54 protein-coding genes are annotated in these 50455 nt (G+C 62.6%); 32 read left to right on the plus strand and 22 right to left on the minus strand.

Annotated features, from left to right (window positions below; translation table 11 throughout):
* From PQR08_RS34570 to PQR08_RS34580, 3 genes are all read left to right on the plus strand, one after another.
* A partial coding sequence (locus PQR08_RS34570) for a hypothetical protein (RefSeq protein ID WP_408163876.1) occupies positions 1-222 on the plus strand: 222 nt, incomplete at its 5' end.
* A gap of 10 nt (positions 223-232) precedes the next feature.
* Positions 233-1129: a LysR family transcriptional regulator gene (locus tag PQR08_RS34575; protein ID WP_250486361.1), complete on the plus strand. Its 897-nt coding sequence runs from the start codon at positions 233-235 to the stop codon at positions 1127-1129.
* Positions 1130-1238: 109 nt separating this feature from the next.
* Positions 1239-1988, plus strand: a complete 750-nt coding sequence (locus tag PQR08_RS34580; protein WP_238218105.1) for a carbonic anhydrase family protein — start codon at positions 1239-1241, stop codon at positions 1986-1988.
* Here the strand turns inward: PQR08_RS34580 and PQR08_RS34585 are convergent.
* Positions 1985-3568, minus strand: a complete 1584-nt coding sequence (locus tag PQR08_RS34585) for an alanine/glycine:cation symporter family protein (RefSeq protein WP_250486362.1) — start codon at positions 3566-3568, stop codon at positions 1985-1987. The genes PQR08_RS34580 and PQR08_RS34585 overlap by 4 nt on opposite strands.
* 240 nt (positions 3569-3808) lie before the next feature.
* Here PQR08_RS34585 and PQR08_RS34590 point away from each other — a divergent pair, with 240 nt between their 5' ends.
* Entirely contained in the window at positions 3809-4321 is a 513-nt protein-coding gene (locus PQR08_RS34590) for a DUF2165 family protein (RefSeq protein WP_238295496.1), read from the plus strand.
* Positions 4318-5310 (plus strand): alpha/beta hydrolase, encoded by a 993-nt coding sequence (locus PQR08_RS34595; protein ID WP_250486363.1) that lies wholly within the window; start codon positions 4318-4320, stop codon positions 5308-5310. Before PQR08_RS34590 ends, PQR08_RS34595 begins: the two co-directional genes overlap by 4 nt.
* A gap of 7 nt (positions 5311-5317) precedes the next feature.
* Here the strand turns inward: PQR08_RS34595 and PQR08_RS34600 are convergent, their stop codons facing one another.
* A complete protein-coding gene (locus PQR08_RS34600) occupies positions 5318-6265 on the minus strand; it encodes a TauD/TfdA dioxygenase family protein (RefSeq protein WP_250486364.1) in 948 nt (315 codons plus the stop codon).
* A 39-nt stretch (positions 6266-6304) separates the two neighbouring features.
* Positions 6305-7318 carry an ABC transporter substrate-binding protein gene (locus tag PQR08_RS34605; RefSeq protein ID WP_250486365.1) on the minus strand — a complete coding sequence of 338 codons (1014 nt, stop codon included), beginning with the start codon at positions 7316-7318 and terminating at the stop codon, positions 6305-6307.
* Between the two features lie 213 nt (positions 7319-7531).
* On the opposite strand from PQR08_RS34605, the gene PQR08_RS34610 reads away from it, so the two are divergent.
* On the plus strand, positions 7532-8362 hold the full coding sequence (locus PQR08_RS34610; protein ID WP_250486366.1) for a class I SAM-dependent methyltransferase: 831 nt from the start codon (positions 7532-7534) through the stop codon (positions 8360-8362).
* Here PQR08_RS34610 and PQR08_RS34615 read toward each other — a convergent pair.
* Genes PQR08_RS34615 through PQR08_RS34625 form a run of 3 tightly spaced genes read right to left on the minus strand, consistent with a single transcriptional unit; the run spans position 8359 to position 10496 of the window.
* Complete coding sequence (locus tag PQR08_RS34615) at positions 8359-8742, minus strand: DUF1801 domain-containing protein (protein WP_250486367.1); 384 nt, start codon at positions 8740-8742, stop codon at positions 8359-8361. The genes PQR08_RS34610 and PQR08_RS34615 overlap by 4 nt on opposite strands.
* 53 nt (positions 8743-8795) lie before the next feature.
* Entirely contained in the window at positions 8796-9335 is a 540-nt protein-coding gene (locus PQR08_RS34620; protein WP_250486368.1) for a DUF4142 domain-containing protein, read from the minus strand.
* Positions 9336-9377: 42 nt separating this feature from the next.
* Positions 9378-10496 carry a GGDEF domain-containing protein gene (locus PQR08_RS34625; RefSeq protein ID WP_250486369.1) on the minus strand — a complete coding sequence of 373 codons (1119 nt, stop codon included), beginning with the start codon at positions 10494-10496 and terminating at the stop codon, positions 9378-9380.
* A gap of 233 nt (positions 10497-10729) precedes the next feature.
* On the opposite strand from PQR08_RS34625, the gene PQR08_RS34630 reads away from it, so the two are divergent.
* From PQR08_RS34630 to PQR08_RS34640, 3 genes are all read left to right on the plus strand, one after another.
* Complete coding sequence (locus PQR08_RS34630; protein WP_238218095.1) at positions 10730-11314, plus strand: glutathione binding-like protein; 585 nt, start codon at positions 10730-10732, stop codon at positions 11312-11314.
* 103 nt (positions 11315-11417) lie between these two features.
* Positions 11418-11624: a hypothetical protein gene (locus tag PQR08_RS34635; RefSeq protein ID WP_250486370.1), complete on the plus strand. Its 207-nt coding sequence runs from the start codon at positions 11418-11420 to the stop codon at positions 11622-11624.
* Positions 11625-11675: 51 nt separating this feature from the next.
* The gene (locus PQR08_RS34640; RefSeq protein WP_187607025.1) at positions 11676-11891 is read left to right on the plus strand and encodes a hypothetical protein; all 216 of its coding nucleotides are present in this window, start codon (positions 11676-11678) and stop codon (positions 11889-11891) included.
* A gap of 18 nt (positions 11892-11909) precedes the next feature.
* On the opposite strand, the gene PQR08_RS34645 is transcribed toward PQR08_RS34640, so the two are convergent.
* On the minus strand, positions 11910-13811 hold the full coding sequence (locus tag PQR08_RS34645) for a potassium transporter Kup (RefSeq protein ID WP_250486371.1): 1902 nt from the start codon (positions 13809-13811) through the stop codon (positions 11910-11912).
* 217 nt (positions 13812-14028) lie between these two features.
* Here PQR08_RS34645 and PQR08_RS34650 point away from each other — a divergent pair, with 217 nt between their 5' ends.
* A complete protein-coding gene (locus PQR08_RS34650) occupies positions 14029-14442 on the plus strand; it encodes an RcnB family protein (protein ID WP_250486372.1) in 414 nt (137 codons plus the stop codon).
* Between the two features lie 113 nt (positions 14443-14555).
* On the opposite strand, the gene PQR08_RS34655 is transcribed toward PQR08_RS34650, so the two are convergent.
* Together PQR08_RS34655 and PQR08_RS34660 are read right to left on the minus strand one after the other, a co-directional pair.
* Positions 14556-14759 carry a hypothetical protein gene (locus PQR08_RS34655; protein ID WP_250486373.1) on the minus strand — a complete coding sequence of 68 codons (204 nt, stop codon included), beginning with the start codon at positions 14757-14759 and terminating at the stop codon, positions 14556-14558.
* Positions 14760-14910: 151 nt separating this feature from the next.
* A complete protein-coding gene (locus PQR08_RS34660) occupies positions 14911-16119 on the minus strand; it encodes a glycoside hydrolase family protein (protein WP_250486374.1) in 1209 nt (402 codons plus the stop codon).
* A gap of 497 nt (positions 16120-16616) precedes the next feature.
* On the opposite strand from PQR08_RS34660, the gene coxB reads away from it, so the two are divergent.
* From coxB to PQR08_RS34690, 6 genes are all read left to right on the plus strand, one after another.
* Positions 16617-17672: a cytochrome c oxidase subunit II gene (coxB, locus tag PQR08_RS34665; protein WP_408163882.1), complete on the plus strand. Its 1056-nt coding sequence runs from the start codon at positions 16617-16619 to the stop codon at positions 17670-17672.
* The gene (ctaD, locus tag PQR08_RS34670) at positions 17669-19654 is read left to right on the plus strand and encodes a cytochrome c oxidase subunit I (protein WP_250486375.1); all 1986 of its coding nucleotides are present in this window, start codon (positions 17669-17671) and stop codon (positions 19652-19654) included. Before coxB ends, ctaD begins: the two co-directional genes overlap by 4 nt.
* Complete coding sequence (locus PQR08_RS34675; RefSeq protein WP_250486376.1) at positions 19651-20265, plus strand: cytochrome c oxidase subunit 3; 615 nt, start codon at positions 19651-19653, stop codon at positions 20263-20265. Before ctaD ends, PQR08_RS34675 begins: the two co-directional genes overlap by 4 nt.
* Before the next feature lies 1 nt (position 20266).
* Positions 20267-20704, plus strand: a complete 438-nt coding sequence (locus PQR08_RS34680; protein WP_250486377.1) for a hypothetical protein — start codon at positions 20267-20269, stop codon at positions 20702-20704.
* 5 nt (positions 20705-20709) lie between these two features.
* Complete coding sequence (locus PQR08_RS34685; protein WP_408163884.1) at positions 20710-22011, plus strand: c-type cytochrome; 1302 nt, start codon at positions 20710-20712, stop codon at positions 22009-22011.
* Positions 22012-22144: 133 nt separating this feature from the next.
* Positions 22145-23020 (plus strand): glucose 1-dehydrogenase, encoded by an 876-nt coding sequence (locus tag PQR08_RS34690; protein WP_250486378.1) that lies wholly within the window; start codon positions 22145-22147, stop codon positions 23018-23020.
* Position 23021: 1 nt separating this feature from the next.
* On the opposite strand, the gene PQR08_RS34695 is transcribed toward PQR08_RS34690, so the two are convergent.
* The 4 genes from PQR08_RS34695 to PQR08_RS34710 all read right to left on the minus strand — a co-directional run bounded on the left by PQR08_RS34695 (position 23022) and on the right by PQR08_RS34710 (position 25705).
* Positions 23022-23246 carry a hypothetical protein gene (locus PQR08_RS34695; RefSeq protein WP_250486379.1) on the minus strand — a complete coding sequence of 75 codons (225 nt, stop codon included), beginning with the start codon at positions 23244-23246 and terminating at the stop codon, positions 23022-23024.
* A gap of 182 nt (positions 23247-23428) precedes the next feature.
* A complete protein-coding gene (locus tag PQR08_RS34700; RefSeq protein ID WP_238218084.1) occupies positions 23429-24061 on the minus strand; it encodes a LysE family translocator in 633 nt (210 codons plus the stop codon).
* 90 nt (positions 24062-24151) lie between these two features.
* Complete coding sequence (locus tag PQR08_RS34705; protein ID WP_250486380.1) at positions 24152-24847, minus strand: nitroreductase; 696 nt, start codon at positions 24845-24847, stop codon at positions 24152-24154.
* Between the two features lie 111 nt (positions 24848-24958).
* A complete protein-coding gene (locus tag PQR08_RS34710) occupies positions 24959-25705 on the minus strand; it encodes a glucose 1-dehydrogenase (RefSeq protein WP_187607014.1) in 747 nt (248 codons plus the stop codon).
* A gap of 164 nt (positions 25706-25869) precedes the next feature.
* Here PQR08_RS34710 and PQR08_RS34715 point away from each other — a divergent pair, with 164 nt between their 5' ends.
* A complete protein-coding gene (locus PQR08_RS34715) occupies positions 25870-26694 on the plus strand; it encodes a class I SAM-dependent methyltransferase (protein ID WP_250486381.1) in 825 nt (274 codons plus the stop codon).
* On the opposite strand, the gene PQR08_RS34720 is transcribed toward PQR08_RS34715, so the two are convergent.
* The 3 genes from PQR08_RS34720 to PQR08_RS34730 all read right to left on the minus strand — a co-directional run bounded on the left by PQR08_RS34720 (position 26691) and on the right by PQR08_RS34730 (position 29570).
* Positions 26691-28316: an FAD-dependent monooxygenase gene (locus tag PQR08_RS34720; protein WP_250486382.1), complete on the minus strand. Its 1626-nt coding sequence runs from the start codon at positions 28314-28316 to the stop codon at positions 26691-26693. The two genes, PQR08_RS34715 and PQR08_RS34720, sit on opposite strands and share 4 nt — an antisense overlap.
* 103 nt (positions 28317-28419) lie before the next feature.
* Positions 28420-28707 carry a DUF1634 domain-containing protein gene (locus tag PQR08_RS34725; RefSeq protein ID WP_250486383.1) on the minus strand — a complete coding sequence of 96 codons (288 nt, stop codon included), beginning with the start codon at positions 28705-28707 and terminating at the stop codon, positions 28420-28422.
* The gene (locus tag PQR08_RS34730) at positions 28704-29570 is read right to left on the minus strand and encodes a sulfite exporter TauE/SafE family protein (protein ID WP_250486384.1); all 867 of its coding nucleotides are present in this window, start codon (positions 29568-29570) and stop codon (positions 28704-28706) included. The genes PQR08_RS34725 and PQR08_RS34730 overlap by 4 nt, the downstream gene beginning before the upstream one ends.
* Before the next feature lie 135 nt (positions 29571-29705).
* Here PQR08_RS34730 and PQR08_RS34735 point away from each other — a divergent pair, with 135 nt between their 5' ends.
* Positions 29706-30587, plus strand: a complete 882-nt coding sequence (locus tag PQR08_RS34735) for an IclR family transcriptional regulator (RefSeq protein WP_250486385.1) — start codon at positions 29706-29708, stop codon at positions 30585-30587.
* Between the two features lie 646 nt (positions 30588-31233).
* Here the strand turns inward: PQR08_RS34735 and PQR08_RS34740 are convergent.
* Positions 31234-32307: a porin gene (locus tag PQR08_RS34740; protein WP_035500200.1), complete on the minus strand. Its 1074-nt coding sequence runs from the start codon at positions 32305-32307 to the stop codon at positions 31234-31236.
* 470 nt (positions 32308-32777) lie between these two features.
* On the opposite strand from PQR08_RS34740, the gene PQR08_RS34745 reads away from it, so the two are divergent.
* The 14 genes from PQR08_RS34745 to PQR08_RS34810 are packed head-to-tail and all read left to right on the plus strand — an operon-like array spanning position 32778 to position 45924.
* Positions 32778-33095 (plus strand): non-heme iron oxygenase ferredoxin subunit, encoded by a 318-nt coding sequence (locus tag PQR08_RS34745; protein WP_250486386.1) that lies wholly within the window; start codon positions 32778-32780, stop codon positions 33093-33095.
* Between the two features lies 1 nt (position 33096).
* Positions 33097-33405: a recombinase-like helix-turn-helix domain-containing protein gene (locus PQR08_RS34750; RefSeq protein WP_238295522.1), complete on the plus strand. Its 309-nt coding sequence runs from the start codon at positions 33097-33099 to the stop codon at positions 33403-33405.
* A 17-nt stretch (positions 33406-33422) separates the two neighbouring features.
* Complete coding sequence (locus tag PQR08_RS34755) at positions 33423-34484, plus strand: aromatic ring-hydroxylating dioxygenase subunit alpha (protein WP_035500204.1); 1062 nt, start codon at positions 33423-33425, stop codon at positions 34482-34484.
* Complete coding sequence (locus PQR08_RS34760; protein ID WP_238218077.1) at positions 34477-35220, plus strand: SDR family oxidoreductase; 744 nt, start codon at positions 34477-34479, stop codon at positions 35218-35220. The genes PQR08_RS34755 and PQR08_RS34760 overlap by 8 nt, the downstream gene beginning before the upstream one ends.
* A gap of 29 nt (positions 35221-35249) precedes the next feature.
* A complete protein-coding gene (locus PQR08_RS34765) occupies positions 35250-35777 on the plus strand; it encodes a cupin domain-containing protein (protein ID WP_035500207.1) in 528 nt (175 codons plus the stop codon).
* Positions 35778-35784: 7 nt separating this feature from the next.
* Positions 35785-36645, plus strand: coding sequence for an alpha/beta fold hydrolase (locus tag PQR08_RS34770; protein WP_250486387.1), 861 nt, complete (start codon positions 35785-35787; stop codon positions 36643-36645).
* The gene (locus tag PQR08_RS34775) at positions 36642-37502 is read left to right on the plus strand and encodes an IclR family transcriptional regulator (RefSeq protein ID WP_250486388.1); all 861 of its coding nucleotides are present in this window, start codon (positions 36642-36644) and stop codon (positions 37500-37502) included. The genes PQR08_RS34770 and PQR08_RS34775 overlap by 4 nt, the downstream gene beginning before the upstream one ends.
* The gene (locus PQR08_RS34780; RefSeq protein WP_238295527.1) at positions 37499-38308 is read left to right on the plus strand and encodes an SDR family oxidoreductase; all 810 of its coding nucleotides are present in this window, start codon (positions 37499-37501) and stop codon (positions 38306-38308) included. The genes PQR08_RS34775 and PQR08_RS34780 overlap by 4 nt, the downstream gene beginning before the upstream one ends.
* Positions 38301-39968: a thiamine pyrophosphate-binding protein gene (locus PQR08_RS34785; RefSeq protein ID WP_250486389.1), complete on the plus strand. Its 1668-nt coding sequence runs from the start codon at positions 38301-38303 to the stop codon at positions 39966-39968. Before PQR08_RS34780 ends, PQR08_RS34785 begins: the two co-directional genes overlap by 8 nt.
* Positions 39961-40785, plus strand: a complete 825-nt coding sequence (locus tag PQR08_RS34790) for an aspartate dehydrogenase (protein ID WP_250486390.1) — start codon at positions 39961-39963, stop codon at positions 40783-40785. Before PQR08_RS34785 ends, PQR08_RS34790 begins: the two co-directional genes overlap by 8 nt.
* Positions 40786-40800: 15 nt before the next feature.
* Positions 40801-42291, plus strand: coding sequence for an aldehyde dehydrogenase (locus tag PQR08_RS34795; protein WP_250486391.1), 1491 nt, complete (start codon positions 40801-40803; stop codon positions 42289-42291).
* Positions 42292-42301: 10 nt separating this feature from the next.
* Complete coding sequence (locus PQR08_RS34800; RefSeq protein ID WP_035500218.1) at positions 42302-43267, plus strand: VOC family protein; 966 nt, start codon at positions 42302-42304, stop codon at positions 43265-43267.
* On the plus strand, positions 43260-44477 hold the full coding sequence (locus PQR08_RS34805) for an NAD(P)/FAD-dependent oxidoreductase (protein WP_250486392.1): 1218 nt from the start codon (positions 43260-43262) through the stop codon (positions 44475-44477). The genes PQR08_RS34800 and PQR08_RS34805 overlap by 8 nt, the downstream gene beginning before the upstream one ends.
* A 28-nt stretch (positions 44478-44505) precedes the next feature.
* Positions 44506-45924, plus strand: a complete 1419-nt coding sequence (locus PQR08_RS34810) for an MFS transporter (RefSeq protein WP_404978692.1) — start codon at positions 44506-44508, stop codon at positions 45922-45924.
* Between the two features lie 129 nt (positions 45925-46053).
* Here the strand turns inward: PQR08_RS34810 and PQR08_RS34815 are convergent, their stop codons facing one another.
* The 5 genes from PQR08_RS34815 to PQR08_RS34835 form a co-directional block, all read right to left on the minus strand.
* Complete coding sequence (locus PQR08_RS34815; protein WP_238218107.1) at positions 46054-46335, minus strand: PAAR domain-containing protein; 282 nt, start codon at positions 46333-46335, stop codon at positions 46054-46056.
* Positions 46336-46366: 31 nt separating this feature from the next.
* Positions 46367-47260, minus strand: coding sequence for a DUF4123 domain-containing protein (locus PQR08_RS34820; RefSeq protein ID WP_250486393.1), 894 nt, complete (start codon positions 47258-47260; stop codon positions 46367-46369).
* Positions 47257-49302, minus strand: coding sequence for a T6SS phospholipase effector Tle1-like catalytic domain-containing protein (locus PQR08_RS34825; protein WP_250486394.1), 2046 nt, complete (start codon positions 49300-49302; stop codon positions 47257-47259). The genes PQR08_RS34820 and PQR08_RS34825 overlap by 4 nt, the downstream gene beginning before the upstream one ends.
* Entirely contained in the window at positions 49299-49889 is a 591-nt protein-coding gene (locus PQR08_RS34830) for a DUF3304 domain-containing protein (RefSeq protein ID WP_408163892.1), read from the minus strand. Before PQR08_RS34830 ends, PQR08_RS34825 begins: the two co-directional genes overlap by 4 nt.
* Before the next feature lie 144 nt (positions 49890-50033).
* A partial coding sequence (locus PQR08_RS34835) for a DUF3304 domain-containing protein (RefSeq protein ID WP_408163894.1) occupies positions 50034-50455 on the minus strand: 422 nt, incomplete at its 5' end.

The raw sequence follows: 50455 nt of genomic DNA on the forward strand, positions 1-50455 counted from the left end.
CAATGCTTCAGCCACGTTAGACCCCTTCCCAATCTGATTGACGATTCGCGCGTCGTCGATGCACGACACGGGCGCGACTCGTCCAGCCTGATCCGCCTCGAAAAGCGCCCGGCGATGTCGTTGGGGATAAGTTTTTTGCCCGCGCACTGCGCGATAGCGGTATTTTGTCGCGCGATTGATATACTGTCCAATATCTATCTCGTCTTTCTGAAATATCTTTGACAGATATCGCATGGAACTGCGCCACGTTCGTTACTTTCTGGCCGTCGCCGAGGAGCGCAACGTAACGCGCGCGGCGGAACGGCTCGGCATCGGCCAACCGCCGCTCAGCCAGCAGATTCACGCGCTGGAAGACGAACTCGGCGTGCGGCTCTTCCGACGCACGGGGCACGGCGTCGTGCTGACCGAAGCGGGTGAGGCGTTCGCCGTCGATGCCAAGCGGCTCATGAACGACGCGCGTCTCGCCGTCGAAAAGGCGCAGAGCGCGGGGCGCGGCGAGATCGGGCAACTCAATATCGGCTTCACTGGGTCGGCGGCGTTCAATCCGGTCGTGTCGAAGCTCATCCGCTCGTATCGGCAGGCTTATCCCAACGTCACGCTCACATTGACCGAGGGCAACACCGCGCAGTTGCTCGCCCATCTCGACGCCGGCCGTGTAGATGTCGCGTTCGTTCGGCTCGGCAGCCAGTCGCCGGCGGGCGTGCAGATCAATCACATTGCGATCGAGCCGATGAAAATCGTGCTGCCCGCCACGCACAAGCTCGCGAAGAAACGCAAGGTGCCGCTCGCGGCGCTGGCGGAAGATCCCTTCGTGATGCTGCCCCGCGAAGCGAGCCCGACATTGCACGACGTCATCATCGGTGCGTGCCGTGAAGCGGGATTCGAGCCAGTCGCCGGGCAGCAGGCGCCGCAGCTTTCGTCAGTCGTGAATCTGGTCGCGGCAGAATTCGGTGTGTCGCTGGTGCCGGCGTCCGTGTGTCAGATTCAGGTCGATGGCGTCGCCTACACTGACGCCCTCGGCAGCGCGATCACGATTCGTCTCGCACTGGCCTCGCGCATCGACGCGACGGCCGCCAAGACCGCCAACTTCCTCGATATCGCGCGCCACATCGTTACGTCATCGGCGTGACATTGTCATCAGAACAAGCGCGCATTGCATTCGACGCGTTTTCGTCCAACACTTCAGTTCGCAAGAAGAGCGTCAAGAAGGCCCAATCCTTGGATCGAGGAGCAAGGTCATGCGCGAAGAAATGAAGCATCCGCTGCAATGCACGCCCGAGTGCCGCCGGGGTTTCCTCAGATCAGTGGCATCCGCAGGTATCGTCGGGCTTGTGGGTCCATCGCTTCTCATGACCTCGGCTCATGCCGATGCGTTGACGCACGCGCAGCGCGACAGCATGACGCCCGAGCAGATCATCGACCTGATGAAGCGCGGCAACGAGCGGTTTCAGAAAGGCGAGCGCAAGCCGCGCAATTATCTGCGCGAGCAGAAGGCCAGCGCGAAGGGCCAGTATCCCGCTGCCGTGCTGCTCAGTTGCATCGACTCGCGCGCGCCCGCGGAAGTCATCATGGATCTGGGTATCGGGGATATCTTCAATTGCCGTATCGCGGGCAATATCGAAAACGACGACATTCTCGGCAGCATGGAATTCGCGTGCAAGCTGATGGGCGCGAAAGTCGTGCTCGTGATGGGGCACACGTCGTGCGGCGCGATCAAGGGCGCGATAGCGAATGCCGAACTCGGCCATCTCACCGGCTTGCTCGCGCGCATCAAGCCCGCCGTCGATGCAACGCAGTATGACGGCGAACGCTCGGCGACCAACTACACGTTCGTCGATAAAGTGGCGCGCAAGAACGTCGAACTCACCATCGCGCAGATTCGCCGCGACAGCACAGTGCTGAGCGAGATGGAAAGCCAGCACGGCATCAAGATCGCAGGCTCGATGTACAACCTGAGCACGGGCGCGGTGGAGTTTTTCGGCTCTTAAGCTTCGATGCGCTCGCGAACGCCATCCTCTTGCTTCGCGACGCCGCGCTTCGCCGTCCAGTACTCCGTGCGCACGCCGATATCCTCGGATACGAACGGCCCGCGGCGCGTCGACCGGTAGTTCGCCAGCGCCTTGTACACGAGGCGTTGCCCGATCAGCAGAATCGGCACGTTGAGCAGCACCATCACGATATTCATCAGATCCGACAGCGCCCAGAGGTTCGGCAACTCGAGGCCGGCGAGCACCGTGAGCGCGCCGAATGGCACGAACACGAGCGAGCCGACGACGCGAATACCGGTAATGAAGCCGCGACTGCGCGAGATGAAGTTCGCCGATATCTCCGCGAACGAGATCATGCCGAGCAAGGTGGTGAACGCGAAGAGGCCATAACATACGCACATCACGATCTTGACGATGTGCGCGACCCCAACGGGCACGAGCGTTTCGACGGATGCGAGATAGACCGTGATCTTCGATGCCCTCACCGATTCCCACGCTTGCCCGTCGACGGTGCCGGTCCAGACATGCGCCATCACGACGATGAAGCCGGTCATCGTGCAGATGACCATCGTGTCGAAGAACACGCCGAGACTCTGCACGAAGCCTTGTTCGCATGGGTGATCGTTGTCGGCGATCGCGGCGGCCATCGTGATGGTGCCCTGCCCCGCCTCGTTCGACATCAGCCCGCGCTTGACGCCCTGCGCGAGCGCGGTGCCGATTGCGCCGCCGAAGAGCGCATGCGGTGCGAATGCGCCGACGATCACCTCATGAAAGAAGTACGGAATCAGCGGCAGATTGATGAGGATGATGACCAGGGACATCAGGCAGAACAGCGTTGCCTTGATCGGCACGAGCACATCGGTATAGGCGGTCACGCGGCGAATGCCGCCCATGATGATGAACGAGCACGCCGCGATCAACACGGCGGCGATGACGTAATACACCGTCGACTGACGTGCGAGATGCGTACCGGTCACGGTATCGACAATAGTGCCGATCGCGGTGAACACGTTGAACGTTTGCGGCGGCACGTTGAAAAGCGCATAGACGATGAACACGAGCGACAAGAACGTGCCGACGATGCGCTTGTCGCCGAGAATGCGCCGCCCATAGAACGGCAGGCCGCCGACGAACTCGTCGTGCTTCTTCTCCTTGAAGAGCTGCGCGAGCGTCGATTCCATGAACGCGGTGGCCATGCCGAAGAATGCGGCGACCCACATCCAGAACAATGCGCCCGGCCCGCCGACGGAAATCGCGCCCGTGATGCCGACGATATTGCCCGGCCCCGCGCGCATCGCGAGCCCGAGCATGAACGATGCGAGCGCGCTGACGCCGGTCTTCGACGACTGTCTGCGCAACATGATGCGCACGATCTTGCCGACGTTCATCGTCTGGATGAAGCGCGTGCGAATCGTGAAATGGATGCCCACGCCGACAAGCAGCAGAATCGCGAACGGGAATTGCCCGAGCACGGGAATGCTTGAATATGCCTTGAAATTAGTGGGGAAATCCCACAAGAAATCCGATACGGGTGCAATGAAGGCAAACAATGCATTCACGGACTGAAAGAGACTTTCCACGCGAGGCGTTCCGAATGTTGATAAACCAGCGTCGTTCGAAGCTGGCCGACGTGCCTGCGTCGGCACCTAATCGTTTGAGGCAGCGATTATACGGCCAGCGATCGACCTCTCTCTGTTGATGGCTATTGGCGAAGCTGAAGAAGTGGCGCGTTCGTGCGGGACAGTTAGTTGCGGCGCGTCGTCATGCCTATCTAATTCTTTTCTCGCACAATCGGGTGCACAACGTGTCAGGAGAACGGGATGACCGAACGACTCGCGAAACTTTTCGCCGTGGCCTCGATGGCCCTGCTGGCATCGCTCGTCAGCTTCGGCAATCTGACGGACTATGGCAGCAACCTGCAATTCGTCGAGCACGTCTTGCGGATGGACACGACGTTCCCCGGCAATGCCAACATGTATCGCGCGATCACGTCGCCGATGCTTCAGCATCTCGGCTATGACCTGATCATTCTTCTTGAGACCGTGACCGCGCTGCTCTGCTGGGTGGGCGTCATCGCGATGTGTCGGGCGATGCGGCAAGAGAATGCAGTATTCGCGCGAGCCAAGCGCTGGGCAATCGCGGGTCTCACGCTCGGCTATCTCACCTGGCAGGTCTGCTTCATGACGATCGGCGGCGAATGGTTCGGCATGTGGCAGTCGCAGCAATGGAACGGCACGGAGAGCGCGTTTCGCTTCTTCATGACCTTCCTCGTGATATTGATCTTCGTGACGCGCGCCGAAACGCATCCACCCTCTTTGAGAACAACCGCATGAATACGAACGATGCAACCAGCGCGATTCAGGTGCGCGATATCGGCAGCTTTCACGTCGGCGGAAAGATGGTCACGCTGTCGGGCATGAGTCCGCGCTCGCGCGTGAGCACGGCACACGGCGCCGTCCATCCGGTCGATCCCAATGGCGAAGTGATCGTCGGTCAGATGTATGTGCAGTACGTGAGGCTCGCATCGCCGCGCGGCCCTCATCCGCTGTTGCTCTGGCATGGTGGCGGCATGAGCGGCGTGAACTGGGAGACGACGCCCGATGGACGCCCCGGCTGGCAGATGTACTTCCTGCGCGCGGGCTTCAATGTCTATGTGTCCGATGCCGTCGAACGTGGCCGCGCATCGTGGGCGCCCTATCCCGATGTGTATCCCGAGGCGCCTTACTTCCGCACTGCGCGCGAGGCATGGGAAGAAACGTTTCGCTTCGGTCCGGAAGGTTCATGGCACGCGCAGGCGCGATCGCGCCGGCCTCATGCGGGCATGCGCTTCGATGTATCGAAGATGGAAGCCTTCATGAATCAGTTCGTGCCGCGCTGGTCGACGAACGACACGCTGACGCAACATGCATACGACGCGTTGATCGAGCGCCTGCCGGGCAGCATCGTGCTCACGCACAGTCAAGGCGGCAACTTCGGTCTGCGCGCCGCGCTGAATGCGCCCGAGCGCGTGACGGCGGTCATCTCGCTCGAGCCTTCAGGCGCGCCCGACCCCGCGCAATATGATCCGCATAGCCTGCGCGGCGTGCCGCATCTGTTCGTCTGGGGCGACTATCTGGAGCGGCATCCGTTCTGGGTCGAGTCCGTGCCAAAAGTACGGCGCTGGCACGATGCGCTCGCCGCGGCTGGCGTCGATACGGAATGGATCGATCTTCCCGCACGCGGCATCGAGGGAAATAGTCACGCGCTGATGGCCGATGACAACAGCGATGACATCGCGGGCATCGTGCTCGAATGGATGCGGGCGCGGCGGCTCATCGACTGATTCATATTCAATTCAACGCCACCGCAGCCGCCGCGCCCACCGGCGATCCCTCGATCGCCACCGACCTTTGCCCATCCGGCCCGACCGGCACATCGCCGACGAGCGTCGTGCGATACAACTGCCGATCGAAGTCGAGATCGAAGATATCCGTGGGCGCGAGATGCGCGGTCGCGCGATTGTCCCAGAACGCAATGCTGCCCGGTTCCCACTTGAAGCGCACCGTGAATTCCGGCCGCGTCACATGCTCCCACAAGAGTTCGAGCAACACCTGGCTTTCACGCGGCGCCAGTCCCGCGATGTGCTTGAGGAAACCCGGACTCACATACAGCGCGCGTTCACCGGTTTCGGGATGCACGCGCACGAGCGGATGCTCGCTCACGAGCGTGTGATCCGTCACGGCCTTCGTGAACGCATCGGTGCCGCTCGCGCCTTGCGGCGGCGCGAAGCGATGCACGCCACGCAAGCCATCGACGAATGCACGCAGCGGCGCGGAGAGCTTCTCATACCCAATCACGAGATTGGTCCATTGCGTATCGCCGCCATAAGGCGGGATCGTCACGCCGCGCAGGATCGATGCGAACGGCGGATTCACCGCCGCCGTGACGTCCGTATGCCAGCCGGTCCAGGGACGCAGCAGCGAAGGCCCTTCGAAGCGCGTCGCCTTGCGAAACTTCGAGATCGAATAAATCTCGGGATGACCTTCGACATGTCCGAACACCGGATGTCCCACCGTGAGCTCGCCGAATTGCGCGGAGAACGCGATGTGCTGCTCGTGACTCAGAAACTGCTCGCGAAAGAAGATCACGCGCCATTTGAGCAGCGCTGCGCGAATCGCTTCGACCTGCGCGGGAGACAGCGCACGCGTAAGATCGACGCCGCCGATCTCCGCACCGATATGCGCCGAGAGCGGATTGACGGTCAATTCTGCTTCTTTCTGGATGGCAGCGGCATTCATTTCGTATTCCTTTATATATGGGATAAATGGACGACGCGCTCAACTGCCTTGCGCGTTCGCGTCGTCGGCGAAAAAGTAATCGCGCCACGACTTCGGTTCATGACGAATCACGCCGACCTTATGCAGAAACGCACCCAGTTGCAGCGTGTTTTGCGGCGTCGTCGCGAAGCTGGCTTCCTTGTCGCTCAAAATGCGTTCGACGAACGCCGGCGAAAGCTTCGACCCGTCCTGGCGAATATAGATGGCCGCCGCTTGCGCCTTGTCCTTGCCGACGAGCTTCGCAGCATCGTCGAGCGCGGCGCGCACGGCGGCATAAGTCTTCGGATTGTCCTTGCGCCATGCGCCGGACGTCACGACGACGCTGCCCGTCGATGGACCGCCGAGAATGTCGGTGGAACTCGTTACCTTGTGAATCTTCGGGTCTTCGAGTTCCTGATACTGATACGGCGCGTTCGAGAAATGCAGGTTGACGACCGAGTTGCCCGATAACATCGCGGTCGTCGCATCGGCGTGCGGCATGCTGACTTCGAAGCGATCCAGACGCGCATAGTCGGCATCGCCGAAAGCTTTGGCCGATGCCATCTGCAGTAGCCGTCCCTGTTGCGACACGGCGACGGACACCACCGCGATCCGATCCTTCTCGCCGATATCCCGGATGCTGCGAATGCGCGGATCGTTCGTCACGAGATATACCGGCACCGCGCTTTGCGCCGCCATCGCGCGAAAGTCCTGACGCCCGTGCGTGCGGTCCCAGATCGTCATCAAAGGCCCGATGCCGATGGTCGCGATATCCGCCGCGCCCGACAGCAACGCCTCGTTCACAGCCGCGCCGCCCGAGAGCGTGCTCCATTGCACGTCGATGGCAAGTCCCTCGCGCGCACCCGCTTTCTCGATGAGCATCTGATCTTTCGCCACTTTCAGCAGCAACGAGCCGATACCGTATTGATCGACGATCGTCACCTTCCCTTCGGCGTGCGCGCGATGAATCGGCAATGCGAGCAACGCCATCGACGCGAACACGGCGAATAAACGCTGCAATGAAAATGTCGTCATGCGGGATATCGTGGGAGAGCGGCGAACGATAAATGTACTCGTCGCTTACTCACACGCGAACGAAGAAATCCCGATACGGATAGCTTCGTCCGCGATAAGCGCGCGGGCGGCGCTCTTTTTCACCGAAAGTTATCTGAAATATTTGGGGCGGGAAGTGGCTTTTGTCGCGCAGCCACTAACATGAAAGGGGCACGCACACGCGAGGTCACAGCCATGAATCCTTCCGTCAGTTCCACCGGCGCCTACGTGCTCGGCCATTCCGATCCGGAAGTGCAGCGACTGGAGAATCAGGCGCGCTTCATCGGCGATCTGACCGAAGAGGTCCTGCGCCGCGCGGGGCTCGCGTCCGGTATGCGCGTGCTCGATCTGGGCTGCGGCACGGGCGATGTCTCGTTTCTGGCCGCATCGCTCGTGGGACCGGACGGGTCGGTGTCCGGCATCGATCAGGCGCCCGGCGTGATCGACCAGGCGCGCGAACGGGCGCAGCAAGCCGGCCTCGGCAACGTGCGCTTCGACGTTGCGAGCGTGGCGGATTTCGAACTCACGGAACCCTTCGACGCCATCATCGGCCGGCTCATCCTGCTGCATCTGCCCGATCCCGCCGCGACCTTGCGCCGTCTCGCCGACCGTGCGGGCGCGGGCACGCTCTTCGTCTTTCACGAGATGGACATGAGCACTGCGCGTTCGGTGCCCGAGTCGCCGCTATGCGCGCAGGGCACGCGCTGGATCAGGGAAACTTTCAAGCGCGCGGGCGTCGAGACCGACATGGGATCGAAGCTGTTTTCGACGTTCCGCCGCGCCGGCCTGCCCGGCCCGCAGATGCTGCTATCGGCGCGCTTCGAAGGCGGGCCCGACTCGTTCGCGTATCAGTATCTGGCCGAGGTGTTGCGCACGCTGTTGCCGCTTGCCGAGCGCTTCGGCGTTGCAAGCGCGGATGCGATTGGCATCGATACGCTGGCCGCACGACTGCGCGATGAGATCGTCGCGCTCGATGGCGTCATACAGCCGCCGGCCTTCATCGGTGCGTGGGCACGCGTGGCCTAGCCGGCCGCTTTCTTCTTCGATTTCGACTGATTGAACTCGATTGCCGCGCGCACGAGATTCTTCAGCGCACGCGTGTCGATCTTGTCGCCCTCGAAAAAATCGATCGCGCGCCGCGCATTGCCTTCGAGACCCGCGTTGAAGAGCTGTCCGGGATCGGGAAGGCTCGCGCCGTTGGCGAAGGTGAGCTTCACTTTTCCCTTATGCGCGTTAGCCACCGCGATCATGCCGTCGCGATACCACACCGGGCTACCCATGTATTTCCACTCCTCGACGATCCCGCTATCCGCCGCCAGAATGGTCTTGCGCACATTGGCGAATGTCTCGCCACGCCAGTCCGTGATGCCGGCAATCAACGCGTCGATTCGTTCCGAAGGGTTCATGCATATCTCCGTGCTTTTGCGTTTTGTTTATGCCTCGCTCGACGAAAGCGGCGTCAGCGTATCAGACCCGGACTGCCGATCGTGATTTGCAGCCGTTGAGCCTGATCGAGATGAAAGATGAACGACGGTCGCGAGCGGATCAGCAAGGTCCGCACCTCCGCGCTGCGCGCCGTTCGAATATAGCCATCGACGGCATTGACCAGCTTCTGCAAATAAGCGACTTCGCGATCCAGATACGCTTCGTCGAAATCGTAAATGCTGGTCTGGTCGAGATCGGCTATATCGTCGCGGCTTTGCTTCGTCAATGCCTCGCTCGTCGCGCTGCGTTGCGGCTGCGTGCCGTATCGCTGCATCAGCGTGGCGATCTCCTGATTGACTTGCGCATGTTCCGACACGATCCGCTTCGCGAAGACCTGCAGGCTATAGGAGCGTGTCTTGCGCAAGGCCAGACTGGCCGTGGCAATTTCCGCCTGATTCGCGACGAAAATCACGCCGAGCATTTGCTCATCGGAGAGGGGCCGTTCCTGCGCGTTCGCACAGACCGTCCACGCCAGCAGCAGCAGCAACGCCGTTGCGATGCGTTTGCCGTTCATCCGCGTCTCCGGGTTATGTCGATACCGACGACTCTACCTTGATCAGACCGTCAGCGTGTTGCGGCCCGCGAGCTTCGCACGATACAGCGCGACATCCGCGCGTTGCAGTGCTTCGTGGAAGCTCGCATCGTGCGCGCCGATCTGCGATACGCCGATGCTCGTAGTCCATTCCGGCATGCCTTCGGTGTATTTGCGGCACGCAGCGTGAATCTGGTTCGCGCAGGCCTGCGCATCCGATGCGCGCGACGCCGGAACGATCGCGACGAACTCGTCGCCGCCGAGCCGCCCGAACTCGCCGCCCAGCGACGCGACTTCCGCGCCCGCGAGCCGCGCGAGTTCAATCAGCACGTTGTCGCCCGCGAGGTGACCGTGCCGGTCGTTGATCTGCTTGAAATGATCGAGGTCGATGGCGAGCACGGTCGCGCCAGGCGCGGCGAGGCGCATCGCGTAAAGCTCGAATCCGGCGCGATTCCAGACGCCTGTGAGCGGGTCGCGCAGCGCAGCATCGCGCAGGCGGCGTTGCGCTCGTTCGGCGGGAATCGCCAGCAGGCCGAGATTGAGTACGCCCAATAGCAACTGGTCCGAGAGCATCGGAATCAGCGCGAGGTAATTGATGTGCGTGCCCGACCACGCATAGGCTGCGAGCGTCACGGCATAACCGGGCAGATAACCCAGCATTGCGAATCCGGCGATGCGCCGCGCGCGGCTCTTCTCGCGCCGCCCGCTCGACCAGAGGATGATGCCGGTGATCGCGGCCGAGATCGCGACACTGATCGTATCGCCCGCGTGCGTCAACATCGCCGCTACCGGACCGGGACCGACGATCCATCCCGGCAAGACATGCGCTACCGCGCAACCCAAAATCGGCGCGAGCATCCATGAGCGGAACGGAGGCTTGCCGTCGAAAGCGCGCAAGCCCGAAACGATCAACATGTTGGTGGCCGCGAGCGCGCCGAGCAGCAGGCCGATCAGGACCGGATTGCCGCGCGCGGGCTCGAAGCCGGTCAGCACGGCCGCGTAGAGGAACGCGCTCGCAGACCAGTGCACGAACTGCGGCTCGATCTTGCGGCCGAAGCGCACCAGCGCGAAGACGAGCCCGAACGCCGTGCTCGCGAGCACGCTGCAAAGGCGAAGTGTTTCAGTGTCAGGTGTGTGGAACATGGAAAAGCCCGCCACGTGCGGTGGCCGGGACATCGACCGTCATCGACGGCGGACCGCGCATCGCGACAAAACGGCCGTATCATACCTTTCGCCTCCGCGCGCTGCGGAAACGGCACTTTCGGGTCAACGGCACGCACGCGGCAAAACTTTAGGGCCGTCCACCTTTTCGCGGCATGAGCCTTGCTCGCCGAATAGGGTTCCCGCACAGCCATCACGGAAAGGAGACGCGCATCATGAAACTGTATTACGCACCCGGCGCATGCAGTCTCGCCGATCACATCGCGATGCATGAAGCAGGCCTGAACTTCGATCGCGTGAAGGTCGACCTCAAGTCCAAGATCACCGACGACGGCACGCCGTTCAACGAAATCAATCCGAAGAGTTACGTTCCCGTAGTCGAATTCGACGATGGCAAGCGGCTCACCGAGAACATCGCGATTCTCTATTGGGTCGCGCAAAAGGCGCCATCGCTTGCGCCTTCCGGCGACGACGGAAGTCTGCGTCTGCTGGAAATGCTCGCGTTCATTTCGACTGAGATTCACAAGCAGTTCGGCCGCGTGTTCCGCCCGTCTTCGGATGCGGAAGCCGCGGCCGCGCGCGAGAAAATCGGCCAGCGCTTCGCGCTCATCGCGAAGACGATGCGCGGCGATTATCTGTTCGGCGACAAGGTGAGCGTCGCGGATGCGTATCTGTTCACGATGCTGACGTGGGCGCGAAAGATGAGCGTCGATATGCCCGCCGAGCTTCAGGCGTTTTACAAGCGCATGCGCGAGCGACCGGCCGTGAAGCTTGCATTCGAGCACGAGGGACTTGAGTGACCTGTCGCGCGTGACGCACGGCACATCGCCGGGCGGGTCCGGCGTTTGCTGCACGATAGAAGGCGCGCATCGGCGCGCCATCTCACGATTTCCGGAGGCCATCATGGAGCCAGGCAAGGGTGTGCCGCACGCCACCGCCGATGACATGGACGAACCCGTGGGCCGCGACGATTCCACGCCGACGTCCTCCGAAGACACGAAGCAGCGTCAGCTCGACGAACGCGAAATGCGCACGCACGAGGTATCGGAAAACGAGTTGCCATCGTCGCAGGAAAAGAACCCTGTTCCGCCCGATTCCCGCAAGCCATGACCTCGCACTGAGCGGTCGCGACGCGGATGTCACTCATTGGGAGATCACATCATGTCTACCGAGACCTACGTTCGTAACGGGCACCATGTCGAGATCACCATCGATCAGGATCCGACGGGACAATGCACCTGGTCTTACACCGTCGATGCGGACGGCTACACCGAAATGCGCGATCGCCCGCTAGACACACACGATGCGGCGCTGGAAGCGGCGAAGAATCACGCAAATGCGAAGGCCGACATGCTGCCCGCCGGCACCGCGCAGTGATCGCATGAATCACGTGCCTTACAGCACGACCTGAACGCCGAGTTCGACGACATCTTCACTTCGAAGTCCGTAATATTCCGCGCTCGTTGCCGAATGGAACGCCATCTCCCCGAAGAGGCGTTCGCGCCAGCGCGGCATCTGCCCGTGCGAGCAGCCGGGCGTCGCTTCGTCGCGCGGCAGGAAGAACGTCGTGTGTTTCGGATCGAATCGCCAATCGCCGAGTTGTCCGTCGAGCGATGACAGCAGGCGCGGCAGGTTCGGCCGTTCGACGAAGCCATGACGCGAGATCACTTCATAGCAGCCCGCGCCCAGATCGCGCACTTCGATGCGCGTGTGTTCGTCGACACGCGGCGCCGATTCCGCGCGGTTCGCAAAGATCACCGTCGTCTCGTGCAGCACGCGGTTATGGCGCACGTTGCTCGTGAGGGCGGAAGGTGTAGCGCCCGGCGTGCTGCCCGGATAGACGGCAGTGCCCGGCACGCGCGCGGGCGGCTCAGGCTTGTTCAGCACATCGCGCAGGAATTCCGCGAGCGGTGGCGCGCGCGATGCATGTAAATGCGCGAGTTGAAGGCCGCGATGCCATGTCGCCATCAGCACGAACAGCACGATGCCGATCGCAACCGGAAACCAGCCGCCTTGCGGAATCTTGTGGATGTTGGCCGCGACGAGCAACGCATCGATTGCGATGAGCGGAACGCTGAGCGCGGCGACCGCGAGCCACGGCCAGCGCCAGATATTGCGCGTGACGCTCACCATCTGCACGGTGGTGATCAGCATCGTGAGGCCGACGGCGATGCCGTATGCCGACGTCAGCCGGTCCGAACTGCGAAAAGCGATCACGAGGAACATCACCGCGATGAACAGGACCGCATTCACCGCGGGCACATACACTTGCCCGCGCTGCGATGCGGACGTTTCGATTACGCGAAGCCGTGGCAGGAAGCCGAGTTCAATCGCCTGACTCGTCATCGAAAAAGCCCCTGAAATGACGGCTTGCGATGCGATCACGGTGGCGAGCAATGCAATCAGCACGGTCGGCACCAGCGCCCACGAAGGCGCGGCGAAGAAGAAGGGTTGTCTGGCCGCGCCTGGCTGATACAGAATCGTCGCGGCTTGCCCGAAATAACCGATGACGATAGCCGGAAACACGACGATCATCCATGCAAGCCGGATCGCGCGCCGGCCGAAGTGACCGATGTCGGCATAGAGCGCTTCGGCGCCCGTCAACGCGAGAATCACGGCGCCGAGAATCGTGAATGCGAGCGCGGAGTGCGCGAGCACGAGCGACCACGCATACGCTGGCGAAAGCGCACGCAGCACGTCCGGATGCTCCACGATCCGGTAGACGCCCACCGCCGCAAGATACACAAACCAGAGGAGCATGACCGGCCCGAACGACTTGCCGACGACCGCCGTGCCGCGCGATTGAAACAGAAAGAGCGCGATGAGAATCGCTACCGCGATCGGCACGATGAATGGCTCGAACCTGGCGCTCACCTGACTCAGGCCTTCGACCGCGGACAGCACCGAAACCGCGGGCGTGATCATCGAATCGCCGTAGAACATCGCTGCGCCGAACAAGCCGGCCATCAGCAGAAGATGCGGAACGCGTCGCCCCTGTTGCTCGTAGCCCGAACGCGCGAGCGCCGTCAGCGCGACGATGCCGCCCTCGCCTTCATTGTCCGCGCGCATCACATAGCACACGTACTTGCCCATCACGACGATGACGACGGCCCACACGATCATCGAAAGAATGCCCATCACGATCGATGCATCGACGACGCCCGCGTCGCTCACGCCTTGCCTCAACGCATAGATCGGGCTCGTGCCGATGTCGCCGAACACGACGCCAAGCGCGCCGAGCATGAGGGCCGAGAGCGCTTTCTTCGGCGCGTGGACGTTTTTCGAAGTCGATGTCATCCGACGCGTGGGTCTCCGGTATGCCGTGCCGAACAGATAGCAATCCGCATTCCGCGCAGGTAATCGGCGCTTTCTTTCAATAGCATTAAGTATTAAATGCGCCTTCTCGCGTAATCAAAGGTAAGCGTTGCTTACACATGCTCACGTCATTCTTCCGATTCATTGCGTACAGTCCCGGCATCGAGATTATCCCTTTGCAACTTTCAAGAGGAAGAACATGAAGAAGAATCGAATCGTCGCCGCGCTGCTTTGCGCGACCATCGGACTGACGACGGGTGCCGTATTCGCGCAGCTCGCACCGAATGGCCCGGACGGCTATCACGACATGAATCGCGGGCCCGGCGGACCCGGCGCGCCCGGCCACGGCCCCGAGATGAACGGTCACAACGGGTACGATCACAATGCCCCGCGCCCGCCCGAGCATGCGAACAACGAGCCGCATCATTCGGACTGGCGCAAGGGCGAGCGCCTGTCGTCCGATTACCGGAATCATCAGTACGTCGTCGACGACTGGCACGGTCACGGCTTGCATCAGCCGCCGCGCGGATATCAATGGGTCGGCGTAGGCGCGGATTATCTGCTGGTCGCGGTCGCGTCGGGCGTTATCGCGCAGGTCGTGATGTCGCAATAACTACGCATTCGCTTCCTTCGTTCGTTTGAACGCCCGGAAAGAAAAGCCCGCCTGTTCAGGCGGGCAATGATGCGCTCAACGAGAGGGGATCGAGGCGCACATCCAAAACGCAATCAAGCCTTTCCGCGAATCGTATCGGGCGCGTCGCGTTGTTGTGTCGCGCCGCCCGGCCGATCCTGCGTCGTGACCGTCTGATCGAAGATAAAGCCCATCGCGATATGCTCGGTGTTCGTGGAGCCGCAGGCGGGACACGTATCTTCTTCGAGAGCATCGTCCGAGTAAATGAGCTTGTTGCATGCTACACAGCGGATCAGCATCTTTACTCCCGAATATGAGTGAGAAGTAACTCATTTATATGCCAAAAAGAGCGGACAGCCAATTGCTCTTTACACGTATCGCATTAGCGCTTTCTCCACTAAATCCTTAAATGCGCCAGCAAGCGTCGAGCCTGCTCATCGACCGATAGCTTCATCGCGGATTCGTCGCGATGAAGTTCTTGACCGCCGTGTAAGTCGGCTTCTTCGTCACGCCATCGTTCAGCATGATGCCGTACGGGCCCTGTCCTGTCGGCGGATCGTCGTAGAGCTCATAGACCTGAAGCGACTGAATGTTGTACTGCGGCGCGATGGCAAGCAGCGCGCCCATCATGTTGTTGGCCATGAACGTCGCCGCCTGGTCGGCCGTGCCGGGGAAGTTCGGCCGCATGCCCACTTCATTGATCCAGATCGGCTTGCCGAGCGATTGCAACGTGCCGATCACGTTGTAGCAAAGCGTTCCGCATGCGTGGGTAATGTCGCCCTGCTCCGAGTACCAGTGCCACGCGGTGATGTCCCACGTGACGACCGGATGCCCGCTCGTGCCGTCGGGCTGCGTGCCGTTCGCCAGCATCACGTCCAGGCCCAGATGCATCCACGTATTGCCCCCGATCACGATCTTCCCGGCGGGATCGACCGACTTGATGCCCGCGATCAAGCCGCGTATGACGCCGCGCGCAATCTGGAAGCAATCGTTCTTGTAGTCAGTGCTGTTCACGCCGTCGACCCAGCCGACGAGACACTCAGGCGCCAGTTCGTTGGTTACTTCGTAATAAGCATAGTGCTGCACATTGACGATCTGCTGTGCAAGCGTATAGCTCGCCTGATAGGCCGAGTTTTCGTCGGGGAAGTTGAGCTGCTGCAGGAGCACCGGATAAACCGTCACGCCGGATTCGGCCATCATCTGCGCGACGCTCGCCAGTTTTTGCGCGCCGGCCACGGTGGAGACATCGCTGCGATACAGCGTGACACCGAGATCCTTCAGTTGCGCGAGTTGCTGTTCGGGCGTTGACGTCGTGTACGGACCCGCCGCGTTGACATGGCCATTCATGCCATAGAACACACTGCCCGAGGGCGCGATCACGGACAGCGCGGTGCTGGCTGCGCCGCTCGCCGGCGCCGGGCTCGACGCGGCCAAAGGCGCCGACGCGCCGCCCTCCGCAGGAGTCGATGCAGCCGAAGGACTCGATTGCGAACCACCCGTTGTGGTGGCGCCGCCACCGCCATCGCCGCTACCGCCTCCGCATGCCGCCAGCATGAAGACGACCGTGAAACTCAGCAACGTCGATAGTCGTCCCGGCGAAGCAGTTCGACGCAACCTGAATATGCGTGCAATGGAGGAGATATAACTGTTCTTAGTCATGGCAACTTCGGAATGTCGAAAACGATATCGAGCGATCGTTTCATTGCCGGCAGTGAAACACCCGACCCGCGCGGCGACATCATCGCGAATGAGTGCTGGCCGCGTCCGGAATGGCGAACGCAGCCGCGCTTCGATACGAGAAATAAAGGAGCACCCCGATGGCCGATGCGCAAGTAACGCGATGGCCCGGACAAGGCGCTCACCGAATGCCACAGGGGATCTTCGCGGTTCGGTTGAACAGAAGCGCGCGAAGAAGGATCGGAATTTTTGTAGAGGAAGCGAACATGCAATCGACATGCATGTCACGAATACGTTAGTACATCATATCGTCCGCCTCGGCATATTCAAGCGCTGAAGGCCCCTCGACAAAAATACCAATCGATTCGGTTACGCTGATTAGGCTGAAGAAATATCAGTAAGGCTTTCGTTGGGATCACGGATTGCTTGCGCGAAGAAACCCGGCGCATAACCTTGAGCCCAATCTTTTCCGGAGACGCATGCGGATGCTTGCTATGCACAACGCGATTCATTGTGCCAGGCGAAGCACCCGCGCAGTGATCGCCCCGCTCGTCGCGCTCGTCTATCAAACGAACGTACGCGCTGATGCACCGCTGAACTACTTCCTTCACGCCGATGGCCCCGCCGCCACGCCGACGATGCGCCTCGGCTGGGCGCTCGCGGCACTGGCTGTCGTCGTGGCGCTGACCGTGACAGGCTTGCTTGTCGCGGCAATCATGCGCAGGCGGCCACCGCCTGCGGAACGCGATGCGGCACACCTGCAGGCCGAAGGCGGTGGCATGCATTGGGTATGGATCGGCACGAGCATTTCGTCGGTTGCGCTGTTCGTCACGCTCGCGTATGTACTCGTCACGCTCGAATCGGTCGCATCGCCGCGCAAGACGCCGGAGCTGACCATCGCGGTCACGGCCTACGACTGGTGGTGGAAGATCGACTACACGCGTACGAATCGCGGCGAAGCAGGCGTGACCACGGCGAACGAGATTCATATCCCCGTCGGCGAGCCGGTGAAGATCGAGTTGCGCAGCGCCGATGTCGTCCATGCATTCTGGGTGCCGCGTCTCGCGGGCAAGACGCAGACGATACCGGGCGTCGTCAACGAGCAATGGATCGAGGCGGATCGCGCGGGCGTGTATCGCGGGCAATGCTCGCAGTTCTGCGGCGCGCAGCATGCGCACATGGCATTCGAAGTGATCGCGGAGCCGCGCCCGCAATTCGATGCGTGGTACGCGGCGCAAGCGCTGCCGCATGTTGCGGATGCAAGCGTGAATGCCGGCGCAAAGCTTTTTCTCGATCGATGCGCGGGCTGTCACGCCGTGCGCGGCAGCGATGCAAGCGGCACGCAGGCACCCGATCTCACTCATCTGAACTCGCGCCGTCTTCTCGCGGCCGGCGCGTTGCCGAATACCGCATCGAATCAGCTCGACTGGATACGACATGCGCAGCGCATCAAGCCGGATGCGTTGATGCCGTCGATCGCGCTATCGGCATCGGATGCCGCTGCGCTCTCCGCCTATCTTCGGACACTGCAATGACCGAACACGCCGCCACGCCCGCGCCGCTGCAACGCACGCTCACGATCGGCCGCATCGAGCCCGGCAGCGAGCAGGAGCGCAGGCTGCGCGAACTCTGGGAGACGCCGCCCGGCTGGCGCGGCTGGCTCTCGACGGTCGATCACAAGCGCATCGGCTTGCGTTATCTCGTCACCGCATTCGCGTTTCTGATCGCCGGTGGCATCGAAGCGCTCGTGCTGCGCGTGCAACTCGCGCGCCCCGACGCAACGCTGCTCACGCCCGAGCAATACAACCAGCTCTTCACGATGCACGGCGTGACGATGATCTTCCTCTACGCGCTGCCCGTGCTGTCGGGCTTCTCGAACTATCTGTGGCCGCTCATACTCGGCGCGCGCGACATGGCGTTTCCACGCCTGAACGCGCTGTCGTACTGGATCTTTCTGTTCGCCGGACTGTTTCTCTACGCGAGTTTTCCGTTCGGCGAAGCGCCCAATGCGGGCTGGTTCAACTACGCGCCGCTCGCGGGACTCACCTACAGCACGGGACCGAACATCGATATCTATGCGCTCGGCATGGTGTTGCTCGGCATCTCGACGACAGTCGGCTCGATGAACTTCGTCGTCACGTTCCTGCGCATGCGCGCGCCGGGTATGTCGCTCGATCGCGTGCCGGTGCTGGTATGGGGCACGCTCACCGCTTCGGGCGGCAACCTGCTCGCGGTGCCTTCGGTGAGTCTCGCGTTCTTCATGTTATGGCTCGACCGGCGCATCGGCACGCACTTCTTCGATGTGCTCAACGGTGGCCGCGCGCTGCTCTGGCAGCATCTCTTCTGGATCTTCGCGCATCCGTGGGTGTATGCCGTCGTGCTGCCCGCGATGGGCATCGTCTCCGATGCGCTGCCCGTGTTCTGTCGCAGGCCGCTCGTCGGCTATCTGCCGGTCGCACTGTCGACGGTCGCGACGATGGTCGTCGGCTTCGTCGTGTGGATCCATCACATGTTCGCGACGGGCATCCCGGCGCTCGCGCTGTCGTTCTTCGGCGCGGCGAGCATGGTGATCGCGATACCGAGCGCGGTCGCGACCTTCGCGTGGATCGCGACGATCTGGACCGGCAGGCCGGTGTTCCGCGTGCCGTTCCTGTACTTCGCGGGCTTCGTGTTCCTCTTCGTCATCGGCGGATTGTCGGGCGTGCTCACCGCCGCCGTGCCGTTCGACTGGCAGCTCACGGACACCTACTTCATCGTCGCGCACCTGCATTACGTGCTGCTCGGCATCAACGTGTTCCCGGTCATCGGCGGCATCTACTTCTGGTTCCCGAAGTTCACGGGACGCATGATGAGCGAGAAGATCGGGCGCATCGGCTTCTGGATCCTGTTCGCGGGCTTCAACATCGCGTTCTTTCCGATGCATATCGCGGGCCTGCTCGGCATGCCGCGGCGCATCTATACCTATGCGCCCGACATGGGCTGGAACACGGTGAACATGATCACGTCGATCGGCGCGTTTCTGTTCGCGTTCGGCGTGCTCGTGTTTCTGTGGGACTTCGCGTATAGCCTGAGACGCGGCCCCGTCGCGGGCGACAACCCCTGGGATGCGCCGACGCTCGAATGGTCGACATCATCGCCGCCGCCGCCCTATAACTTCGCGATCGTGCCGCGCATCGCGAGCCGTCATCCGCTATGGGAAGAGCGCATATCGGGCACGATGCGATCGCGGCTCACCGAGGGTTATGTGCTCGACCAGGGACGCGAAGCGCTCGGCACGACCGCGCTCGACGGCGATCCCGACGTGATCCTCAAGATGCCGGAAGACTCGTATGCGCCCTTCTGGCTCGGCGTCGCTTCATTGGTGTTCTTTAGCGGGCTCGCGTTGACCGCGTGGTGGCTCGCGGCATTCGGGCTTGCCGCGTGCGGCGCGGCCATCGTCGTATGGCTGTGGCCGCGCCGCGAACTCGGCCAGCGCGACGACACGGCCCATCCGCGTGAATCCGGAGCGACGTCATGAGCGATCTTGCGGAAACGCTGCCCGAGCGTGCGCGCTTGCCGGTCGGCAGTCCGGGCGAACGTTCGGGCGGCTGGTGGGGATGTCTCACGCTCGTCGCCACCGAAGCCGCGCTCTTCGGCTATCTGATCTTTTCGTATCTGTATCTCGCGTCGCAGACGACGGAACGCTGGCCGCCCGAAGGCATGCCGAAGCTCGGACCCGGCATCGCGAACACAGGCATCCTTCTGTCGAGCAGCGTGTTCGTGTGGGCGAGCGAGCGCTTCGTACGGCGCGGCAGGCGCGGCATGGGCGTGGCGATGCTCGCGATCGCCATCGCGCTCGGCACGGCCTTCGTCGCGATACAACTCAGGGAGTGGGCCGATCATCCCTACGGTCTGACGACGCATCTCTACGGCTCGCTCTACTTCACGATCACGGGCTTTCACATGATGCACGTGCTCGTGGGCCTCGTCGTGCTCGCGTTCCTGTTGCTCTGGACCGCGCTCGGCTACTTCGACCGGGCGCGCTCGGCGGCGCTGACCATCGGCGGGCTGTACTGGCATTTCGTCGATGTCGTGTGGCTCTTCATCTTTGCGACGCTGTATCTGTCGCCCTATGTGCTGGCGAGATGAAATGAACGACGCCTCGTCCATCGATGAGCACAGGCATCCGGCGCGCCCCGGCGGCATCGCGCTCGTGCTTGGCCTGCTGCTCGCACCCGCTGCGTGGATAGCGCAAACGACGCTCGCGCAGATGCTCGCCGCGTGGGGATGCTTCCCGCACGAACGTCCGGTGAATGCGCCCGCGATGCCCTGGCTCGAACGCGGCATCGTGATGCTGGGGTTAAGCGCGTTGCTGCTCGGCGTCGCGGGCGGCGTCATTGCATGGCGCAACTGGCGGCGCACGGGCGAACTTGCGTCGATGCTGAAAGAGCATGGATCGATCGACAGACATGCCGCGCGTGACGCGTTCATCGCACGCGCGGGTGCGCTTGCAAGCGCGCTCTTCGTATTCGCGCTGATCGCGACGGATCTCGCGTGGCTGCTCGTATCGCCATGCGGCGGACGGTGATCGCCATGACGCTCCGACGCCGCGCGCTCCTCTGCATCTTCACGATCGCCTTGTCGATGCAACACGCTCACGCGCAGACGCCCGATCTCATCGCGCGTGGCGCATATCTCGCGAAGGCCGCCGATTGCGCCGGTTGCCACACCGCCGCGCCCGTGCCGGGAAAGGCGCAACCGCATCCGTTCGCGGGCGGCCTGCCGATGGGCTCGCCCTTCGGCACGATCTGGTCGAGCAACATCACGCCGGACGCGCAACACGGCATCGGCCGCTACAGCTATGAGGATTTCGCGCGCGCGTTGCGTGAAGGCGTCGCGCCCGGCGGCAAGCATCTTTATCCGGCGATGCCCTATCCGTCTTTCTCGAAGATCGACGACAACGACATGCACGCGCTCTATGCGTATTTCATGCACGGCGTGGAACCCGTCGCGCAGGCGGCGCCCGAGACGCGCCTGCCGTTTCCGTTCGACCAGCGCTGGGCGCTCGCGATGTGGAACTTCGCCTTCGCTCCGACAAAGCCATTCGCACCGGACTCAAAACGCGATGTGCAATGGAATCGCGGCGCGTATCTCGTGCAATCGCTCGGGCATTGCGGCGCCTGCCATACGCCGCGCGGACCGGCTTACGATGAACTCGGCTATGCCGAATCGTCGCGCGCCTATCTCACGGGCGGCACCAATGACCACTGGCACGCGCCGAACCTGACGGGCATATCGGGCGCGGGCCTGGGTAGCCTGTCCGCCGACGATATCGCCGCGTTTCTGAAGACCGGTCATGGCGCGGGCCTGGTCACATTCGGCAGCATGGTGCAGGTTGTCGAGGACAGCACGCAGTATCTCGACGATCGGGATCTCCTCGCGATTGCGTCATATCTGAAGACCCTGCCCGCGAGCGGAAGCGGCGGTACTTACGATGCGCATTCGCGCATGGCCATGCAGAGCGTGGCGGCGCTGCGCACCGGCGACGACGAACGCCCCGGCGCGGGTCTCTATCAGAGCGCATGCGCGCGTTGCCACAAGAGCAATGGCGCGGGCGAGCCGTTCAAGTATCCGCGGCTCGCGGGCAATCCGGCTGTGCTCTCGGAGAAGCCGGATTCACTGGTGCGGATGGTGCTTCAGGGCGGACGCGCGCCATCGACGGAACGTGGACCCGAGCCCAAGAAGATGCCCGCATTCGCCGACAAGCTCACCGATACGGAAATCGCGCGCGTATTGACGTTCGTTCGCTCGGCTTGGGGCAACGATGCCGCGCCCGTCACGACGCGCGACGTACGAAGCATGCGCGATGCCGTTGCCGCTGGAACACGTCAGTGAATTTTTAGTTCCGCATCCTAACTAAATGCCGGAATCCGCATCTTTAAGCGATCCGGGAACGACCCATGCTGAATCGCTGACACGGCCGCGCGAGTGGCCGTCCTTTTTACCCGGCACCGGAAGGGAGAACGTCATGACCGATACCGCCCAACCCGACTATCCACGCCCGCCCCTGCCGCCTCAGCAGCAGGACAGGCGTCCCGGACTCACCGCCCCGATGGATCCGCAGCCGGATCACGGCGAATCGACGTACAGGGGCAACAACAGGCTCGCGGACAAGATCGCGCTCATCACGGGCGCGGACAGCGGCATCGGCCGCGCGGTGGCGATCGCCTATGCGCGTGAAGGCGCGGACGTCGCCATCGCGTATCTGGACGAGCATGACGACGCGAAGGAAACCGCGCGCTGGGTCGAGAAGGCGGGACGGCGCGCGCTGCTATTGCCCGGCGATATCACCGACCGCACGCATTGCAGGCAGCTCGTCGAGAAGACCGCGGAGACGTTCGGGCGCATCGACGTGCTCGTGAACAACGCCGCCTATCAGGCGACCTACGACAAGCTCGAAGACATCAGCGACGACGAATGGGACAAGACCTATTCGACCAATATCGGCGCGATGTTCCGCATCACGAAGGCGGCGCTCGCGCACATGAAGGCCGGCAGCGCGGTCATCAACACGACCTCCGTCAACGCCGACGCGCCGAATCCCGGCCTGATCGCGTATGCGAGCACGAAGGGCGCGATTCAGAACTTCACGGGCGGCCTTGCGCAACTGCTGGCCGAGCGCGGCATACGCGCGAATTGCGTCGCGCCCGGGCCGATCTGGACGCCGCTCATTCCATCGACGATGCCGCCGTCGAGCGTCGAGAACTTCGGCACGCAGACGCCGATGAAGCGCCCCGGCCAGCCCGTGGAACTCGCCGCCGCTTACGTGATGCTGGCATCGGATGAGGCGAGTTATATGTCCGGTGCGACCATCGCCGTGACGGGCGGCAAGCCGATCATCTAGGTCAGGCGGCGAGCGGCGTGTGCAGCCGCTGGTCGATGTCCTTCTTGCCGGCAATCAGCGCGAACGCGCGAGCGTCTTCGGCGCAGGCGAAATGGCCCAGGACGCCGCTCGCGCGCTGAATGCCGTCGCTATCGCAGACGATCGTCATCGCCGCATATAGACCGCCGTCGAACGCGGCCATCGGCGTAATGACGAAACCGCGATACGCGAGGCTGGATTGGAGCATGGCACCCTCTCTCTCATTTGATAGCTGTCTTCGCTCTTTTCCGGCGGTGCGCGCCGCCGCAAGGCTGTGAGTCAGATTGTCCAGTGACGCAATCAGCCGACGATTAGGGAAAACCAGAAAAAGCGACGGGATAGCTATCGCTGAAATCGAATACATTTCAGCCCGAGATTTCCGCGGATGGATCAGCGGCGCGCTTCGGTCGCCATTCTCACCGCGAGACCGGCGAGCACGGTGCCCATCAGCCAGCGTTGAATCAGAAGCCAGGTCGGCCTGCGCGCCAGAAAAACCGCGATCGATCCGGCGGTCATCGCGACGATCGAATTGACGGTGATACTCAGCATGATCTGCACGACGCCGAGAGCGAGCGACTGGCCGAGCACGCCGCCGTGCGCCGGATCGATGAATTGCGGCAGCAGCGAGAGATACAGCACGGCGATTTTCGGATTGAGCAGGTTCGTGACGAAACCCATCGTGAAGAGCTTGCGCGGGCTGTCGACGGGCAAATCGCGCACCTGAAACGGCGAACGCCCGCCCGGCTTGACCGCCTGCCACGCGAGATAGAGCAGATAGAGCGCGCCGCCGAAGCGCAACGCGTCGTAGGCGAACGGGATCGCGATCAAGAGCGCGGTGATGCCGAACGCCGCGCACAACATGTAGAACACGAAGCCAAGCGCCACGCCGCCGAGCGAGATGAGTCCCGCCGTGCGGCCCTGGCAGATCGAGCGGGAAATCAGATAGACCATGTTCGGACCCGGCGTGAGCGCCATGCCGAGCGCGACGAGGGCGAATGCGAGCAGTTGCGGCGTGTGAGGCATCGGACGTGCTCCGGTTAGAGAGGTCGATGCAGTTTCTCGCTCGATTGCCCGCCTAGCCAGATACAAATTCGAAGACGCCCGTCGATACAGTCAATCGAAGCCGAGAAAGGTCGAGAAATTCCGCACGGGCTCGCGCGTCATATCGATGCGATTGACGGGCGATGCTTCATCGGAGAATCCGAGGCTCATGCCGCAGACGACTTCATGGCCGGAGGGCAAGTCGAGCTGATCCGCGATGACGTCCTGAAAGCGCGCGAACGACACCTGCGCGCAAGTCGCGAGGCCGACCGCGCGCGCGGCCAGCATCACCGTTTGAATGAACATGCCGTAATCGAGCCAGCTATATTTCGTGAGCCTGGAATCGATCGCGAAGATCAGTCCGACCGGCGCGCCGAAGAAGTCGAAGTTTCTCGCCGTCACGCGCGCACGCTCCTGAAGATCGGACTTCGGTACGCCGAGCGCACCGTAATAGCGCATGCCGAACGCTTCCTGCCGCGACCGCATATCGTGCGGCAACGGATCGGGCATATGCCGCAATGGCGGGTGTCCATCGTCTGCATGGGCGCGCCGCAATGCTTCGCTCATCGCGGCCTTGCGTTCGCCCGTCAGCACATAGACGCGCCACGGCTGCGTGTTCGAATTGCTCGGCGCGGATCGCGCGACGTCGAGTATTTCTTCGACTACGCGGCGCGGAACCGGATCATGCGTGAAGCGCCGGATCGCGCGGCGCGAACGGATGGTCGCATCGACGACTAAGGCATCGGGATGAGCGAGACGGTCGATCATGGGGCAAGTGCGCAATGACAGGTTGCCCCATGATGACACGGCGAAAAGCCGCGCCGCCGCGAAGTATCTGCAAGACCATCTTGCACGACACTCAACGCGGCGCGATTCGCATCAACGCATGCCGCCGCTCGCGATGAGGCTTTCGCCGGTCATCCAGCGCGCATCGTCGGAAGCGAGGAACACCGCGATCGATGCGATATCGTCCGGCTGGCCGAGACGTCCGAGCGGCGTTTGCGCGAGCGCGGCCGCATCGAATTCGGAACCGATGATGCCCGCGCTGTGCGTGCCTTCGGTCACCACGACGCCCGGGTTGATCGAGTTCACGCGGATCTTTCTCGGGCCGAGTTCGCGTGCGAGCGCGCCCGTGATCGCATCGATGGCGCCCTTCGTGCCGCTATACACCGCGCTCGTCGCCGGCGTGATGCGGGTCACGACCGAGCTGATGTTGACGATGCTCGCGCCTTCGCCGAGATGCTTCGCGGCGGCCTGCGTGGTCAGCAGCGTGCCTAGCACGTTGATATTGAACTGCTTATGAAAATGCTCTTCGGTGATCTCTTCGAGCGCCGCGAATTCATACACGCCCGAGTTGTTCACGAGAATATCGAGCCGTCCATACGTTTCGACCGCTGCATTCACGATGCCCTGCGCATCCGCGGCCTTCGAGACATCGCCGCCGACGGCGATCGCCTTGCCCTTCGATGCGGTGATGTCCGCGACGACCGCATCCGCGCCCGCCTTGCTGCTCGCATAGTTGACGACGACCGACGCGCCTTCCGCGGCGAGCGCCTTTGCAATGGCCGCTCCAATACCTTTCGACGCGCCCGTGACGACCGCCACCTTGCCTGCGAGTTTGCTCATGATCGAATCCTTGAAGAGATTATTTAATGCCGGGACTGGCGGGTCGTGCCCGTTGCACAACCGTCTTGACAGCGTTCAATGTAGACATCTCTTCGAGCGCGATAAAGCAGCGTAGAGTGAAAAGACTTGCGGGATCAGACGAATAATCGAACGCGGGAGGCGATATGGACACGAACACGCCACGGCACGACGCGAATTTCGCCGGCCAGATTCCCGAGCTTTACGACCGCTATCTCGTGCCGATGCTCTTCGCGTCCTACGCAGCCGATATCGCGCAACGCGCGGCGGCGCTCGAACCATCGCGCGTACTGGAGACTGCGGCGGGCACCGGCGCCGTCACGCGCGCGATGGCGCACGCGTTGCCCGCACATGTCGATATCGTCGCGACGGATCTGAATCAGGCGATGCTCGATCGCGCTGCAAAGTTGGATACCGGCAGAACCGTGACATGGCAGCAGGCCAATGCTTTGCAATTGCCTTTCGACGATGCGAGCTTCGATATCGTCGTCTGCCAGTTCGGCGCGATGTTCTTTCCCGACAAGACAGCTGCGTTCGCGCAAGCGCGTCGCGTGCTGCGGCCCGGTGGCGCGCTCCTGTTCAACGTGTGGGACCGCATCGAAGAGAACGAGTTTGCGGACACGGTAACCGACGCGCTCGCCCGCGTCTTTCCCGCCGATCCGCCGCTTTTCATGAAACGCACGCCGCACGGCTATTTCGATCGGGACGTGATCGCGCGCGATCTCGCAGCCGCGGGTTTCGATGCGAAGCCGCGCTTCGATACGATCGCGCAACGCAGCCATGCGTCATCGGCGGATGTGGCCGCTATCGCCTATTGCCAGGGCACGCCCTTGCGTAACGAGATCGAAGCGTGCGGCGGCGCGAGTCTGGAGGAAGCGACGTCGGCATGTGCGAAAGCCATCGCGGCGCGCTTCGGATCGGGCGCCGTCGATGGCAGGATTCAGGCGCATGTGATCGTCGTGCGGCGCTAACGCGTGACGTCTCGGCCCAGCACGCGATCGAGCCATGCGATCAGCGTGTCCGATGAGCATGACGCGCTTCGGAAGCCGATATGCCCGTCCGGCCGTATGGCCCACACCATGCCTTGCTTCGCACCGAACGCATCGACGAATTCGCCTGCGTCGTCGCAGAGCGTTCGATACGCCTCGCGCGCAGGCTCGAACGATGCCGCGTTCGCTACCTTCGGCGACACGATCAACACGGCGCTCGCTGCCGCGCCGAGTGCGGCGCGCCATGCATCGACGGCCGCATCGAAGGCGGCGATGCGCGCGCTGTCAACGTCATCGATATACGCTACGAGCGTGTGACGTCCGCGCCCGAGATGATCGTGCAAACGCTGCGCATGGCCGATGAAAGCCTCCACGAGACCGCCGGCCTGCGGCGCGCGATCGCCGGGCGCGGGCAACTCCGCGGCCATGTCCGTGCATTCGTCCGTGACGATAGGACTGCCGCCGCGATAACCCACGAGCAATTGCGTCTCGCGCATCGCGGGCTTGATCTCGCCGTGCGCGAGAACCGTGTTCAACGCACGGCTCGTCGATTCGACGACATCGAGCCCGACCGGCCGCCGCTCCGCTTCGTAGCTATCGAGCAGCGCCTGATTCGCGACGCCGCGCGCGGCGAGCGTGAGCTTCCACGCGAGATTGTGCGCATCCTGCAAGCCGGTGTTCATGCCCTGCCCGCCGACGGGCGGATGGATATGCGCGGCATCGCCCGCGAGAAACACGCGCCCGCGCGCATAGTTCTGCGCGATCCGATGACTCACGCGATACACCGACGACCAGCGCATCGACGAGAGCCGCGTACCCTTCGGCAGAATCGGCAGCATGATGCGTTCGATCTCCGCGAAATCGGGCGTGGAGTTCAGCGTGTGGCGGGCGGCATCGTCGGGAAGCAGGACCATCGAGAGCCGATAGCGGCGCGCGGAGCCGCGTACCGGCAGCGCGGCGAGCGCGATCGATCCCGCGCCGCCCTCACCCGACACGTTGAAGCGATACATGCGGCCGCGCGGCAGACCCCACTCGACGTCGACATCGGCGAGCATGAAGGTTTGCGGATACTGATCGCCTTCGTAGGCGATGTTCGATTGCCGGCGCACCGTGCTGCGCGCGCCGTCGCAGCCGACGAGCCAGCGGCACCGAATCGTGCGGTTCTTGCCGCATGCGTCCTGTATGCGCACGTCGATGGCATCGCCTGCATCGCTGAAATCGACGAGCGTCGCGCCGTATTCGACGTGCCCGCCGTTGCGTGCGAGCGCCGCTTCCAGAATGCGCTCGGTCTCGAACTGCGCGAGCGAGAGCGCGCCGTACGGCAAGCCGGCGCGCGGAACCTCGGCGCTGAACGCGGGCGCGCCGTCCTGAAACGTGTCCGCGCCCGTGAGCCATACACCGGCATCGATCGCGTCGCGCGCGACGCCCAGATCCTCGAAAATCTCCAGCGTGCGCGCCGTGACGCCGAGCGCCTTCACGAAGAAGACGCGCTCGTCGTGCGCATCGATCACACGCGCCTTCACGCCATCGCGGCGCAGTTCGGCGGCAAGCATCAGGCCGACGGGGCCCGCGCCGGCGATCAGCACATCGGTCGTATCGAACATGGTGCGATATCTCCTGAGGAAACCGGCGAATGCCTTCGTGCGCGACTCTTCGCCGGCGGTCGTCAGAGAGAATAACCGTTACGTGTGTGCTTGTGGCGGGGCATCAGCCCGCGAGCGGCGCGAGACGCAGGCCGATCACGCAGCCCGCCGCGATCACGGCGAGCACCGTCGCGGCGATCGTCACATAAAGGTAGTTTCGTTGTTGCGCGAACACGGCGAGCATCACGACGACGCGCAGCACCGGCAGCAGAATGAAGAGCGCGACGCCCGCGCTCAACGCCTTCGTGTCGAAGAACAGTCCCGCGCCGATCAGCGCGCACGCGGCCCATGTGCCGCACTGGAGAAAGCGGGCGAGCAGAAGATCCATCGAAGCTGACGTGGCGCATTTCATCGACCGATGTACTCCATAAGATCGATGCCGAAACCCTGCATGACCATCTGACACGCGACGAGCAGCAGCATCGACAGGAACAGCACGCGCAGACGTTCGCTGCGCACTTTCATCAGCACGCGCGCGCCCACGATCGCGCCGATCACCGAGCCGAGTGCGACTGGTCCCGCGATGGCGCTCACGATCTCGCCGCGCAGAAAATACGCGCTCGCGCTCGCGGCGGCCGTCACGCCGATCATGAAGTTCGATGTCGCGGTCGATACCTTGATCGGCAGGCGCAGGGCGTTGTCCATCGCCGGAATCTTCAGGATGCCGCTGCCGATGCCGAGCAGCGCGGAAACGAGTCCGGCTGCAACCATCAACGAGAGACCGGCGGGCACGCGCCGCACTTCATACGCGACATCGCGGCGCAGCGTGGTGTCTGGATAGCTCGAATGGAGATCGAGCGCGGCCGCGAGTCCTCGCGATGGAATCGGCCGCGACATGCCCGCCGTATCTTCGCGGCGAATGAACATCTGCCACGCCGACACGACCAGCACGCCCGCGAAAAGAAAATCCAGCGCGGCCACGGGGACGATGCCCGCGAGCAGCACGCCCGTCAGCGCGCCGAGCGTGGTGCCGGTTTCGAGCACGAGGGCGAGTCGCACGTTCGTGAGGCCGCCGCGCAGAAAGGCCGCCGCGCCGCCGCATGAACACGCGATCACGGACACGATGCTCGTGCCGATGGCGGCGTGCATGTCGATATGGAAGAACATCGTGAGAATGGGCACGATGAACAGGCCGCTCGCCATGCCCAGCATGCCGCCCACCGCGCTGGCACCGACGCCCGCGCAGAAGAGCCAGAGGGTTGCTTCGAAGCTCATTGAATTTGCCTCGGAGAAGTATCGTGATGGCATCAATATAACATGTCATAACAAGTAGCAAAAGCCACGGACGAATGAGGTCGGATCGTCTCGCGCTATGATTTGCCCATTGCACGACGACAACTAAAGCCAACCATGGCCCAACGAAGCAAACAGGAAGACACTCAGGCGCAAAGCCTCGACACCACGGACGATGACGCGTCATCCGGTGGCGGCTCCAGCTATCTCGTGCCGGGCCTCGAACGCGGCTTGCGGATCCTGGCGGAATTCTCCGCGCGCGAGCCGGTGCTGGGCGCGCCTGAGTTGTCGCGGCGCATCGGCATTCCGCGCACGACGACGTTTCGTCTGCTGCAAACGCTCGAATCGCTCGGCTTTCTCGAACGCGTGAACGGCGACCGCAATTTCAGGCTGGGCGTCGCTGTGTTGCGGCTGGGCTTCGAATACGTGAACTCGCTCGAACTGACCGATCTCGGCACGCCGGTGCTCGAGCGTCTGCGCGATGCAACCGGTCTGTCGACGCATCTGCTGATCCGCGATCAGCGCGATGTCGTGTTCGTCGCGAAGGCGCAAAGTCATGAGCCGCTGTTCAGTTCGGTGAAGGTGCATGTCGGCACGCGGTTGCCCGCTCATGCGACGGTGCATGGACATGTGCTGATGGGCGATCTTTCGCTCGCGGCGCTCAAGGCGCTCTATCCCGAGGATCAACTGGAAAAGTATACGGAGCGTACGCCCGCGACCGTCGACGAACTCTTCGAACGCGTGCAGGAGTGCGTGGCGCTCGGTTATGGATTGAGCGAAGCGTCGTTTGAGCGCGGGATATCGGTTGTCACCGCGCCGGTGCGGGATCATTCCGGGGGGATCGTTGCGGCGGTGGCGGCGACCGTGCCGCGGTCGGATATCGGGGCGGATGATGAGAAGTCTCGGCTCGTTGAGACGATCTGTGGTGCTGCGGTTGAGCTTTCGATGCGGCTCAACTATCGGCCTTCGGCGGATGATCGGACTGCTGCGCTGGGTTGAGGTTTTTTTTTCGCCGGATCCCGTATTCGTGTCGGTTTATTAGCACTGCCCCTATGCGGGGCGGCAGTCACTTTCTTTGCTGCTGCAAAGAAAGTAACCAAAGAAACAGCTATCCCCAGCCTAAGCACTTCATACCGGCCGCGGCACAGGCGATTGGCCTAATGGCCCGGCAATAGCGAGTGCCCTCGAAGGTCTCGCGGGGCTTGGACCGCGCACGGTCTGACTCATCGCGCGGCGTGCTTCGTTGGTTCAGCACCAAATAGCTCCGGCCCGCTACGCGGCCGATGGGTCAATCGGGTGTGCGCGCGCTCCTTCTTCGATGGTTTCCCTCGCAGACCCAACGGCAGCGCGTAGCGCTGTGCCGAAGCTATTTGGTGCTGAACCAGCACGCTCAATTCACTAGCGCGTCAGACCGTGCGCGAGCCAAGCCCGATTGGTCCTTCGAGGGCGACACTTAGGCGAGTGCCATTGGCGGCTGGCAAGCATGGCCAAACTGCGTGTGACCGCGGGCCTGAGCAAGCTGCTTTCTTTGGTTACTTTCTTTGCAGCAGCAAAGAAAGTGACCCCCGCCCCGGGGAGGGGCAGTGCTAATAGACCGACACGCTAACAGGATTCCACGCTAACGGGATTCCACGAAAAACCCCCATCAAAACGAGTGATGAATCCCCGCAAGCACAATAACCTGATTCGCGGTACTCGAAACACCCGCAGTAAAGAACGCCGCCTTAGCCCCACCAGTCGCGTGCTCATAAAGCGCATTCACATAAAGCTGCGTCGATTTCGACAACATATAGATATCGCCGATCTCGAACTGCGTCCACCGCCCGCCCGCGAAGGTCGTAGTAGCCGCGCCGCCGGCGATCCAGTTCCAGGCCACCGGCTTGAACGTAAGACCCGCATCGTACGACTGAAACGTATCGGACTGACCATTCGATTGCAGCTTCACGCGCGTATAAAGACCATGCACGACGAACTTGCCGATTTCATATGACGCGCCCGCGCCCATCACTTCCTGCTTGTCCGCCATGTATGTCGCGGCAGGCTGACCCTGGAACGTCGTAAGACCCGTCGTCGCGATCGCGGGTGTGCGGTTGTGCTCGTTCGAATACGTCGCCGCCGCGCTGAACGGACCGTTCGCATACGTGATGCCGAAGCCGTAGTTGCGGCCCGTCGAGAAGTTCGTCGTGTTGCCGAGGCCCATCATTGCGCCGGCCGAAAAGCCATAGAAGTTCGCCGAGCGGAATTTCACCGAGTTGTCGTAGGGCACGACGCCGGTATCCGCGAGTTGGTCGATGTTGCCCGGATGGAACGCATACCAGCTCGCCGCGAGATAGGCGGTAGAGAGCGGCCCGAGCATGTCGAAGCTGAACGGCGTCTGATGACCGAGCGTCAGCGTGCCGACGTTTTCCTGACTCAGCCCGAGATACGCCTGGCGATTCCAGAGCGTGCCCGCCTTCGCGAAGTTGCCGGTGTTCGTATAGAAACCGTTCTCAAGTTGCGCGACCGTCTTCAGGCCGCCGCCCAGATCCTCGACGATGCGAAAGCCCCAGCGGTCCGGCTGCATGTTGCCCTGCTCTTCCATCCATTTCGGATGGCCGCCGACGTTGTTGATATATGCGATGCCGGCATCGAGGCTGCCGTAAAGCGTGACTGTGCTTTGCGCGGCCGCGCCCGTCGCGACCCCGGCTCCGATGAGCCCCGCTGCAATGATGTGCTTCACCCTTCGTTCTCCTAACCGTGTGGTTCAAGGGCGGACCGTGCCCGCTCTCCCGTTCCCGCTTGTAGCCGTTATTGCGCTTTATCCCGGCTCCGGATGGCCGTGCTTCGCGCCGCCCGGAAGGCATCCCGTCGATCTCGATTTATGTTCCACCTATGGATCAACGTACTGCCTATGGAAAGTATAGTGAGGTTTCCAGCGCCAAAACAATAAATTTGAGAGGACATCGGGTAGACCCTGAGGCACGTCCGATGCGTGTCCATCGTGACAAAAAGAGCTTACGAATCAATGTCGAACGGGCGTTCCTACTTGTGAGCAAATGCACGGGCGATCTTTTAAACGGGCTCGATTCAGTGTTTTCACCTAGAGATTCATTTTTTTATTTTCTGAGGCTGAGACCACTCCTATAATGCCCATACACGAACTGATGTTCCTTTAGTGGAACACAGACGAACCAGAGGAAAGGGTGAAAGATGTCTGAACAATGGCGCTGCGCCGGACATGCCGGCGATCTGTCGGAAGACGCACCGATCGAATTCAAGCTCGATGACGGCGCGCAAATCGGTATCTACAAAGTGGGCGACGAGCTGTATGCGCTCGAGAACGTCTGCCCGCACGCATACGCACTGTTGACGCAGGGTTTCGTCGATGGCGACACCGTCGAATGCCCGCTGCACGAAGCGGTGTTTCACATCCCCACGGGCAAATGCCTGAAAGAGCCCGGCGGCCGCGACCTGAAGACGTATTCGGTACGCCTCGCCGGCGAGGAAATCCAGATCAAGGTGGCGTGACATGGAAAAAGTCGTGAACTTCAACCCGAATCTCAAGCCGTGGCTCGCGCCGCAGCCGAACAACGTCGCCGGCAAGGGCGTGATCGAGAAGCCGGGTCAGACCGAGAACTTCATCTGGCAAACGCGCAAGGCCGAGCCTACGCAATACGAGAACGACTTCGGCGATGCGCTCGAACGCGTCTTCGAAGCGGGCGCACTGGAACTGGAGCAAGTGGTCGCGGGCTTGAACAAGGACGGCTTCCGTACGCCGGAAGGCACCACGTGGACCGCCGAACGCCTCGCCGCCGAGTTGCGCACGCTCGCTGACTAAAGAAGGAGCTTTTCCCCATGACGTCCCCTCAGCAAACAACCGTCGCCGCCGATCCCGTTCAGGCTTATCTCGATCGCGGCTTGCGTAACTACTGGTATCCCGTCGCGCCGAGCTGGCAAGTGGCGAACGCGCCCATCGGCCTCACGCGCCTCGGCGATCAGATCGTGCTCTGGCGCGACAACGAAGGCAAAGTGCACGCGCTCGAAGACCGCTGCCCGCATCGCGGCGCGCGTCTGTCGCTCGGCTGGAATCTCGGCGGCAGCGTCGCATGCTGGTATCACGGCATCGAAATCGATGGCAGCGGCACCGTGCAGAAAGTGCCCGCCGTGTCGGCGTGCCCGCTCGAAGGCCAGAAGTGCGTGAAGTCGTATCCCGTCGAAGAGCATGCGGGCGCGATCTTCCTCTGGTTCGGCGATGACGCCAATAAGGAACCCGCGCCGCTCGTGCTGCCGGAAGAACTCGTCGGCGACGAATACGCGAGCTTCCTGTGCATGTCGCACTGGAAGTGCAATTACCAGTACGCGATCGACAACGTAATGGACCCGATGCACGGTGCGTATCTGCACGCGACATCGCACTCGATGGCCGAAGGCGACAAGCAGGCCGACATGCGCGTGCGCAAGACCGAAACCGGCCTCATGTTCGAGAAGGTGAATCAGCGCGACGTGAACTTCGACTGGGTCGAGCTCGGCGAAACCGGCTGCCTGTGGATGCGTCTCGCGATTCCGTACAAGAAGAAGTTCGGCCCGGGCGGCAACTTCGGGATTATCGGCTTCGCCACGCCCGTCGATGACGACAACTGCCAGGTCTATTTCTGGCGCACGCGCAAGGTCTCGGGATGGCAGCGCGATGCATGGCGATTCCTGTATCGCAATCGTCTCGAAGGGCTGCACTGGGCCGTGCTGGAACAAGACCGCTACGTGCTCGAAAGCCTCGCGCCGAACGCGCGCAATCACGAATTCCTCTATCAGCACGATGTCGGCATGACGCGTGTGCGCCGCATGCTGAAGCAGCGCGCGCAGCAGCATCTCGCCGCGCTCGACGCGCTGCCGAAGAACCCGGAGCACGCTCATGCGTGACGCGCTCGATGGCCGCCGCGTGCTCGTGACAGGCGGCGCTCGCGGACTCGGCGCGGCGTTCGTCAAGGCGCTCGTCGAGAGCGGCGCGCGCGTCGCGTTCGGCGATGTGCTGCATGCGGAAGGCGAGGCGCTCGCACGTGAACTGCCGAATGCGCACTTCTTCCCGCTCGATCTGAATGAGCCGCAGAGCATCGCCGCATTCGTCGAAGACAGCGTGAAGGCGCTGGGCGGACTCGACGCCCTCATCAACAATGCCGCGATCACGAACTCGGGCGGCAAGTCCGCCGATGAGCTCACGCCGCAAACGTGGGACGCCGTGATGAACGTCAACGTGCGCGGCTCGTGGCTCATGAGCGTCGCGTGCCTGCCGCATCTGAAGGAATCCGGACGCGGTGCGATCGTGAACATCGCATCGGATACGGCCTTGTGGGGCGCGCCGAAGCTGCTCGCCTACGTCGCGAGCAAGGGCGCCGTGATCGCGATGACGCGTTCGCTCGCCCGCGAGTTCGGCACGAGCAACGTGACCGTCAACGCAATCGCGCCCGGTCTCACGGAAGTGGAAGCCACCGCCTACGTGCCCGCCGAGCGCCACGAGTACTACCTCAAAGGCCGCGCACTGACGCGCGCGCAAACGCCCGACGACGTGAACGGCCCCGTGCTGTTCCTGCTCTCGGATGCGGCGCGCTTCGTGACGGGCCAGTTGCTGCCGGTGAACGGCGGCTTCGTGATGAATTGATTCGTTCTACTTGGAACCTGGAGAAAGCAATGGCCGATGCAGACATCGAACGCAAATCGTGGGATCAGCCCGCCGACGCGAGCTTCGAGCAATGGATGGACTCGCGCGTCGCGCGCCTCGAAACGCGCCGCTACGACTGGGACGCGCTCAAGTTCCAGGCCGATTACGACCCGAAGTATCGCCGCGCGCAGATGCGCTATGTGGGCACGGGCGGCACGGGCGTCGCGAAGGACATGAACACGGTCCCCTCGGGCAGCTTCACGTTTTCGACGATGGTCATTCCTGCAGGCAACATCGGGCCGAGCCATATTCATATCGACGTCGAAGAGATTTTCTTCGTGCTGCGCGGAAAGATGAAGGTGGTCTGCGAGAAGGACGGACAGACGTGGGAAGCCGTGCTCGGCGAGCGCGATCTCATTTCGGTGCCGCCCGGCGTGTATCGCACGGAGATCAACATCGGCGAGGAAGACGCGCTGATGTGCGTGATGCTCGGCGCATCGAAGCCCATCACGCCGACATATCCGCCGGATTCGCCCCTGGCGAAGCTCAAGCGCTGAGGCTGCGATGAACATCGAGACGCTCGCGCGCTTTCCGGACATGCACATCGATACCGCGCACGGCATCACGGCTTATCGCGAGGCAGGTGCGTCGCATCTGCACACGCTGCCCGTCGTGTTGCTGCACGGGATCGGGTCGGGCGCGGCGTCGTGGGTTCGGCAACTCGATGTGCTCGGCGCGAAGCGTCGCGTGCTCGCGTGGGATGCGCCGGGTTATGGCGTGTCCACTCGCGTGGCGAATGAATCGCCGGTTGCTTCCGACTATGCGAATGCGCTGCGCGCGTGGCTCGATGCGCTGGACATCACGCGTTGCGTGCTCGTCGGTCATTCGCTCGGCGCGATCGTCGCGGGCTCGTTTGCCGCAAGTCTGCCGGAGCGTGTCGCGGGCTTGCTGCTGATATCGCCCGCCGCGGGTTACGGCGCTGCATCGAAGCAACTGCGCGAAGCGAAACGCGATGCGCGTCTGAAGATGCTGAACGAACTCGGTCCGCAAGGACTCGCACGCGAGCGCAGCGCGAACATGGTCTCGCAATACGCCGATGACACCGCCCGCGAATGGGTCCGCTGGAACATGGCGCGCATCGTCCCCGAAGGCTACGCACAAGCGACGCATCTGCTCGCGAACGCGGACCTCGCGGCGGATATCGCGCGCTTTCACGGACGCATCGCGGTGGCGGTCGGCGCGGAAGACGCGATCACGCCGCCCGCCGCGTGCGCGCCCATCGCGCAGGCCGCGCACGTCAGCCTGCAAGTCATGCCGCGTGCCGGACACGCGGGTTATGTCGAATCACCCGCCGCCTATACGGCGCTGATCGATTCGTTTTGCCAGGGCATCGAATGTCACATGAAAGACGGAGTACCGCAATGACATCCATCGCCACCGAAGAAGCCGACAAGGGCGAACCGACTTACATCGTGCCGGGCCTTGAACGCGGACTGAAGATTCTCACCGAGTTCTCGCCGCGCGAACCCGTGCTCGGCGCGCCGGAACTGTCGCGACGCCTCGGCATTCCGCGCACGACGGTTTTCCGGCTGCTGCAAACGCTCGAATCGCTCGGCTTTCTGGAGCGCGCCGACAAGGACCGCAACTATCGCCTGGGCGTGGCCGTCCTGCGCCTCGGCTTCGAATACCTGAGCTCGCTCGAACTGACCGATCTCGGCCTGCCGATCATCGAAGCGTTGCGCGATGCGACCGGCCTCACGAGCCACATCCTGATTCGCGATGGCCGCGATGTCGTGTTCGTCGCGAAGGCGCAGAGTCACACGCCGATCTTCAGCTCGGTGAAGGTGAACGTCGGCACGCGCCTGCCCGCGCACGCGACGACGCACGGTCACGTTCTGATGGGCGATCTGTCGATCGATGAATTGCGCGTGCTTTATCCGGAACAGCATCTGGAGCGCTTCACGAAGTCGACGCCCGAGACCGTGGAGGAACTGTTCGAGCGCGTGAAAGAAGACGCCGAACGCGGCTATGCGACGAGTCAATCGTCGTTCGAGCGCGGCATTTCGGTCGTCACCGCTCCGGTTCGCAACGACACGGGGCGCATCGTCGCCGTCATCACGACGACGATCCCGCGTCCGGAAATCGATGCCGCATTGCTCGGCAGCGGCCTCATCGACAAGGTTCGCGAAGCCGCCGATGCGCTCTCGATGCGTCTCAACTATCGTCCGGCCGCGCGCGCTTCAGCGTCGAGCCGATACATGAAGTCTCTGGGGTTGCAATGATTCAGATCGATCTTTCAGGGCAGGTCGCGGTCGTGACCGGCGGATCGTCGGGCATCGGCTACGCGACGGCGCGCCTGTTCTTGCAGGCGGGCGCATCGGTGGCCATTTGCGGACGCGACGGCGAACGGCTCGAAGCAGCACAAGCCGCGCTGGCAAAAGAATTTCCGCAAGCGCAATTGCTCGCGTCACGTTGCGACGTGCTCGATGAGAACCAGGTGAACGCCTTCGCGTCACGCATCGAGGAACGCTTCGGCCGCGTCGACATGCTGGTGAACAACGCGGGACAAGGCCGCGTGTCCACCTTCGCCGATACGACCGACGACGCCTGGCGCGACGAACTGGAGCTGAAGTACTTCAGCATCATCCGCCCGACGCGTGCCTTTTTGCCGATGCTGAAAGACGCGCCCTCGCCCGCGATCGTCTGCGTGAATTCGCTGCTCGCGTTGCAGCCGGAGCCACACATGGTCGCGACTTCATCGGCGCGAGCAGGCGTGCTGAGCCTCGTGAAATCGCTCGCGACGGAACTCGCGCCGCAACGCATCCGCGTGAATTCGATTCTGATCGGCATCGTCGAATCGGGGCAGTGGAAGCGGCGTTATCAGGACTATTTCCAACAGGCGCAAGAGCCGCGTCAAAGCTGGCAGCAATGGACCGGCGAACTCGCGCGCAAGAAGAACATTCCGCTCGGCCGCTTCGGGCTTCCCGAAGAAGCGGCGCAGGCGCTCTTTTATCTCGCAACAACGCTGTCGTCGTACACGACCGGCAGCCATATCGATGTTTCCGGAGGCTTTGCTCGTCATGTCTAAGAAAACCACGGTCGGCGAACTGATCGCCGCGTTCCTCGAACAATGCGGTGTGCGCACGGCGTTCGGCGTGATCTCGATTCACAACATGCCGATCCTCGATGCGATCGGCCGTCGCGGCAATATCCGCTATGTCGGCGCGCGCGGCGAAGCGGGCGCGCTGAACATGGCCGATGGCCTCGCGCGTGTCTCGGGCGAACTGGGCGTCGCGTTCACGTCGACGGGAACCGCCGCCGGCAATGCGGCGGGCGCAATGGTCGAAGCCCTGACCGCCGGCACGGCACTGCTGCATGTCACGGGGCAGATCGAAACCGAATATCTCGATCAGGACCTCGCGTATATCCACGAAGCGCCCGATCAGTTGTCGATGCTGCAATCGATCTCGAAGGCCGCGTTCCGCGTGCGCACGATCGAAACCGCATTGCCGACGATCCGCGAAGCCGTGCGCGTCGCGCTGACCGCGCCTGCGGGACCGGTGAGCGTCGAGATTCCGATCGACATCCAGGCCGCCGAAATCGAATGGCCCGCCGATCTGGCCGCGCCGCACGTCGGTTCTCTCACGCACGACAGCCTGCGCGTGAAGCAACTCGCCGATGCGCTCACGAACGCAAAGCGCCCGCTGCTGTGGCTCGGCGGCGGCACGCGTCATGCGAAGAGCGCGGTCGAGCGGCTGGTGAAGCTCGGCTTCGGCGTGGTGACGAGCGTGCAGGGACGCGGCGTGCTGCCGGAAGATCATCCGGCGACGCTCGGGGCGTTCAACGTGCATCCGTCGGTGGAAGCGTTCTACAAGACGTGCGATGCGCTCGTCGTCGTCGGCTCGCGTCTGCGCGGCAACGAAACGCTGAAGTACAAGCTCGCGCTGCCGCAACCGCTCTATCGCATCGACGCCGATGCGCTCGCCGACAGCCGTGGCTATCGCAACGAACTGTTCGTGCATGGCGACGCATCGCGCGTGCTCGATGAACTCGCGACGCTGCTCGAAGGCCGCATCCGTATCGATCCGGCGTTCGCGGGCGATCTCGCCGCCGCGCGCGAAACGGCGGTCGCGGAAGTATCGAAGGGACTGGGACCGTACAAGCGTCTCGTCGATTCGCTGCAACGCGCGGTCGGACGCGATTACAACTGGGTCCGCGACGTGACGATCTCGAACAGCACGTGGGGCAATCGCCTGCTGAAGATTTTCAATCCGCGCGCGGGCGTGCATGCGCTCGGCGGCGGCATCGGCCAGGGCATGCAGATGGCGATCGGCGCGGCGCTCTCGGGCGCGGCGAAGAAGACCGTCGCGCTCGTCGGCGATGGCGGTTTGATGGTCAATGTCGGCGAACTCGCCACGGCCGTGCAGGAGAAGGCGAACGTGATGATCGTGCTGATGAACGATCAATGCTATGGCGTCATCCGCAACATCCAGGACGCGCAGTACGGCGGACGCCGCATGTTCGTCGATCTGCATCAGCCGGATTTCGCGCAGTTCTGCGCGAGTCTCGGGCTCGCGCATCGCCGCATCACGTCGCTCGATCAGGCCGATGACATCGTGCGCGAAGGACTCGCCATCGACGGTCCGGTGCTCGTCGAAGTGGACATGCTGTCGGTCGGCTCGTTCGCGACCGCGTTCGCAGGCCCGCCGGTGAAGAAGGAAGAGCCGAAGGAGCCCGAATATGCGTGATCCTCGTCACGCACAGCACGCGATCGATATCGCGATGATCGGCTTCGGCGCGATCGGCAGGGCGGTGTTCCAGGCGCTCGATAACGATCCGCTCGTGCGCATCTCGCATGTCATCGTGCCGGAGCGCGATCGCGACTACGTGCGCTCGGTGCTTGGCGATCACGTCGATGTCGTGTCGCATGTCGATGCGCTCGCGAGCCATCCCGAGTTCGCGCTCGAATGCGCGGGACATGCGGCGCTCGTCGATCACGTCGTGCCGCTCTTGAAGTCGGGCACGGATTGCGCGGTCGCATCGATCGGCGCGCTGTCCGAAGCCGGCCTGCTCGATGCGCTCTCCCGCGCCGCCGACGAAGGCGCGGCCACGATCACGCTGTTGTCGGGTGCGATCGGCGGCGTCGATGCGCTCGCGGCAGCGAAGGAAGGCGGCCTCGACGACGTGCAGTACACGGGCCGCAAGCCGCCGCTCGGCTGGCTCGGCACGCCCGCCGAAAGCGTGTGCGATCTGAGGTCGCTGACGGCCGAGAAGGTCATTTTCGAAGGGACCGCACGCGATGCCGCGCGGCTCTATCCGAAGAACGCGAACGTCGCGGCGACCATCGCGCTGGCCGGTCTCGGGCTCGACGGCACGCGCGTGCGGCTGATCGCCGATCCGGCTGTCGAGCGCAACGTGCATCGCATCGTCGCGCGCGGCGCGTTCGGCGAGATGTCGCTCGAAATGTGCGGCAAGCCGCTGCCGTCGAATCCCAAGACATCCGCGCTCACCGCGTTCAGCGCGATCCGTGCGTTGCGCAATCGCGCCGCGCGCTGCGTCATCTGAAGGAGTTTTTGAACGATGAATCATCCCGACACTTCGCTCGTGACGTCCGGCGATATCTTTATCGGCGGCGAATGGCGCCAGGGGCGTGGCAATCAGTACGCGAGCATCTATCCCGCCGATCAGAGCGTCAACGCGGAAATCAGCACGGCGAACGCCGACGATGCGCGCGAAGCCGTCGAGATCGCGGATCGTGCTTACCGGAAGGCCGACTGGGCCGGATTGATGCCGCATCAGCGGGCCGCCGTTCTGCATCGCATCGCGAGCCTGATCGAAGCGCGCCACGAAGCGCTCGCGCAATTGCAGCGCCGCGACAACGGCAAGCCGATCAGCGAAACGCGCGCGCTCGTCACGAGTGCGGCCAGCACGTTCCGCTACTTCGCGTCGTGCCTCGAAACGCTCGAAGAAGAACTCACGCCTTCGCGCGGCGACTATCTGACGATGAGCGTGCACGAGCCGCTCGGCGTCGTCGCGGCGATCACGCCGTGGAATTCGCCGATTGCTTCCGACGCGCAGAAGCTCGCGCCCGCGCTCGCCGCAGGCAACGCCGTCGTGCTGAAGCCGGCCGAAGTGACGCCGCTCGCATCGCTGGCACTCGCGCGCATCTGCGAGGAAGCGGGCGTGCCGAAGGGCGTCGTCAGCGTGTTGCCGGGCAAAGGTTCCGTGATCGGCGATGCGCTCGTGCGGCATCCGCTCGTGAAGAAAGTCGCGTTCACGGGCGGCACGGAAGTCGGTCGCGGCATCGCGCGGCTCGCCGCCGAGAAGCTGATGCCGGTGTCGCTCGAACTCGGCGGCAAGTCGCCGACCATCGTGTACGCCGATGCCGATCTCGATCACGCGGTGAACGGCGTGCTCTACGGCATCTTCAGTTCGTCGGGTGAATCGTGCATCGCGGGTTCGCGGCTCTTTGTCGAGCGCAAGGTGTATGGCGAATTCATGGCGCGGCTCGTGGATGGCGCGAGGAAGCTGCGCGTCGGCGATCCGACGCGCGAGAACACGCAGATGGGCCCGCTCATCACGGGGCAGCATCGCGAAAGCATCGAGCGCTTCGTCGCGCTCGGTCTCGAAGAAGGCGGCACGCTCCTGTGCGGCGGCGAGCGTCCCACGGGCGACGGCCGCGAGAAAGGCTTCTTCTATCTGCCGACGATCATCGAAGGTCTTAGCAACGATGCGCGCATGTGTCAGGAAGAAATCTTCGGACCGGTGCTCGCCGCCTTGCCCTTCGACGACGAAGCCGCGCTGCTCGACCAGGCGAACGATAGCGTGTTCGGCCTCGCTGCGGGCATCTGGACGCGGGACTACAAGCGCGCGTGGAAGATGTCGCGTGCATTGAACACCGGCACGGTCTGGATCAACACCTACAAGCAATTTTCGATTTCGACGCCTTTCGGCGGCTGGAAAGACAGCGGCATGGGACGCGAGAAAGGCCGTCTGGGTCTGCGCGAATACATGCAGCAGAAGAGCCTGTACTGGGGCTTGAACGATGCCCCGCTGCCGTGGGCGAACTGAAGGAGTTGCCATGACGATTCTCGGCATTGAACGAATCACATACGGCGTGACGGACCTCGACACCTGCCGGCGCTTTTTCGCCGACTGGGGCCTGAAGGAAGTCGCGCACGACGAAACGCGCGCGCGTTTCGAAACCCTGAACGGCTGCGAAGTGCTGCTCGCGCTGTCCGATGACCCCGCGCTTCCGCCCGCCTTCGAAGGCGGTCCGACGCTGCGCGAAGTCACGTGGGCCGTCGCGACGCGCGAAGAACTCGATGCACTGCGCGGGCGCTTCGCGGGCCAGCCCGGACACGTCGAAACGGATGACGCGGTCGGCTGCATCGATCCGAACGGCATGGCGATACGCGTCGAAGTCACGAAGAAACGCGACATCGACGTGAAGGGCTCGCCTTCGAACGTGTGGGGCCAAACCCTGCGCGTCGATACGCCGAGTCCCGTGTACGAGCGCGCGGAGCCGGTGGAAGTGGGACATGTCGTGTTCTTCACGAACTGCGTCGCGGAGCAGGAGAAGTTCTATCACGAGCTGCTCGGCTTCGAGACGTCGGATCGATATCCGGGCCGCGGTGCGTTCATGCGCTGCGCGCCGCACGGCGGCCATCACGACCTGTTCCTTTTGCAATTGCCCGACGGCAAGCGCGGCCTGAATCACGTCGCGTTCACCGTGCGCGATATCCACGAAGTATTCGGCGGCGGCCTGCACATCAGCCGCTGCGGCTGGACGACCCAGCTCGGGCCGGGACGTCATCCGGTTTCGTCGGCGTACTTCTGGTACTTCAAGAATCCGGCGGGCGGACTCATCGAGTATTACGCCGATGAAGACGTGCTCACGCCCGAATGGCAGCCGCGCGATTTCGAGCCCGGCCCGACCGTGTTCGCGGAATGGGCCGTCGATGGCGGTCTCGACGGCAACACGCGCCGCCAGAAAGACGCGAAGGCGCCGGAAGGCAAGTTCATGACGGAGCGCAAAAATGGCTGATCTTCAAACGGTCGTGGTGATCGGTGGCGGACAGGCGGCGGGCTGGATCGTGAAGACGCTGCGCAAGGAAGGTTTCGATGGCCGCCTCGTGATGATCGCCGACGAGATTCATCTTCCCTACGAGCGCCCGCCGCTGTCGAAGGCCGTGCTCGCGGGCGATGCGGATATCGACACCGTGCGCATCGTCGATCACGACGCGTTCGCCGAGCTGAATGTCGAAGCGTGGCAGCCGGAATGCGCGGCATCGATCGATCGCGACGCGCGCATCGTGCGCACCGCGAGCGGACGCGAAGTGCACTACGACCGCCTCGTCATCGCGACGGGTGGCGCGGCGCGGCGTCTGCCGGAGTCGCTCGTGAAGACCTCGCATCTCGCCTATCTGCGCACGCTCGACGACGCGATGCTCATCGGCAAGCGGTTGCGCGAGAGTCATAGCAAGCGGCTCGTCGTGATCGGTGGCGGATGGATCGGCCTCGAAGTCGCGGCGACAGCGAAGAAGCTCGGCGTCGATGTGACGGTGATCGAAGGCGCGCCGCGTTTGTGCGGACGTTCGGTGCCCGAAAGCGTGTCCGATTTTCTGTTGAAGCTGCATCGCGATAACGGCGTGGATGTGCGGCTGAATGCATCGCTCGTGTCGCTCGAAGACTTCGGCAACGGCGTGCGCGCGCAACTCGCCGACGGCACGACGGTCGATGCCGATTTCGCGGTCGCGGGCATCGGCCTCGCGCCGCATACGGCGATCGCGGAACGCGCGGGCATCGACGTGAACGATGGCATCGTCGTCGATGAATTCGGCGCGACCAACGATGCGCATGTGTTCGCGTGCGGCGATGTCGCCAATCATCCGAACGCGTGGCTCAAGCGCCGCGTGCGCCTCGAATCGTGGGCGAACGCGCAGAACCAGGCGATCGCGACGGCGCGAGCGGTGCTCGGCGTGCGCACGCCGTATGCCGAGATTCCGTGGTTCTGGTCGGATCAGTACGACGTGAACCTGCAGATTCTCGGCGACATTCCGGCGGGCGCGGTGCCGGTCGTGCGCGGCGATCTGGACGCGCGTCGCGCGTCGCTGTTTTTCTTCGAGGGCGATGCATTGCGCGGCGTCATCGCGATCAACGCGACGCGCGATCTCAAGGTCGCGAAGAAATGGATGAGTCAGGGGCGCGCGGTCGATATCGCGGCGCTCGCAGACACCGCGAAAGCACTCGCATAACACACAGACGGGAGCAGGCATGAGGAGCATGGGCAATACGGCCGTTCAACACGGCGGCACCGCCACGACAGTCGCCGACGCGGCCACTGCCGCTCACGCGGTCACGAAGGGATCGATCATCGCGCGCATCGAGCGGCTGCCCGCCAACGCGATGCAGGTGCGCGCGCGTATCCTGATCGGCGCGGCGACGTTCTTCGATGGCTTCGATGTCATCGTCATCGCGGCGACGCTGCCGCTGCTCATCCAGAAATGGGGGCTTACGCCGGGGCAGGTCGGCTTTCTGATCGCTTCGGGCTCGATCGGGCAACTGATCGGCGCGTTCCTGTTCCCGTCGCTCGCGGAACGCTATGGGCGCGTGCGCTCCATCGCGTGGAGCTCGGGCATCATCGGCCTGACGAGCATCGCGTGCGGCTTCGCGCCTTCGTTCGCGGTGTTCGTCGCGTTGCGGATCGTGCAGGGGCTCGGACTCGGCGGCGAGTTGCCGGTCGCGGCGACGTACATCAACGAGATCACGCGTGCGCATGGACGCGGCCGTTTCGTGCTGCTCTATGAGATCGTGTTTCCGATCGGCCTGCTCGCATCGAACGCGCTCGGCGCGTGGATCGTGCCGCGCTTCGGCTGGGAAGTGATGTACTTCATCGGCGGCGTGCCGCTCCTGCTGTTCTTCCTGCTGCGCACGCTGGTGCCGGAATCGCCGCGCTGGCTCGGCGAACGCGGCCGCATGCGCGAAGCCGGCGACGCGCTCAACGCGTTCGAAGCCACCGTGAAGCAGCCGCTGCCGCCGATCGGCAATCTCGCCGAGTTCGAAGCGATGGCGAACCGTCATCCGAAGCGCCGCCGTCTCGATCTGATCGGCCCGGCGTATCTGAAGCGCACGATCGCGGTCGCGCTTCTGTGGATGACGTGCGGCGTGATTCAGTACGGCCTCTCGACGTGGCTGCCGACGATCTACAAGACCGTCTATCATGCGCCGTTGCAACTCGCGCTGAATCTGGCGGTGGCGGCGTCCGTGCTCGGCGTGATCGGCTCGCTGACGTGCGCGCTGATCGTCGACAAGGTCGGGCGCAAGCCGGTCATCAACTGGTCGTTCGTGTTGTGCGCGGTGTCGCTGGTCTGTGCGGGCGTGTTCGTCATGCAGTCGGTGTATGTGGTCGCGACGTTCTGCGCGCTCGCGCTCGGCTTCATGGCGTGCGGCTTCATCACCGCTTATGTCTATACGCCCGAGCTTTATCCGACGAGCATCCGCGCGTTCGGATGCGGCCTCGGTGGTGCATGGCTCAAGATCGCGGCGATTTTCGCGCCGGCGCTCGTCGGCAAGACGTTGATGGGCGGGAATATGAATGTCGCGTTTTATGCGCTGGCTGTGGTGCCGCTGGTTGCGGCCGTGGCGGTGCATTACATGGGGATCGAGACGAAGGGGAAGGTGCTGGAGCAGTTGGAAGTTTGATGCTTTCTTTGCAGGCCCGGCGGGTTGCACCGCCGGGTCTGAAATTTTGGCGCTATTGGAATTTCACGGGGACGGGGCGCGTCAGCAGATCGATGTAGAAGTTGAAGAATCGGTCGTTGTCCAGACGCGTCAGTCGCCCACGGCTGCTGACACACTTCCAATAAGTGTGCATCCACATTCTGTACGATGTCCGTGTAAAGCAACGGGCCTATCACCGATGATGAAGCTTGGATCCGCTTCAATGATCTTGTTGAGTCCATGCGGGCGACCGTCCGGATACTTTTCCGGGCAATCGACGAGGTCATGCAGGCGGGCAATCGGCTTATCGCCGATCGTATGTGTCTCCGAGCCAGTAACGACCTTGCCTCCGTGAGTAGTGGCGTCACCGACTACAATTATTTGCAGGGGCATATCGAATTCCATTGTGGATTGGTTGTACGTTTCATCCGGTCGTTACCGCAAGGAGCTTTTCCTGGTTACGGGCAATGTCATCCCAGACAGCCATCGGTATTCGGCTAACGGTTAGCCTGAATGCCTCACCCGTGCTTTTTCGTTTCAACAAGGCTTCGTGAACGCTTCTGTGGCGATCAAACGCCGCGCCATACAGATAGCTGTATTGACAAAACAGCAGACGATCACCCGGCTCCGTGATTTCCCATTGCAAGGCTCGGCGATAGCGGGGCAGAAAATCGGTGAAGCGTTCGAGATAAGGGCGCGTGCCGTCGACCGCCTCGTTTTCGATCAGCACCGCCAGCAACTCGTCCGGCTCCGTATACGCCATCAGTGCATCCGTCTCCGCCTGATCGAGGCGAACCAGAATCGAATTGCAGATCCGGCCCGTTGGCTGCGAACCAGTCTGAATACGTTGCCAGTTCTCGTGTCGTCCGCGAACCGTCCACCGCTCGATCGGTCCCATGAACATCTCGCGAACTTGCTTGCCCCAGATGTCAAGTACCGCGCTGGTATTGCGCGGGTCGAAGAAACGGATCATCGCCGTCATGTTGTCGCCGATCTCGGCGAAGAGAAACGCCTGAAGATGCGTGATTAACGAATCCGGATCGACGCGGCTTTCGAGCAGGGACAGACATGGCGTGTGCAAGTCGATCCGATCGAGTTCCATGAACCAGTCGGCGCGCGTGTCGGAAATGGGCACGAGGAACAGCGACGCGCGATCCATTTCCTCTTCAGGCAAACCCGCATAAACAGAGCGGAAAGCCTCGCCCGATTGCATGAGCAGCGCATGGATCTGCTCCGGACGAGCCGCAGCATCCACGAGGCCGTACAGGCGAGAACGCGATTCGCGGTTTGATCTGACCGACGAGCTTTGACTCATCATGCAATCTCCGTCCGCTCGGCGTTGGCCGTAGTATCGACACCGTGGTCCTGATTCAACTCGAGGGCCACCTTCAATGGATCGATGCCCAACCAATGAGAGCGATCATCGTTTCCTTGGAACACGACTCGCGGCCAGAAATAGCCACCCGGCGCATTCTCGCGGAACCAGGGCACCTTGAACCAGCAACGGCTGTCGTGAATGAGGTCGTCATACAGCGCGACCACATCGGGTTGCGACGCGAATCTGTCGACGGCTGCATCGGAAGTACATTCGCGCATGAACGGGAGAACGTCTTGTACCGGCTTGAGCACAACATCGTCATTGGGATCGAATATGACGAGTCTGGTCGCGCCATTCAATCCGGTTCTCAATCCCCGCTCGACAATCCTCACGTTCGGTGAATCGGAGGGCGCCGCGTGCTCCACGCGCGGCAGATCCACCGGCAAGCTCGGATCAATATGCCAACGCGGGCGCTGCGCAGGGTCGAGATACACCAACAGCAACTGCATTTCCTCCGCGCCCTGACGCAGGTCTCGTTTGTCGTTCGTGGGCATATCCGATGGTGCTTCGCCTGGCCGGCTGGTGTTGGGCCGTGATCCGGGCTCAGCGGGCTTTCGATCGGGATGCGCAATCTCACCCGTCAGTTCTTCGGTACGCTTCCTTTGTTTGACTATCAGGTCGTCGATCTGATCCGACAACTCGCGCGCATCGGACAGCGAATAGACGTTGCCGCTCGCGCCGTTCGCACGTTGCTTCGATTGGGCCTCCCTGAGCTGGTCGCTCAGCGCTTGTGATTGTGGATCAGTCTTCTGTGCTTTCTCTACCCTATTTTGAAGCTGGAACGGCGAATATCCGTCTTCCTGGGCGCGTCGGTAAAAGGGCTGTTCGGTGACATACTGGCCTCCCGGTTGCGCACGCATCGTGCGCCACGCGAGCATCTGGCGCATGCCGAACTGCATAGCCTCTTCAAACTTCGTGATTGGCGGAGCGGCCAGGCGCCATGCGTTGAACGTCTTGATCGTTGTCGGATCGATCTTGAAGTCGTTCTTTGCCAGAGCCGGCATGGCGTCACTAGTATTCAGCGGCACGCCTGCGTTGAGCGCGGCAATGTACATGTCATGCAGCGGAATCTGGCTCAGTTTGCACGAATCGAGACCTTTGCCATCGCTGCCGCAAGCCTTCCCCTGCTCGCCCGGGCCGTATCCGCCGCCGACATCGGAATGCACGCCGGGATAGGCCACCTCAACACGATTACCGCTCCCGTAGTTCTCCCCCATCCGGATCGAATCCAGCGCGAAGGCCATGCGTTGCTCATGGATGGAGAACGCGTGGTAGCAGCAGCGGACCTCCGTCGGGATATTCATGGCGCCATTGGCGGCGAAGGCCGTGCCATTTAACTGGAATATCCAAGGAAGCGAAGAGTGACCGGCTGCGCCGAAGTTGAACATGCTTCGGGTCGCGTCAGGCAAACCCACTGCCGCCACCGTGTCGAACAGTCCCATGAAATTGACCGTGTACGGCAAAGCAGACTGGCCCGTGCCCGGTCCGATCTTGCCATCAGGTGCCCATTCGTTGATGAGCTTGTGCACGAATGCGCGTGCCGCAGCCGCGCCGCGTGAAAAACCGATCACGTTCACATAAATCTGCCGAACTGTCTGCGGACGACGACCCTCGTCGACCCACCGATTATCGAATCCGGCGGCCATTGCTTTCCCGCCTGTCGTGTAGACATTCTCACCGATTTTTTCGAACGGCGTGCCGACGCCGGGGACATACCATGCGAACACACCATCTTCAGGGGCATCTATCGCTGCATTGAACAGCCTCGCCACATTCGTGTGCGTCAGTACCTTCGAATCCCGCCAAACGCCGTTGTCTTCTGCATCGTTGTTGTTGGTACCGTCGAAGAACAGTGTCACGTGCAATGTCAGCGGGCATGACATCGTCGGGTCGGCCACCAGCACCTTGCCAAGCTGAGATGCGGTCTTGCTTTCCGGAAGGCGTCCAACTTCCGGCATGAGATCAGGCCATTTCACGTTCATTGTGCGTTTCCATTCTTACGATACAGCCGATTCCATTCTTCATCGAGGGTTCCTTTCACGATCAGCGGATCGTCGTCAGGCGGACGATTATTCGGATTGTTTCCCCCGTCACGATTACCATCGACGATCATCAGGCGCACACGATCGCCAGGGAGGAAAACTAACCAGGCTCCCGCTGTATGATTGCCGTCGTATTGAGCTATCTGGACGTTCTCCGCTTTGTACCAGTAGCCCCAGGTCTTGCCGTCCTGCTTTTTGTCGACCAGCCACCGGACCGTCAGTCTGAGGTCAGGCTGCCACACGGCGGGATACCTCAGGCAGCACGTTGCTTTGCCGCCTCCCGAGGGGCGCCCGTTTTCTTTGACCGGCATGACATTGGGACCGCCGCCGGAGATATTCGATTCTTTCGGCCCCTCAATCTCAGCGGTATGGATGTACCAAGGCGTGTAGTTCAGCATCTTGACGTCGCCGCTGTTCAGCGCCCGAGGGTCCTTGTCTGACCACGACTTCGCAGAGGTGCAGGATGCGAATAACACGAGCGCTGCCGTGAGGGAAAAACCGCAAAACAATCGAATTGGGATTTTCATATGTTCGTGTCCCTGTAAAAGCATGCCGCTAAAGCAGAACGGTTCATTCTTTAACCTCCGCTAGCACCTTGCCACGTTGCGATTCGTTCTTGCATTGAGAAAGGCCGCCGCCTTCCGGCATAAGATCAGGCCATTTCACGTTCATTATTGAAGTCCTCGCGCTACGCCATTTGGAAACCGCTCGTTCCACTCCGTGTCCACTATGCCTTTTACGATCAACGGGTCATCGTCGGGGGGGCGATTATTCGCATTGTTGCCGCCGTCATGGTTGCCATCGACCACCATCAGACGCACTCGATCGTCCGGAAGGAAGATCAGCCAGGCTCCAGCCGTGTGATTGCCGTCGTACCGCGCTATCCGAACGTTCTCGGCTTTGTACCAATTACCAGGTGCCTTGGCGCCGAGCCTTTTGACGTCCTTAAAGACCAGCCAGCGCACCGTCAGCCTTAAATCAGGCTGCCATACAGCGGGGTAGCTCAGGCAGCACGTTGCTTTACCGCCTCCCGAGGGGCGCCCGTTTTCTTTAACCGGCATGACATTAGGTCCGCCGCCCGAGATACCCGATC

This window comes from Caballeronia jiangsuensis (genome assembly GCF_046030135.1).
GTDB lineage: Bacteria > Pseudomonadota > Gammaproteobacteria > Burkholderiales > Burkholderiaceae > Caballeronia > Caballeronia jiangsuensis.

Bases quoted from the DNA above. Each gene is read 5' to 3' on its own strand.
- PQR08_RS34575 (WP_250486361.1), top strand. From the start codon at position 233: ATGGAACTGCGCCACGTTCGTTACTTTCTGGCCGTCGCCGAGGAGCGC.
- PQR08_RS34580 (WP_238218105.1), top strand. From the start codon at position 1,239: ATGCGCGAAGAAATGAAGCATCCGCTGCAATGCACGCCCGAGTGCCGC.
- PQR08_RS34590 (WP_238295496.1), top strand. From the start codon at position 3,809: ATGACCGAACGACTCGCGAAACTTTTCGCCGTGGCCTCGATGGCCCTG.
- PQR08_RS34595 (WP_250486363.1), top strand. From the start codon at position 4,318: ATGAATACGAACGATGCAACCAGCGCGATTCAGGTGCGCGATATCGGC.
- PQR08_RS34600 (WP_250486364.1), bottom strand. From the start codon at position 6,265: ATGAATGCCGCTGCCATCCAGAAAGAAGCAGAATTGACCGTCAATCCG.
- PQR08_RS34605 (WP_250486365.1), bottom strand. From the start codon at position 7,318: ATGACGACATTTTCATTGCAGCGTTTATTCGCCGTGTTCGCGTCGATG.
- PQR08_RS34610 (WP_250486366.1), top strand. From the start codon at position 7,532: ATGAATCCTTCCGTCAGTTCCACCGGCGCCTACGTGCTCGGCCATTCC.
- PQR08_RS34615 (WP_250486367.1), bottom strand. From the start codon at position 8,742: ATGAACCCTTCGGAACGAATCGACGCGTTGATTGCCGGCATCACGGAC.
- PQR08_RS34620 (WP_250486368.1), bottom strand. From the start codon at position 9,335: ATGAACGGCAAACGCATCGCAACGGCGTTGCTGCTGCTGCTGGCGTGG.
- PQR08_RS34625 (WP_250486369.1), bottom strand. From the start codon at position 10,496: ATGTTCCACACACCTGACACTGAAACACTTCGCCTTTGCAGCGTGCTC.
- PQR08_RS34630 (WP_238218095.1), top strand. From the start codon at position 10,730: ATGAAACTGTATTACGCACCCGGCGCATGCAGTCTCGCCGATCACATC.
- PQR08_RS34635 (WP_250486370.1), top strand. From the start codon at position 11,418: ATGGAGCCAGGCAAGGGTGTGCCGCACGCCACCGCCGATGACATGGAC.
- PQR08_RS34640 (WP_187607025.1), top strand. From the start codon at position 11,676: ATGTCTACCGAGACCTACGTTCGTAACGGGCACCATGTCGAGATCACC.
- PQR08_RS34645 (WP_250486371.1), bottom strand. From the start codon at position 13,811: ATGACATCGACTTCGAAAAACGTCCACGCGCCGAAGAAAGCGCTCTCG.
- PQR08_RS34650 (WP_250486372.1), top strand. From the start codon at position 14,029: ATGAAGAAGAATCGAATCGTCGCCGCGCTGCTTTGCGCGACCATCGGA.
- PQR08_RS34655 (WP_250486373.1), bottom strand. From the start codon at position 14,759: ATGCTGATCCGCTGTGTAGCATGCAACAAGCTCATTTACTCGGACGAT.
- PQR08_RS34660 (WP_250486374.1), bottom strand. From the start codon at position 16,119: ATGACTAAGAACAGTTATATCTCCTCCATTGCACGCATATTCAGGTTG.
- coxB (WP_408163882.1), top strand. From the start codon at position 16,617: ATGCGGATGCTTGCTATGCACAACGCGATTCATTGTGCCAGGCGAAGC.
- ctaD (WP_250486375.1), top strand. From the start codon at position 17,669: ATGACCGAACACGCCGCCACGCCCGCGCCGCTGCAACGCACGCTCACG.
- PQR08_RS34675 (WP_250486376.1), top strand. From the start codon at position 19,651: ATGAGCGATCTTGCGGAAACGCTGCCCGAGCGTGCGCGCTTGCCGGTC.
- PQR08_RS34680 (WP_250486377.1), top strand. From the start codon at position 20,267: ATGAACGACGCCTCGTCCATCGATGAGCACAGGCATCCGGCGCGCCCC.
- PQR08_RS34685 (WP_408163884.1), top strand. From the start codon at position 20,710: ATGACGCTCCGACGCCGCGCGCTCCTCTGCATCTTCACGATCGCCTTG.
- PQR08_RS34690 (WP_250486378.1), top strand. From the start codon at position 22,145: ATGACCGATACCGCCCAACCCGACTATCCACGCCCGCCCCTGCCGCCT.
- PQR08_RS34695 (WP_250486379.1), bottom strand. From the start codon at position 23,246: ATGCTCCAATCCAGCCTCGCGTATCGCGGTTTCGTCATTACGCCGATG.
- PQR08_RS34700 (WP_238218084.1), bottom strand. From the start codon at position 24,061: ATGCCTCACACGCCGCAACTGCTCGCATTCGCCCTCGTCGCGCTCGGC.
- PQR08_RS34705 (WP_250486380.1), bottom strand. From the start codon at position 24,847: ATGATCGACCGTCTCGCTCATCCCGATGCCTTAGTCGTCGATGCGACC.
- PQR08_RS34710 (WP_187607014.1), bottom strand. From the start codon at position 25,705: ATGAGCAAACTCGCAGGCAAGGTGGCGGTCGTCACGGGCGCGTCGAAA.
- PQR08_RS34715 (WP_250486381.1), top strand. From the start codon at position 25,870: ATGGACACGAACACGCCACGGCACGACGCGAATTTCGCCGGCCAGATT.
- PQR08_RS34720 (WP_250486382.1), bottom strand. From the start codon at position 28,316: ATGTTCGATACGACCGATGTGCTGATCGCCGGCGCGGGCCCCGTCGGC.
- PQR08_RS34725 (WP_250486383.1), bottom strand. From the start codon at position 28,707: ATGAAATGCGCCACGTCAGCTTCGATGGATCTTCTGCTCGCCCGCTTT.
- PQR08_RS34730 (WP_250486384.1), bottom strand. From the start codon at position 29,570: ATGAGCTTCGAAGCAACCCTCTGGCTCTTCTGCGCGGGCGTCGGTGCC.
- PQR08_RS34735 (WP_250486385.1), top strand. From the start codon at position 29,706: ATGGCCCAACGAAGCAAACAGGAAGACACTCAGGCGCAAAGCCTCGAC.
- PQR08_RS34745 (WP_250486386.1), top strand. From the start codon at position 32,778: ATGTCTGAACAATGGCGCTGCGCCGGACATGCCGGCGATCTGTCGGAA.
- PQR08_RS34750 (WP_238295522.1), top strand. From the start codon at position 33,097: ATGGAAAAAGTCGTGAACTTCAACCCGAATCTCAAGCCGTGGCTCGCG.
- PQR08_RS34755 (WP_035500204.1), top strand. From the start codon at position 33,423: ATGACGTCCCCTCAGCAAACAACCGTCGCCGCCGATCCCGTTCAGGCT.
- PQR08_RS34760 (WP_238218077.1), top strand. From the start codon at position 34,477: ATGCGTGACGCGCTCGATGGCCGCCGCGTGCTCGTGACAGGCGGCGCT.
- PQR08_RS34765 (WP_035500207.1), top strand. From the start codon at position 35,250: ATGGCCGATGCAGACATCGAACGCAAATCGTGGGATCAGCCCGCCGAC.
- PQR08_RS34770 (WP_250486387.1), top strand. From the start codon at position 35,785: ATGAACATCGAGACGCTCGCGCGCTTTCCGGACATGCACATCGATACC.
- PQR08_RS34775 (WP_250486388.1), top strand. From the start codon at position 36,642: ATGACATCCATCGCCACCGAAGAAGCCGACAAGGGCGAACCGACTTAC.
- PQR08_RS34780 (WP_238295527.1), top strand. From the start codon at position 37,499: ATGATTCAGATCGATCTTTCAGGGCAGGTCGCGGTCGTGACCGGCGGA.
- PQR08_RS34785 (WP_250486389.1), top strand. From the start codon at position 38,301: ATGTCTAAGAAAACCACGGTCGGCGAACTGATCGCCGCGTTCCTCGAA.
- PQR08_RS34790 (WP_250486390.1), top strand. From the start codon at position 39,961: ATGCGTGATCCTCGTCACGCACAGCACGCGATCGATATCGCGATGATC.
- PQR08_RS34795 (WP_250486391.1), top strand. From the start codon at position 40,801: ATGAATCATCCCGACACTTCGCTCGTGACGTCCGGCGATATCTTTATC.
- PQR08_RS34800 (WP_035500218.1), top strand. From the start codon at position 42,302: ATGACGATTCTCGGCATTGAACGAATCACATACGGCGTGACGGACCTC.
- PQR08_RS34805 (WP_250486392.1), top strand. From the start codon at position 43,260: ATGGCTGATCTTCAAACGGTCGTGGTGATCGGTGGCGGACAGGCGGCG.
- PQR08_RS34810 (WP_404978692.1), top strand. From the start codon at position 44,506: ATGGGCAATACGGCCGTTCAACACGGCGGCACCGCCACGACAGTCGCC.
- PQR08_RS34815 (WP_238218107.1), bottom strand. From the start codon at position 46,335: ATGCCCCTGCAAATAATTGTAGTCGGTGACGCCACTACTCACGGAGGC.
- PQR08_RS34820 (WP_250486393.1), bottom strand. From the start codon at position 47,260: ATGATGAGTCAAAGCTCGTCGGTCAGATCAAACCGCGAATCGCGTTCT.
- PQR08_RS34825 (WP_250486394.1), bottom strand. From the start codon at position 49,302: ATGAACGTGAAATGGCCTGATCTCATGCCGGAAGTTGGACGCCTTCCG.
- PQR08_RS34830 (WP_408163892.1), bottom strand. From the start codon at position 49,889: ATGAAAATCCCAATTCGATTGTTTTGCGGTTTTTCCCTCACGGCAGCG.